This window comes from Pseudomonas sp. SMV7 (assembly GCF_052041995.1).
Lineage (GTDB): Bacteria > Pseudomonadota > Gammaproteobacteria > Pseudomonadales > Pseudomonadaceae > Aquipseudomonas.
Genome location: NZ_JBKGGT010000011.1, coordinates 53,963 through 111,633, shown reverse-complemented (window position 1 = coordinate 111,633; position 57,671 = coordinate 53,963). Strand labels below are relative to the sequence as shown.

At 62.4% G+C, this 57,671-nt stretch carries 48 protein-coding genes (2 of these 48 running past the window's edge); 26 read left to right on the top strand and 22 right to left on the bottom strand.

What is annotated here, in order from left to right; genetic code table 11:
- Together ACLEJP_RS15260 and ACLEJP_RS15255 are read right to left on the bottom strand one after the other, a co-directional pair.
- Positions 1–1,469: the 5' portion of an ABC transporter ATP-binding protein gene (locus tag ACLEJP_RS15260; RefSeq protein ID WP_440807670.1), read on the bottom strand. 307 nt of this gene lie to the left of the window's left edge; 1,469 of the gene's 1,776 nt are visible here — the first part of the coding sequence; its start codon is at positions 1,467–1,469; its stop codon lies off the left edge, out of view.
- A gap of 88 nt (positions 1,470–1,557) precedes the next feature.
- On the bottom strand, positions 1,558–2,790 hold the full coding sequence (locus tag ACLEJP_RS15255) for an acyl-CoA dehydrogenase family protein (protein WP_440807667.1): 1,233 nt from the start codon (positions 2,788–2,790) through the stop codon (positions 1,558–1,560).
- 317 nt (positions 2,791–3,107) lie between these two features.
- Between ACLEJP_RS15255 and ACLEJP_RS15250 the strand changes: the two genes are divergently transcribed.
- The 7 genes from ACLEJP_RS15250 to ACLEJP_RS15220 are packed head-to-tail and all read left to right on the top strand — an operon-like array spanning position 3,108 to position 11,426.
- On the top strand, positions 3,108–4,169 hold the full coding sequence (locus ACLEJP_RS15250) for an ABC transporter substrate-binding protein (RefSeq protein WP_440807665.1): 1,062 nt from the start codon (positions 3,108–3,110) through the stop codon (positions 4,167–4,169).
- Between the two features lie 18 nt (positions 4,170–4,187).
- Complete coding sequence (locus tag ACLEJP_RS15245; protein ID WP_289131333.1) at positions 4,188–4,919, top strand: class II aldolase/adducin family protein; 732 nt, start codon at positions 4,188–4,190, stop codon at positions 4,917–4,919.
- Positions 4,920–4,968: 49 nt separating this feature from the next.
- The gene (locus ACLEJP_RS15240; protein ID WP_289131334.1) at positions 4,969–6,156 is read left to right on the top strand and encodes an LLM class flavin-dependent oxidoreductase; all 1,188 of its coding nucleotides are present in this window, start codon (positions 4,969–4,971) and stop codon (positions 6,154–6,156) included.
- 10 nt (positions 6,157–6,166) lie between these two features.
- Positions 6,167–7,741, top strand: coding sequence for an ABC transporter substrate-binding protein (locus tag ACLEJP_RS15235; RefSeq protein ID WP_440807661.1), 1,575 nt, complete (start codon positions 6,167–6,169; stop codon positions 7,739–7,741).
- Positions 7,734–8,810: an ABC transporter permease gene (locus ACLEJP_RS15230; protein WP_440807658.1), complete on the top strand. Its 1,077-nt coding sequence runs from the start codon at positions 7,734–7,736 to the stop codon at positions 8,808–8,810. Before ACLEJP_RS15235 ends, ACLEJP_RS15230 begins: the two co-directional genes overlap by 8 nt.
- On the top strand, positions 8,803–9,630 hold the full coding sequence (locus tag ACLEJP_RS15225) for an ABC transporter permease (protein ID WP_440807656.1): 828 nt from the start codon (positions 8,803–8,805) through the stop codon (positions 9,628–9,630). The genes ACLEJP_RS15230 and ACLEJP_RS15225 overlap by 8 nt, the downstream gene beginning before the upstream one ends.
- Positions 9,627–11,426 carry a dipeptide ABC transporter ATP-binding protein gene (locus ACLEJP_RS15220; protein WP_440807653.1) on the top strand — a complete coding sequence of 600 codons (1,800 nt, stop codon included), beginning with the start codon at positions 9,627–9,629 and terminating at the stop codon, positions 11,424–11,426. The genes ACLEJP_RS15225 and ACLEJP_RS15220 overlap by 4 nt, the downstream gene beginning before the upstream one ends.
- Positions 11,427–11,466: 40 nt before the next feature.
- Here the strand turns inward: ACLEJP_RS15220 and ACLEJP_RS15215 are convergent, their stop codons facing one another.
- The 6 genes from ACLEJP_RS15215 to ACLEJP_RS15190 form a co-directional block, all read right to left on the bottom strand.
- Positions 11,467–12,555 (bottom strand): LLM class flavin-dependent oxidoreductase, encoded by a 1,089-nt coding sequence (locus ACLEJP_RS15215; protein WP_440807651.1) that lies wholly within the window; start codon positions 12,553–12,555, stop codon positions 11,467–11,469.
- 27 nt (positions 12,556–12,582) lie between these two features.
- Entirely contained in the window at positions 12,583–15,159 is a 2,577-nt protein-coding gene (locus ACLEJP_RS15210) for a TonB-dependent receptor plug domain-containing protein (RefSeq protein ID WP_440807648.1), read from the bottom strand.
- 141 nt (positions 15,160–15,300) lie between these two features.
- Positions 15,301–16,854 carry an ABC transporter substrate-binding protein gene (locus ACLEJP_RS15205; protein ID WP_440807645.1) on the bottom strand — a complete coding sequence of 518 codons (1,554 nt, stop codon included), beginning with the start codon at positions 16,852–16,854 and terminating at the stop codon, positions 15,301–15,303.
- A 4-nt stretch (positions 16,855–16,858) separates the two neighbouring features.
- Positions 16,859–18,058: an LLM class flavin-dependent oxidoreductase gene (locus ACLEJP_RS15200; protein ID WP_440807643.1), complete on the bottom strand. Its 1,200-nt coding sequence runs from the start codon at positions 18,056–18,058 to the stop codon at positions 16,859–16,861.
- 12 nt (positions 18,059–18,070) lie between these two features.
- Positions 18,071–19,294, bottom strand: a complete 1,224-nt coding sequence (locus ACLEJP_RS15195) for a lipase family protein (RefSeq protein ID WP_440807641.1) — start codon at positions 19,292–19,294, stop codon at positions 18,071–18,073.
- Positions 19,295–19,305: 11 nt separating this feature from the next.
- Positions 19,306–20,379: an ABC transporter substrate-binding protein gene (locus ACLEJP_RS15190; RefSeq protein ID WP_440807638.1), complete on the bottom strand. Its 1,074-nt coding sequence runs from the start codon at positions 20,377–20,379 to the stop codon at positions 19,306–19,308.
- 293 nt (positions 20,380–20,672) lie between these two features.
- On the opposite strand from ACLEJP_RS15190, the gene ACLEJP_RS15185 reads away from it, so the two are divergent.
- Positions 20,673–21,731 carry a sigma-54 interaction domain-containing protein gene (locus ACLEJP_RS15185; protein WP_289131345.1) on the top strand — a complete coding sequence of 353 codons (1,059 nt, stop codon included), beginning with the start codon at positions 20,673–20,675 and terminating at the stop codon, positions 21,729–21,731.
- Positions 21,732–22,348: 617 nt separating this feature from the next.
- On the opposite strand, the gene ACLEJP_RS15180 is transcribed toward ACLEJP_RS15185, so the two are convergent.
- Positions 22,349–22,828, bottom strand: a complete 480-nt coding sequence (locus tag ACLEJP_RS15180; protein ID WP_085588237.1) for a nuclear transport factor 2 family protein — start codon at positions 22,826–22,828, stop codon at positions 22,349–22,351.
- Positions 22,829–22,873: 45 nt separating this feature from the next.
- On the bottom strand, positions 22,874–23,437 hold the full coding sequence (locus ACLEJP_RS15175) for a TetR/AcrR family transcriptional regulator (protein WP_440807817.1): 564 nt from the start codon (positions 23,435–23,437) through the stop codon (positions 22,874–22,876).
- Positions 23,438–23,715: 278 nt separating this feature from the next.
- Here ACLEJP_RS15175 and cynR point away from each other — a divergent pair, with 278 nt between their 5' ends.
- Positions 23,716–24,633 carry a transcriptional regulator CynR gene (cynR, locus tag ACLEJP_RS15170; protein WP_440807815.1) on the top strand — a complete coding sequence of 306 codons (918 nt, stop codon included), beginning with the start codon at positions 23,716–23,718 and terminating at the stop codon, positions 24,631–24,633.
- A 459-nt stretch (positions 24,634–25,092) separates the two neighbouring features.
- Here the strand turns inward: cynR and ACLEJP_RS15165 are convergent, their stop codons facing one another.
- The 5 genes from ACLEJP_RS15165 to ACLEJP_RS15145 form a co-directional block, all read right to left on the bottom strand.
- On the bottom strand, positions 25,093–25,356 hold the full coding sequence (locus tag ACLEJP_RS15165; protein ID WP_440807635.1) for a DUF2790 domain-containing protein: 264 nt from the start codon (positions 25,354–25,356) through the stop codon (positions 25,093–25,095).
- Between the two features lie 187 nt (positions 25,357–25,543).
- Positions 25,544–26,014 (bottom strand): cyanase, encoded by a 471-nt coding sequence (cynS, locus tag ACLEJP_RS15160; protein ID WP_440807632.1) that lies wholly within the window; start codon positions 26,012–26,014, stop codon positions 25,544–25,546.
- A 32-nt stretch (positions 26,015–26,046) separates the two neighbouring features.
- Positions 26,047–26,709 (bottom strand): carbonic anhydrase, encoded by a 663-nt coding sequence (locus ACLEJP_RS15155; RefSeq protein WP_440807630.1) that lies wholly within the window; start codon positions 26,707–26,709, stop codon positions 26,047–26,049.
- 640 nt (positions 26,710–27,349) lie between these two features.
- Positions 27,350–27,829 (bottom strand): nuclear transport factor 2 family protein, encoded by a 480-nt coding sequence (locus tag ACLEJP_RS15150; protein ID WP_440807627.1) that lies wholly within the window; start codon positions 27,827–27,829, stop codon positions 27,350–27,352.
- A gap of 227 nt (positions 27,830–28,056) precedes the next feature.
- Positions 28,057–30,885 carry a winged helix-turn-helix domain-containing protein gene (locus tag ACLEJP_RS15145; RefSeq protein WP_440807625.1) on the bottom strand — a complete coding sequence of 943 codons (2,829 nt, stop codon included), beginning with the start codon at positions 30,883–30,885 and terminating at the stop codon, positions 28,057–28,059.
- 458 nt (positions 30,886–31,343) lie between these two features.
- On the opposite strand from ACLEJP_RS15145, the gene ACLEJP_RS15140 reads away from it, so the two are divergent.
- From ACLEJP_RS15140 to serC, 3 genes are all read left to right on the top strand, one after another.
- A complete protein-coding gene (locus ACLEJP_RS15140) occupies positions 31,344–32,291 on the top strand; it encodes an alpha/beta fold hydrolase (protein ID WP_440807623.1) in 948 nt (315 codons plus the stop codon).
- 74 nt (positions 32,292–32,365) lie between these two features.
- Positions 32,366–32,965 carry a glutathione S-transferase family protein gene (locus ACLEJP_RS15135; protein ID WP_440807620.1) on the top strand — a complete coding sequence of 200 codons (600 nt, stop codon included), beginning with the start codon at positions 32,366–32,368 and terminating at the stop codon, positions 32,963–32,965.
- Positions 32,966–33,002: 37 nt separating this feature from the next.
- Positions 33,003–34,124: a 3-phosphoserine/phosphohydroxythreonine transaminase gene (gene serC, locus ACLEJP_RS15130; RefSeq protein ID WP_440807618.1), complete on the top strand. Its 1,122-nt coding sequence runs from the start codon at positions 33,003–33,005 to the stop codon at positions 34,122–34,124.
- 340 nt (positions 34,125–34,464) lie between these two features.
- Here the strand turns inward: serC and ACLEJP_RS15125 are convergent, their stop codons facing one another.
- A complete protein-coding gene (locus ACLEJP_RS15125; protein ID WP_440807616.1) occupies positions 34,465–35,379 on the bottom strand; it encodes a LysR family transcriptional regulator in 915 nt (304 codons plus the stop codon).
- Positions 35,380–35,585: 206 nt separating this feature from the next.
- Between ACLEJP_RS15125 and ACLEJP_RS15120 the strand changes: the two genes are divergently transcribed.
- The 14 genes from ACLEJP_RS15120 (at position 35,586) to ureG (ending at position 50,913) form a co-directional block, all read left to right on the top strand.
- On the top strand, positions 35,586–36,608 hold the full coding sequence (locus tag ACLEJP_RS15120) for a zinc-dependent alcohol dehydrogenase family protein (RefSeq protein ID WP_289131354.1): 1,023 nt from the start codon (positions 35,586–35,588) through the stop codon (positions 36,606–36,608).
- Between the two features lie 510 nt (positions 36,609–37,118).
- A complete protein-coding gene (locus ACLEJP_RS15115) occupies positions 37,119–38,501 on the top strand; it encodes a hypothetical protein (RefSeq protein ID WP_440807613.1) in 1,383 nt (460 codons plus the stop codon).
- Positions 38,501–39,856, top strand: a complete 1,356-nt coding sequence (locus ACLEJP_RS15110) for a GntR family transcriptional regulator (RefSeq protein ID WP_440807611.1) — start codon at positions 38,501–38,503, stop codon at positions 39,854–39,856. The genes ACLEJP_RS15115 and ACLEJP_RS15110 overlap by 1 nt, the downstream gene beginning before the upstream one ends.
- Before the next feature lie 145 nt (positions 39,857–40,001).
- The gene (locus tag ACLEJP_RS15105) at positions 40,002–41,651 is read left to right on the top strand and encodes a VRR-NUC domain-containing protein (RefSeq protein WP_440807608.1); all 1,650 of its coding nucleotides are present in this window, start codon (positions 40,002–40,004) and stop codon (positions 41,649–41,651) included.
- Positions 41,648–43,921 (top strand): ATP-dependent DNA helicase, encoded by a 2,274-nt coding sequence (locus ACLEJP_RS15100; protein ID WP_440807606.1) that lies wholly within the window; start codon positions 41,648–41,650, stop codon positions 43,919–43,921. The genes ACLEJP_RS15105 and ACLEJP_RS15100 overlap by 4 nt, the downstream gene beginning before the upstream one ends.
- 233 nt (positions 43,922–44,154) lie before the next feature.
- Complete coding sequence (locus ACLEJP_RS15095) at positions 44,155–45,069, top strand: site-specific integrase (RefSeq protein ID WP_296232926.1); 915 nt, start codon at positions 44,155–44,157, stop codon at positions 45,067–45,069.
- A 275-nt stretch (positions 45,070–45,344) separates the two neighbouring features.
- Positions 45,345–46,178, top strand: coding sequence for an urease accessory protein UreD (locus tag ACLEJP_RS15090; protein ID WP_440807603.1), 834 nt, complete (start codon positions 45,345–45,347; stop codon positions 46,176–46,178).
- Between the two features lie 9 nt (positions 46,179–46,187).
- Positions 46,188–46,490 (top strand): urease subunit gamma, encoded by a 303-nt coding sequence (locus ACLEJP_RS15085; RefSeq protein WP_186674355.1) that lies wholly within the window; start codon positions 46,188–46,190, stop codon positions 46,488–46,490.
- 19 nt (positions 46,491–46,509) lie between these two features.
- Positions 46,510–46,827: an urease subunit beta gene (locus tag ACLEJP_RS15080; RefSeq protein ID WP_289131361.1), complete on the top strand. Its 318-nt coding sequence runs from the start codon at positions 46,510–46,512 to the stop codon at positions 46,825–46,827.
- Positions 46,824–48,527: an urease subunit alpha gene (gene ureC / locus ACLEJP_RS15075; protein WP_440807600.1), complete on the top strand. Its 1,704-nt coding sequence runs from the start codon at positions 46,824–46,826 to the stop codon at positions 48,525–48,527. Before ACLEJP_RS15080 ends, ureC begins: the two co-directional genes overlap by 4 nt.
- Before the next feature lie 10 nt (positions 48,528–48,537).
- Positions 48,538–49,041 (top strand): urease accessory protein UreE, encoded by a 504-nt coding sequence (gene ureE, locus ACLEJP_RS15070; protein ID WP_440807599.1) that lies wholly within the window; start codon positions 48,538–48,540, stop codon positions 49,039–49,041.
- A 17-nt stretch (positions 49,042–49,058) separates the two neighbouring features.
- A complete protein-coding gene (locus tag ACLEJP_RS15065; protein WP_440807596.1) occupies positions 49,059–49,604 on the top strand; it encodes a HupE/UreJ family protein in 546 nt (181 codons plus the stop codon).
- Complete coding sequence (locus ACLEJP_RS15060; RefSeq protein WP_440807594.1) at positions 49,604–50,278, top strand: urease accessory protein UreF; 675 nt, start codon at positions 49,604–49,606, stop codon at positions 50,276–50,278. Before ACLEJP_RS15065 ends, ACLEJP_RS15060 begins: the two co-directional genes overlap by 1 nt.
- A gap of 11 nt (positions 50,279–50,289) precedes the next feature.
- Positions 50,290–50,913, top strand: a complete 624-nt coding sequence (ureG, locus tag ACLEJP_RS15055) for an urease accessory protein UreG (protein ID WP_225778078.1) — start codon at positions 50,290–50,292, stop codon at positions 50,911–50,913.
- Between the two features lie 55 nt (positions 50,914–50,968).
- Here ureG and ACLEJP_RS15050 read toward each other — a convergent pair whose 3' ends face one another.
- The 6 genes from ACLEJP_RS15050 to ACLEJP_RS15025 form a co-directional block, all read right to left on the bottom strand.
- Positions 50,969–51,697 (bottom strand): DUF899 domain-containing protein, encoded by a 729-nt coding sequence (locus ACLEJP_RS15050; RefSeq protein ID WP_440807591.1) that lies wholly within the window; start codon positions 51,695–51,697, stop codon positions 50,969–50,971.
- A gap of 95 nt (positions 51,698–51,792) precedes the next feature.
- Positions 51,793–53,994 (bottom strand): LTA synthase family protein, encoded by a 2,202-nt coding sequence (locus ACLEJP_RS15045; RefSeq protein ID WP_440807589.1) that lies wholly within the window; start codon positions 53,992–53,994, stop codon positions 51,793–51,795.
- Positions 53,995–54,129: 135 nt separating this feature from the next.
- Positions 54,130–55,410: a hypothetical protein gene (locus tag ACLEJP_RS15040; protein WP_440807587.1), complete on the bottom strand. Its 1,281-nt coding sequence runs from the start codon at positions 55,408–55,410 to the stop codon at positions 54,130–54,132.
- Between the two features lie 42 nt (positions 55,411–55,452).
- Entirely contained in the window at positions 55,453–56,205 is a 753-nt protein-coding gene (locus ACLEJP_RS15035) for a hypothetical protein (protein WP_440807585.1), read from the bottom strand.
- 44 nt (positions 56,206–56,249) lie between these two features.
- Entirely contained in the window at positions 56,250–56,930 is a 681-nt protein-coding gene (locus ACLEJP_RS15030; RefSeq protein WP_440807583.1) for a C39 family peptidase, read from the bottom strand.
- 61 nt (positions 56,931–56,991) lie between these two features.
- Positions 56,992–57,671: the final stretch of a heme utilization protein gene (locus tag ACLEJP_RS15025; RefSeq protein WP_440807582.1), read on the bottom strand. Its footprint extends 772 nt past the window's final position; only the last 680 of its 1,452 coding nucleotides appear in the window; its start codon lies beyond the right edge, outside the window; its stop codon occupies positions 56,992–56,994.

The following is a 57,671-nucleotide window of genomic DNA, read 5'->3' as shown; positions in this document are numbered from 1 at the left end:
CCGCCAGACAAGGTAACGCCACGGTCACCCAGCGGCGTATCCAGGCCGTGGGGCAGGCGCGCCAGCACATCCTCGGCGGCGGCCAGGCGCAAGGCTTCGCGCAACTGGGCATGGCTGGCTTGCGGCGCCGCCAGGCGCAGGTTGGCGGCCAGGCTGTCGGAGAACAGGAAGCTCTCCTGCGGCAGTACGTGAACGCGGCGGCGCAGCTCGGCCAGGTCCAGATTGCGTACGTCATGCCAACCGCCGGCATCACTGCCGACCTGCACGCTGCCGTGTTCTACATCGGCAAGGCGCGGCAGCAGGCTGGCCAGCAGGCTTTTGCCGGTACCGGTGGCGCCGACCAGCGCCACTACCTCACCGGGTAGCAGGGTCAGCGAGCAGTCCTGCAAGACAGGCCGACCCGCCTCCACTGCACTGGCCTGTACCAGGTTGAGCTTCAGCCCCAGCGGCCCGGCAGGCAGTGTGGCATGGCCGCCGAGGATGGCCGGGCGTTCGTCCAGCAACTGCCAGATGCGTTCGGCGCTGGCGCGGGCATCGGCGAAGGTCTGCATTACCCGGCCGATGCCTTCGATACGGAACACCAGCGTGGTCGCCACCAGCAGCGAGGTGACCAGTTCGCCGATGCCCAGTGCACCGGCCGCCACGCGATGGGCGCCGTAGACCAGGATCCACACATGCCCCAGCGCCACCACTGCCTGCGGTAGCGGAATGCGCGAACTGGCGTAGGCGAGGGCAGCGCGGGCGTGATGGGTGAACACCTCGACCTGGCTGGCGAATCGGGCGATACGCTGGCTTTCCAGGCCGAAAGCCTTGATCACCCGCACGCCGCCGATGCCTTCGGCCAGGTCCTGGCTGACCTGGTCATAGGCGGTGCCCACGGCGCGGTCCAGGGTTACCAGGCGATCGGTCTGTAGCACGAACAGCCACAGCCCGGCGCCAGTCAGCAGCAAGGGCACCAGGCCCAGCAGCGGGTCGTACCAGCTCAACAGGCCGACGGCGGCGATCACCACCAGCGGTGTTTCGATGATCTGCCGCCAGAAGGTGATCAATGCATCGCGCACCTTGTCGGCGTCGCGTGTGGTGCGGGTGACCAGTTCACCCATGCCGTGGCGCCAGTGGTAGCCAAGGTGCAGGCGCTGCACCTGGTTGAGGATACGTTCGCGCAGGCGCGTGAGCAGGGCCTGACTGAGCACCAGCGACAGCACGGCGGCAGCGTATTGCAGCAGGCCGCGGCCCGAGGCGATGGCCAACAGCAGCCACAACCAGTGCCAGGCGATGCTGGCGTCCAGGCTGCCATCAGCCAGGCGCAACACGGCGCGCCCGGCGCTGACATCGTCGACCGCGTGGCCGATCAGCCACTGTTGCCAGGCCAGGCCGAGATTGCCGGCCATGTACAAGGCTGTGACCAGGGCGAAGCGCCAGGGCATTTCGCGATAAATCGCCAAGGCCCGAAGTAGAGGGTGGTTCATGTAAATGCTCGATCAGAATTCGACGCCGCCCCTGCCAGGAGCGGCCTGGTGTCGCGACAGGGGGCAACGCCCCCACGCAAACCCGGTTTCAACGGCGGGTAGCGCCCTGGTTTTCCTTGGCATTGAGCACCGCCGTGTACTCCCCAGGGTCGGCCCCATTGAGGTAGTAGTTGCCGACGTTGTGCAGCCGCCAGCGGATCGGGTCGTGGGTGGTGTGCACCCGGGCATTGCGCCAGAAGCGATCAAGGTTCCACTTGCTCAGCGACGCGCTGGCGCCCAGCAGCGAGAACAGGTCGCTGGAAATCTTCAGTGACGCCGCATCGGAATGCGCACGGGCGGTGGCCACCGAAACAATCAGCTCATCCTGCAGGGCCTTGTTTTCCGGGTCGCGCTCGTGATCGTCAAACACCCGCGCGGCCTCGCGCAGCACCGACTCGGCACCGCGCAGGGCCACGGCATACTCGCCAACCTGGCGGATCACATGGGGCTCGTCACTGGCGCGCTCGACGCCGCTCTCTACCCAGGCGCGGGCATGCTCGCGCAGGTACTCGATGGCGGCCTGCAAGGCGCCAGCGGCGATGCCGGTGTCGATGGCCGCGTGAAGGATCTGCGGGAAGGTCAGGCCGGTGCGCTTCATCGGCCCGTTGCGCCGGGTCAGGTAGCGCTCGTCGAGCACGATATTGTCGAAATTCACCGTACCGCTCACCGAGTTCTGCTGGCCGAAGGCTTGCCAGTCATCGACCAGGGTCAGCCCGGGGGTGTCACGGTGCAGCAGCACGCCAACACCGCCGTCTTCGCTGGCGGCAGTGAGCGAGATCCACTCGGCCAGGTACGAGCCCGTGGAGTAGAACTTGCTGCCATTGAGCAGCCACTGGCCATCGGCGTTGCGTTCGACGCGGGTCTTCAGGGCGAACTTGTTCTTGCCGCCGACCTCGGCCAGGGCATTGCCGAAGCGCTTGCCGGCCAGTACATCGGCGATCAGCCGGTCGCGCACTTCATCCGGGTAGCCGCTAAAGATACCGCGCAACATCACGTTGTGAATCTGCAGCAACTGGCCGACGCCGCCATCGGCAGTGGACACCAGGCGCACGGTTTCGACCACGGTCTGCACCGAGGCACCAAGGCCGCCGAATTCGGCCGGCACAGCGATGGCGGTCAGGCCGCTACTGGACAACAGCTCGGCCTGGCGGCGGGGGAGCTGGCCGTTGTTACGCGGGTCGGCGGCCAGCTCGGCGATTTTTACCGCGACCTGGCGGGCGGTTTCGATGGCTTCGGCTTCGCTGGTGAGGCGGCGGGCGGGGGAGGGTTGTATGGCACTCATGGAGAGGTCTCGGCTAGGTCTGAAGGGGCCAGTGCGCCTGTTTCGCGGGTGAAGCCGCGATTGGCCACGGCGCGGCCTCAAGCGCTTGAGCAATATCTTTGCCACCGCTCTTCAGGCCCCGTGCTACGCGGCTTGCGCAACCTTTTGCTGGCACAGCAGCAGCCACTCTGCTGATCTGGCAGCAGCCCGCCCGCAATCCTGCTCCCCCTCCAGCAGCAAGCGCCCTGTCAAACCATCCATCCCCAGTGAAATCAAGGCCTCCAGCGGTTGGCACGCACACTGCAATGGTGCTTGCACGACGCCCAAGGAGCCACCCCATGACCCTCGCAAGCCCCACCGCAATACGCCCTGCAGACGACCTGTCTGCCCTGGAGCGCATCTGGTTCACCCGCTGCCCGGTGCCGACCGCCTCTGGCATCGCTTACAAGCTTGGCTGGCTGGAGCACGAGTTCGCCGTCGACGGCTTGCCGGTCTCGACCCTGCAGGAGGCCCGCCAGCTTGGCCATCACCACTACGATCACCAGCTGCCCGGGCTGTTCCGCGAAGGCGGCAACGTACCGGCGTTGGCCGCGCGCGCTGCCGGCTCGCCCAGCCGGCTGATCGGCCTGACCTGGATCGAAGAATGGCAAACCATTCTGGTCCGCCCGGATTCCGGCATCCGCAGCGCCGCCGACCTGCGCGGCAAGCGCCTGGCCCTGCCAGCCTGGGGCGATAGCCGCCCCGGCAGCATCGCCCGGGCCATGAGCCTGCACGGCTACAAAGGCGCCCTGGCGTCGGCTGGCCTGCAGCTGGGTGACGTGCAACTGGTGGAAGTGGCCCTGCTCGACCAGGCCAACGCTGCAACCCCGCAGCTGGGCCTGCAACGGCTGTGGTCGGGGCTGGAGTACCTGGCGCGCGGTGAAGTCGATGCGGTGTACGTGAAAGGCGCGGCAGCGGCTGATGCGGCACGTCGGCTGGGCCTGGTGGTCGGCGTCGATCTCGACCTGCTGGCCGACCCGCGCCACCGCATCAACAACGGCACGCCGCGTCCGATCACCGTACACCAGCGCCTGCTCGACGAGCACTTCGATCTGGTGGTGCGCTTCCTCGCCCAGACCTTGCGTGCCGCGGACTGGGCAGCCAACAACCGCGACGCGCTCAAGCGCATCCTCGAAGAAGAAACCCGTGCCGGCAGCCAAGGCGTGGCGGAGGCCTACCGGGGTGACTTCCACACCACCCTGGCGCCAGACCTGTCCGAGCAGCGCCTGGCCTTTCTCGGCACGCAAAAGGACTTCCTGTACCTGCACGGCTTCCTTGAGGCCGACTTCGCCATCGCCGACTGGGTCGACCCGCGGCCCCTGCAAGCTGCCCATGAACTGCTGGCCCAGCGCCGCGCCTGACCTGACTGGAGATTGACCATGACTGTACTGATCAACGAACGCCCCGTCACTGCCGAACTGCAAGCCTTCATCGACCAGGTGCTGGCCGAAGCCGAAGCGGCCTTCGGCGTATTCCGCGAAACCAACACCATCACGGCCAATGGCACGGTCGGCTTTATCGAACGCGTACCCGGCGAAGAACTGCTGGTAGCGGTCAACTATGGCGGCCCGTGGAACCAGCGCAAGCCGCTGCAGGCCACGGTGAGTGATTTTTCCGGCAACGTCATCGTCGGCAAGGGCAAAGGTGGCCTGGGCCGTTACACCAAGCTGTTCCAGACCCACGCCGATATCACCACCGTGTCACACGTGCACAGCCCGTACCTGGGGGCCTGGGCGCAAACCCACCGGACCTTGCCGTTCCACTATGTGCCGGTGCAACGCTACCAGCTGGCCCGCGAGCTGCCGGTATACATCGACCGGCGCCAGGCCGAGGTGGACTTCATCCTCGACAAGATCGCCGAGAACCCGTTCAACCTGGCGATCCTGGAAGCCAACGGCGGCGCCACGGTGTGGGGCAAGCAGGGGCTGCGAGCCACGGCGGAGTTCATCCTGTTGCTGGAGGAGGGCGCACAGATTCAACTGTTGGCCGATGCCCTGGGTGGGTCGCGGCCGTATGGACCGGGGGTGCTGACCCAGCAGTGGAAAATGAGCGGGTTGTATGAGCGGGCTGACGAGCTGGGCCTGGTGCCGGGTATTGACCGGCGTAGCTGATGTCAACGCTGGGGCGCTGCGCGCCCCCTTGCAGAAAAGGACGCACCCCATGGCAGTAAAGATACTCTGGTACCTCACCACGCCGGACGGCCCGCACCCCTGGGAGCCTGAAGGCCGCTGGCACACCGACTTCGAGCACCTCAAGCAACTGGCCATCGCGGCTGACCGCCTGGGCTTCTACGGCTCGCTGCTCGGCTCCAGCCCCAATGAAAGCCTGGCCGTGGCGGCGGCGCTGATCGACGCGACCAAGCGCCTGCGCTTCCTGGTTGCCCAACACCCGGGCGAGCTGTCGCCAGCCGTGTTGGCCAAATGGGCGCTCACCTTCGACCAGTTCTCCAACGGCCGCCTGCTGTTCAACGTGGTCAATGGCAACGACGCTGGCTTGGCCACCTTGGGCGTGCATTACCCGCACGATGAACGCTACGACTTCAGCCTGGAATACTGGCGCGCCTTCCAACGCTTCTACGCCGGCGACACCGCTGGCTACGACGGCCGCTACGTCAAGCTGTCGCCGCGCTCGCCGGCGGCCGCCTCCCACCCGCTGGGCGGCTGGCACCCACCGAAGCAGAAGCCTGGCATCCCGCTGTGGGGCGCTGGCACTTCGGCACCGGGCGTTGCCCATTCCGTGCAGTTGCTGGATGTCTACCTGAGCTTCGCCGATACCCCGCAAAAGCTCGGTGACAAGTTCCGTCGTGTGGCGGCCGAAGCGGCCAAGATCGGCCGCGAGCTGACCTACGGCACACGCCTGCAGGTGATCGTGCGCGAGACCGAGGAAGAAGCCTGGGCCCATGCCGAGCGCTTGCTGCAGCGCACCTCGCTGGCCACTGCACGGGCCGCCATCGAACGCCAGTTGCCTCCCGGGCAAGACATCGACAGTTACGTCAGCGCCGACCCGCGTATCCAGCGCAACCTCGACAGCATCCGCGCCGGGCGCTTGCCCACAGCCCGTGAGCTGGAAATCTACCCCAACGTCTGGCTGGGCCCCAGCCTGTTCGGCTTCAACATTCTCGGCCCGGCGGCCGGCACCTACCTGGTCGGCAGTGCCGAGCAGGTGGCCGAGCGCATTCGCGAATACGAAGCCCAGGGCACATCGGCCTTCATCCTCTCGGGCTTCCCGCTGATCGACGAGGCCCACCGGGTGGCCGACCTGTTGTTCCCGTTGCTGGACCTGGACCATGGCTTCGACGTACCGCGCCTGGGTGCGGCCAGCAAACCCGGCGTGGCGCTACCGGCGTGAGGAGTGGGTCATGAGCGAGCTGTTTTCGCGCCGGGTGTTTCTCGGCAATAGCCTGGCCGTCGGTGGCGGCCTGCTGCTCGGTGGCGGTTTGCTCAGCGGCTGCGACAGCGGCGCGCCGGCAGCCGCCACGGCGCTGCTGCCGGGTATTCCGGTGCGTGGCGGGCGCTTGCGGGTGGGCATTATCGACGGTGACCAGGCCGGTAACCTCGATGCACACAAGCCGGTAGGTGGGGGCATCATCCGTGGCTGGGCGCTGTACGCCAAGCTCTGGGAATGGAACGCCGATGTCAGCACGCGCCTGGCGCTGGCCGAGTTCGCCGAGCCGAATGCCGATGCCAGTGCCTGGACCATTCGCCTCAAGCCGGGGCTGGAGTTCCACCACGGCAAGCGCATCACTGCCGACGACATGCTGTTCTCGATCCTGCGCCTGACCGACCCGCAACTGGCCTCGCCCTTCGCCGGGCTGGTCGCTGCGATCGACCGCCAGGCCCTGCGCAAGCTGGACCAACGCACGATAGAGATCCGTTTCAAGCAGGGGCAGAGCTTCTACCCGCTGGACGAAACGCTGATCAGCTTCGGTGGTATCGTGCCCACCGACTACCATCCGCTGACCAACCCGGTGGGCGCGGGGCCGTACCGGCTGAAAAGCTTCATTCCCGGCCAGCGCTCGCTCTACACCCGTTTCGAACACTACTACAAGCCCGACCGCCCCTTTGCGGACGAGCTGGAGATCATCGAGTTCAAGGACCAGGTGTCGCGCGCCGCGGCCTTGCGCGCCGGGCAGATCGATGTGGCCAGCGGTGTGCAGGCCGAGCACAGTGCGTTGCTCAAGGCTGACCCACGGCTGCGCCTGTATGTCTCGCCTACCACCTCGTTCAGCGGTTTCAACCTGAACCTGGCCAAGGCGCCGTTCCAGGATGTGCGCGTGCGCCAGGCGTTCCGTCTGCTGGCCGACCGCCAGGAACTGGTAACGCGTGGCCTGAATGGTTTTGGCCGCGTGGCCAACGACCTGTATTCGCCCCACGACCCCACCTACAACCACGCCATTGCCCAGCGCCCATACGACCTGGACCAGGCCCGTTCGCTGTTGCGTCAGGCGGGGCAGGACGATTTACGCGTCGAGCTGACCACCACCCCAGGGCCTGGCGTCAACGCCGCGCTGGTGTTTGCCCAGCAGGCTTTGAAGGCCGGGGTGCAGGTGAAGGTCAAGCAGGTGGACGCGGCTGTCTTCAACGGCCCGCAGCGTGAGCAATGGCAATTGTCGCCCGGCTCGACCCCGGCGCGCGGCTTTCTTGCTTCGGCACTGCACAACGATGCGCCGCAAGCCATCTATAACCGCAGCAATTTCCACGACCCTCGCTTCACCGAACTGTTCCGGCAGGCATTGGCGCAGCCCGACCTGGCCCTGCGCAAAGCCCTGGTGCACGAAGCCCAGGCCATCCAGCACGAACGCGGCGGCTTGCTGGTCTGGGGCTTCTGCGACGTGCTCGATGCCGCGTCGGCCAAGGTCGGCGGGCTCACCCCGGAACAGACCACTTTCGCCTCCTGGCGCTTCGACGAACTCTGGTTGAACCCCAATGCCTGATACACGACACACGCCCCGCACGCCGGCCTGGCTGGCCTGGTTCATCGGCCGCCTCGGTTACGGGCTGCTGACCGCCTGGGTGATCAGCCTGGTGGTGTTCCTTGCCACCCAGGCACTGCCCTCGGATCCGGCGCGGGTGATTCTTGGCCCGGATGCGCCGCTGCAGAGCATCCTCACGCTGCAACGGCAACTGGGGCTCGACCAGCCGATCCTGGTGCAGTACCTGCGCTGGCTGGGCGCGGCGCTACGCGGTGACCTGGGCATTTCGCTGGACTCCCAGGTGCCGGTGGCGCAGCTATTGTTTGCCCGCTTGGGCCACACCCTGGCGTTGTTGGCCGGGGTGCTGGCGCTGGTGGTGCCGGTGGCCTTGCTGCTGGGCGTGAGCCTGGCGCTGCGGCGCGACAGCCGGGTGGACCGCTGGGGCCTTTCCGCGTTGATCCTGCTCAAGGCCACGCCGGGTTTCCTGCTGGCTATCGGCCTGGTGCTGTTGTTCTCCATGCCGGGCATGGGCTGGTTGCCGGCGGTGTCGATCCTCGACCCGCAACTGCCGTTGTGGCGCCAGTGGCCGTCGCTGGTGCTGCCGGTGCTGGCCTTGAGCCTGACGGCCCTGCCGTACCTGACGCGGATGGTGCGGGCCTCGATGATCGAGGCGCTGGAATCCGACTATGTGATCGCCGCACGCCTGCGTGGCATTGCCGAACGGCGCATCGTCTGGCGGCACACCTTGCCCAACGCCCTCACACCGGCGATCCAGGGGGTGGCGCTGACCTTGCGTACGCTGGTCGGTGGTGCGTTGCTGGCCGAAGTGATCTTCAGTTTCCCGGGCATCGGCACCGCGCTGAACGCGGCAATCCAGCTGCGTGACCTGCCGATGATCCAGGGCGTGGTGCTGGTCATCACCCTGGCGATAGTGCTGATCAATCTGCTCGCCGACCTGTTGACGGTATTGCTCACGCCCAAGCTGCGCACCGCGCGCCGGGTGCGGATGATCCGCCGGGTACGGCGTGGCATCCGCCCGTGGTGGCGCCGTGCGCGCAGCATCCCTGCCCAGGAGGCGAGCCATGACTGATCCCCGTTGGCTGGCCGACCCGCAGGTGCGCCGCGGCGCTGTGATCACCTTGCTGATAACGCTGCTGGCAGCGATCGGCCCCTGGCTGGCGCCGCATGCGCCCACGGCCATGGTCGGGCCGGTGTATGGCGCGCCGGCCGCTGGTGCGCCGCTTGGGCACGATTTTCTTGGCCACGACTTGCTGTCGCGGTTGCTCAATGGCGGCCTGTCGGTGCTGTGGATGTCGGTGGCTGCGGCCACCCTGGCATTGCTGGTCGGCGCCAGCCTGGGCCTGTTGGCCGGGTTTTCGCGCAGGCGCCTGGACCAGGCGATCAGCTGGGCGGCCGATGTGTCGCTGGCGTTCCCCGACCTGATCCTGGTGCTGCTGATCGTATCCATGCTTGGCCGGGCGCCATGGCTGATCGTGCTGACCGTAGCCATTGCCTTCACGCCCGGGGTCGTTCGCCTGGCCCGTGGCAGCACGCTGGCGGTGGCCGGACAGGAGTTTGTCGAGGCCGCGCAGATGATGGGCTACCCACGATGGCGCATCCTCTTCCAGGAAATCCTGCCAAACATCCTCACGCCGCTGCTGGTGCACTTCGGCAACATGCTGACCTGGGCGGTGGGCATGCTTTCGGGCGTGAGCTTCCTCGGTTACGGGGTGGCCCCGCCAGCTGCCGACTGGGGCCTGATGATCAACGAAAACCAGGCCGGCCTGCTGGTGCAGCCCTGGGCCGTGCTGGCGCCGGCGCTGCTGATCGGGGTGTTTGCCTATGGCACCAACATCCTGGCCGAAGGCATAGGCCGGGCCAGTGCACGGGTTGCGGAGAAACAGCCATGAACATGCCGCTGAATGTTGTGGACGAGGTATTGCAGGTCAGCAACCTGCGGGTAGAGCTGGCCGGGCAGGTGGAGGTGCTGGCCGAGGTTTCCTTCAGCCTGGCGGCGGGCGAGATCGTGGGCCTGGTGGGCGAGTCCGGTTCAGGCAAGACCACCTTGGCGACTGCCTTGCTGCGCCATGCCCGACAGGGCGCGCGTATCGTCGGCGGGCACGTGAAGGTGGCCGGGCAATCGCTGCTGGAACTGGAAGGCGAGGCCTTGCGCCTGGCCCGTGGCGGGCTGGTCGGTTACGTGGCCCAGGACCCGGCCACGGCGCTGAACCCGGCGTTGCGTCTGCGGACCTTGCTGCGTGAAACCCTGCTGGCGCACCAGCCCAGGCTGTCGCGTCAGGCGCTGCGCCAGCGCATCGGCGAAACCCTGGTGGAGGTGGGCCTGCCTGCTGACGATGCCTTCCTGCGCTGTTTCCCGCACCAGCTGTCGGGTGGGCAGCAACAGCGGATAATGCTGGCCTTGGCGTTTGTGTTGCGGCCCAGGCTGATCGTGCTCGACGAGCCTACCACCGCACTGGACGTTACCACCCAGGCCCATGTGTTGCAGACGCTCAGGCGGTTGTGCCGTGAACACGGTGTGGCGGCGCTGTACGTCACCCACGACCTGGCGGTGGTGCGTGAACTGGTCGACCGGGTCATGGTGATGTACGCCGGGCGGCTGGTGGAACTGGCCGGGCGCGAGGCGCTGTTTGCCAAACCCGCGCACCCGTATACCCGTGCCTTGCTCGCGGCCATCCCGGATGTTGCCAGCCGCCAGCCGCTGCAGGCCATCGCCGGGCAAGCGCCGGCACCCGGGCAACGCCCGCATGGCTGTGCGTTTGCGCCGCGCTGCGGCAGGCGTCGTGCCGAGTGTTCGGTGATCGAGCCGCCGTTGCTGACGCTCGACGGCAAGCACCAGGTCGCCTGCCTGTTGCCGGACCAGGAACCGCGCCACCTTGGGGGGGCGGCTGTCGAGCCGGTGTCGGTACCGAACGAAGCAGTGTTGCTGGAGGTTCTCGGGTTGGATGTCGCTTATGATCGCCAGGTGCTGTTCGACGTCTCATTGTCTGTGAAGCAAGGCGAGTGCCTGGCACTGGTGGGTGAGTCGGGCTCGGGCAAGACCAGCCTGGCCAGGGCCATTGCCGGGCTGGGCGAGAACATCCAGGGGCAGATGCGCTACGCCGGCGAGCCATTGGCGGCAACCGCGCGCCATCGTGCGGCCCGGTTGCGCCACCAGATCCAGTATGTGTTCCAGAACCCGTATCGCGCCTTGAACCCTAGGCAGACAATCGCGCAAACCCTCAGCGCGCCGTTGGCGCACTTTTTCCGGGTTAGGGGGGGGGAAGCGCGTCGTCGGGTCGAGGCGGTGCTGGAGCGGGTGTCGCTGCCGGGGAGCGTGGCCGATTTGTACCCGCACAGCTTGTCTGGCGGCGAACGCCAGCGGGTGGCGATTGCCCGGGCGCTGATCTGCGAGCCGAAACTGCTGGTGTGTGACGAGATCACCTCCGCGCTGGATGTGTCGGTGCAGGCGTCGATTCTGGCCTTGCTGCAGCGTTTGCAGGCGCAGGGGCTGACTTTGTTGTTCGTCACCCATGACCTGGGGGTGGTGCGGGCGATTGCCGATCGGGTGCTGGTGCTACGTCAGGGGCGAATGGTGGAGCAGGGCAGTGCCGAGCAGGTCCTGGATCGGCCGGCTGATGCCTACACCCAAGGGCTGCTGGCGCATGCGCCGAGCCTGGGCAGCGGCATTGCCGGGGTTTGCGGCTGAAGCCGCGAACCTGGGCAATGCCCGTGCCCTTGCTGCGCAATTACCTCACAAACCGTGCCTGGCGCCGGCGAACCTCCTCGCGCACTGCCGGGATCACCCAACGGCCATAGTCCACCGTGTCATACAGTGGGTCATAGCCTCGGTTGAGAAAGGTGCTCACCCCAAGGTCGACATAGTCGAGCAAGGCCTGGGCGACGGTTTCCGGCGTGCCCACCAGCGCGGTGGTATCGCCATAGGCACCCACCGCAGTCGCCGTCGGCATCCACAACGCCCGATCATGCCGGTCGGCGCGGGCGGCGGCGGCGAGCAGGCGTTCGGAACCGGTGCCCTTGATGCGCTTCTGCCATGGGCTGCCTGCCGCGAACTGCGGGTTGGCCTTGATCTGTGCGAGGATCTGTTCGGCACGCTGCCAGGCCAGCTCCTCTGTGGCACCCAGGATCAGCCGCACCGACAGGCTCACCCTTGGCGCCGTCACGCCTGCGGCGTTCGCGGCAGCCTTGAGCTTGCCGATCTGTTCGGCGACACCGCTCAGCGGCTCACCCCACAAGGCATACAAGTCGGCATGCTTGACCGCGATCTGGTAGGCGATGTCCGACGAGCCACCGAAGGAAATCGGGATATGTGGCTGCTGCAGCGGTTTCACCGGCGAGAACGCACCCTTGATGGTGAAGTAGCGGCCCTCGTAGTCGAACGGCTCCTCGGCCGTCCAGGTGCGGCGGACAATCTCGAGGTATTCGTCGGCACGCCGGTAGCGCTCGGTCTTGTCCAGCAGCGTGTCCCCCTCTTGCGGCTCGGCGGTGATACCGGTGATTGCATGCAGGCGGATGCGCCCGCCGCCGGTGGTGTGGTCGAGGGTGGCGAATGCTCGCGCAGCCACCGTCGGCGCGGTCAGGGCCGGGCGGTGGGCGATCATGAAACCAAGGCGTTCGGTGTGCGCGGCAGCATAGGCGGCAATCTGCAGGCTGTCGGCGCTGCCTGGGCCGCTGGCGATCAGCACCCGGTCGAACCCGGCATGCTCATGGGCGCGGGCGTGGTGGCGGATGAACGCCAGGTCGAAGTCCGCTGTTCGGATGCCGCGGGTCTCGGACCACTGGCGGGGGAAGATCATGCCGACAAATTCAATGGACATGGCTGAGGCCTTTCAGGTTGAGGGTGATCAGAACTGGTAATCGACCTGGGCCAGCAGCGTGCGGCCCGGCATCGGTTGCAGGAAGGTGTTGGTCGAACCGGCCAGGCCACTGACGAAATTCAGCTCGTCGGTAACGTTGAGCATGCGCAACGTCACACCCCACTGCGGCTGGCGGTAGTACACGGCAAGGTCGAGGTTGTATTCGTCCGGCACTTTCACCGTCTTGCTCAGGTTCAGGTACCAGCTGCTGGTCCACCAGCCGGAAAGCTCGGCGCCAAACCCCGAGTCGAAGCGGTAATCGACATAGCCACCGGCGTTGTATTCAGGAATCTGCACGGCATCGAACTTGCCGGACGGGCGCTGGTTGAGGCTGTTGTTGTCGCCGAATACGGTGCCGTTGTCGGGAATGAACCCGGCCGAGGCAAACCCGGCCTGGCTGGTGAACTCGTTGTAGGCGCTGATGCGGCTGAGGTTGAGGCCGCCGCGCAGGTGCGGGTCCTGGTAGCGCAGGGTCGCTTCCCAGCCTTTGACGATCAGGCGGGCAATGTTGTTGTTGCTGTCCGGCGACTGGTCGCGGGCCTGCCGGTAGGCCGCCAGGGTCAGGAACAGCTGGTCGGGTAGCGCCTCCACCTTCAAACCTGCCTCGTGCAACACGCTCAGGCTCTCGAAGGCCAGCGGGTTGAGCCGGTTGGCCCCGCTGCCACTGCCCCAACCCAGGCCGTTGGTGAAGAAGCCGGTGTTCACCGCCAGCGAGCGGTCGAAGGTGTAATACAGCGTGCTGTTTTCCGTGGGTTTGAAGTAGGGGCTGACTTGCACCGAGAACAACCGGTAGTTGTTCGAGTCCTTGCGCGGGTTGCCGCCGGGCAGCACGAAGGGGTTTTCGATGCGCGCGTCGATCCAGCTGCGGCTGGCGCCGACGTTCAGGCCCAGGCGCTCGCCCAGGCGCAGGTTGTGCTGGCTGAACAGGGTCCTGGTGGACCAGGTGCTGTCGGCGGTGTACGGCGCCACTGATTCGGCATACAGGCCGTGCCCGGCCGGGTACATGGCGGGCAGGTTGAGCCAGCCGTAGTAGCTGGAGAACTGCGGCACGCCCGCTTGGCCGATCCATGCCGCGTTGCCACCGGCAGGGTTGCGGCCGCTCAGGCCGAGCAGGTCGCCGGGGTTCTTCAAGGCCGGGTCGAGGGTCAGGTCGTAGGCGTTGATGGTGCTGCCGAAGCTGTTGTTGGCGGCGATCGACTCGTTGCGCTCGCGGCGGTAGATCAGCCCGCTGTTGCTGTCGTCGGTCAGGGTCAGGTCGCCCAGTTGCCATTGGCCCCGCGCGCGGAACTCGAAGCGGTTGTCGAAGATGTCGTCCTTGCCCTGCACCTGGAACGCGCCCACGGCGTCGGTGGTGTCGGTGGAGTGTTGGAAGAACGTACTGTTGGCCAGGGTGATCGAAGCGCTCAGGTCACCTTCGACACGCAATTGCGTGGTAAAGCGCCGCGAGCGGTTTTCATCCTGCGCGCGCTGGCCGGTCTGCGATGACAGCGATGTCAGGCCATTACCGGCAAGCGACGGGTCGTAGACCCAGCCCCGCAGGGAGCCGGGGTTGGCCTGGGTGTTGGGTGACGCGCCCTGGAAGCTGCCGTCGACCACCTGATACTGGCCCTGGGCATTGCGCTGTCGCTGCACCCAGCCAAGCACCTGGGCGTCTGCAGCACCGGACGACAGCACGGGTGACCACAACGTGTTGCCGTTCTGAATGATCGGCGTGGCGCGGCCGGCGTAGTACTTGCCGTGGTCGACCAGGCTCTGGCTGGCTCGGTTCCAGCCGTGGGTGATGTTGTAGTCGTAGTAGTCGTCGTAGGCGGCGTTCCAGTCCACCCGCAGGTTGTCATTGCGCCAGGCCAGCGCACCGTAGAAGGCGTCGAAGTTGTTCTCGACGTTGTCGTAGAAGTCATCCTGGCGCTGGCGGGTGATGCTTACCCGGTAGGCCAGGTCATCGGTCAGCGGGCCGGTGTTGTCGACGCTGAACTTGCTGGCATCGCGTGATTCGCCGTCGGGGATCCAGCTGCCGATCTCACCGCTGAGCCTGGTACGGAAACGGTTGAAGTCGGGCTTCTTGCTCAGGTAGTTGACGTAGCCGCCGCTGCCGCTGACCGAACCGTAGGACACCGAAGACGGCCCGGCGACGATGTCGGCGCCCTCGTAGGCGTTGAAGTTGGCAGGGTGGCGAACGCCGTAGGCGCGTTGGCCATCCTGGAATACCTCGGTGTTCTGCCCGCGCATCTGCGGGGCGATGCCGGCGTTCTGACCACCGCCGCGGGTGATGCCGGGGGCGTACTTGACCAGGTCGTCGGAGCTACGGATCGGGTCGTTGGCCAGTTGTTCGGCGTTGATCTGGGTGACCGAACGCGGAGTGTCGAGCACTTTGGCTTCCAGGCCGCCGTAGATCGAGGCAGGCGGACGGGTGGGCAGGGCGTCGTCGTCGCTCTGCTCGGCCTGTACGGTGACGGTTTGCAGCTGGGTGTCTTCGGCGTGGGCCAGCGGCGAGCTGGCGGCCAGGAGCGCCAGCGCCAGGGCGCTGGGCGGGAATTTTGGGTGCAGCAAGGTAACGCGGGACATTGGCTGGGCCTCGTTCGAAAGTGGGCATGTGGGAGAAGCGAGGGCGCAGCCGCGCCTGCGGTTATGGAGGGTGTGGTGCGTGATCGATCGGAGTGGGAACGGGCAAGCCCGCTGCCACAGATGGCCGTGCTGCCCTGGCGATCAGCTTCTGAGCCACACGTTTTCGAACCGCCAGGTACTGAACAGTGACTGCTCCGCCTGCGCGCCACCCACACGGGTGCTGACGCTGTCGAGCAGGTCGGCAAAGCCCCAGATCAGCATGCCGCCGCGCTCGTACTGGACGCGTTGCGCCCGGTGCACCAGTGCCTTGCGTCGCTCCAGGTCCGGTTGGGCCATGGCGGCGAGGAAGGCCTCGCTGAATTCTCGGTCGTGGAAGTGGGTCTTGTTGGCCACCGCGAACGGCGCGTCGGTGTGGATGGCGCTGGCCAGGAACGGTGCACCGATGCTGCCACCGGTACTCAAGGTCCATTCGTCTCGCTGCGGCCCCTGGAAGGTGGCCAGGTCGACCTGGCGCACGTTGAGTGTCACGCCGACGCGCCGGGCCTGTTCGGCCAGTACCAGGGCCGAAGCCAACCCCGGCCCTGGGGTGGTGACCAGCTCCACCTGCAACTGTTCATGGCCGGCTTCGCGCAGCAACTGCGCTGCGCGCTGCGGGTCATGGGGGCGCGGGCCGATGCTGTGGTCGAAGGTTGGGTCGAACGGTGCATACAGGTCGTTGGCCACCCGGCCCTGGCCATTCAGCGCACGGCGCACCAGCTCTTCACGGTCGGCCAGCAGGCGGAACGCCTCGCGCACCCGTGGGTCGTCGAACGGCGCCTTGGTGGTGTTCATGTCGAACGACAGCCAGTTGCCGCTCACCGACTTCAGCAGGCGCAGCCGTGGGTCGGCTTGCAGGACCTGCAGGTGTTCGGTGGACATGACGTTGGCCATGTCGATCTGCCCGGCGCGCAGCGCCGCCAGGCGGCTGGTCTGGTCCTTGAAGTCGATGATCTCCAGTTCGTCGGCGTACGGCTTGCCAAGCTTGTAGTAATTGTCGAAGCGGGTGAACAGTGAGCGCTGGCCTGGGGTGAAGCTTTTCAGTTTGTACGGCCCGGCGCCGACCGGGTTGCTGACCGGGTGGTAGTCCACCGGCACGATGCCGCCGAAGTTGACCCAGGTTTCCGGCAGTGGCAGGTAGCTGCGCCCCTCGCGGAAGCCCAGGCGCACGGTCCGCTCATCCAGCTTGACCAGGTTGTCGCGGTCCACCCAGTGCAGCAGCGCCGCATAGGGCGAGGCCAGCTGCGGGTCGGTGAGGCGGCGGATGGAGAAGATCAGGTCGTCGGCGTCGATGGTCTTGCCGTGGTGGAACTCCAGCCCCGGCTTCAGGCGCAAGGTCCAGTTGCTGGCATTGGCATTGGGCTCGGCGAACTCGGCCAAGGCCAGGCGCGGCTGCATCTGCTCGTCCCATTCCCACAGCTTGCTGTACAGGGCGAAGCCACGCACGATGCCACTGCCGACAGGCTTGTGGGCGTCGAGGTTGCCGCTCTGGCTGCCGTCGATGATGCCCAGGCGCAGGCGCCCGCCATGCCGGGGCGCGTCGGCCACGCCGGGGTTCGGGCTGTCGGCGGGGCCGCAGCCGGCCAGCAACCCGCCGGCCAGTACGCCGGCGTGGCCGAGAAAGCTGCGCCGGCTCAGTGGGTAACTGTCCCTGGCCATGGCATCAGGCTCCGTTGCTGGCGTGCAGTGGCACGGGTTCGGCCGGCGGGCGGGCAAGGGCTGCGCGTTGCTCACGGAAGTGCGGCAGGATGTGCTCACCGATGCGGTAGGCTTCTTCCAGGTGCGGGTAGCCGGCGAGGAAGAACAGATCGATACCGATGCCGTGGTACTCGCGGATACGCGCCACCACGTTGGCGTAGCTGCCCACCAGCGCGCAGCCCGGCGGAATGCCGATGTAGCCGAAACCAGTCCACACGTTGGGGTGGATGAAGAAGTCGTCGAACGCCTGTTGCCCGTCCTTGTCGTGGTAGTCATGCTCGTAGCTCAGCTTGCGCGCCGTACGCAGGCCGGCGTGGGCGGCGCGGGCCTTGGCCGTGCCCTTGGCCACCCCTTCGTCGAAGAACCGCTTGGCCTCGGCCAGTGCTGCGTCTTCGGTTGCGCGGGCGATCACGTCGATGGACAGGCCGAAGCGAATATCGCTGCGGCCCCACTTCAGCGCGCGGGCGCGGATATCCGCAATCAGCGCGGCAATCTCGTCCGGGTGTTCAGCGCGCATCAGGTAGAAGTCGGCGTGCTTGGCGGCGAACTCGCGTGCTGCCAGCGACGAACCGGCCGTGCAGATCAGCGGCAGCTCGGCCTTTTTCAGCGGGCCGCGCAGGCCGCCGCCTTCGGCGCGGTAGTAGCTGCCTTGGTAATGGAACTGCTCGTGCTGCCAGTAGCCGCGCACCACGTCCATGAACTCGGTGGCGCGGGCATAGCGCTGGTCGTGGTCCTCGAAGTCGCCGACCTGGCGCTGGATGGCATCCGAGCCGCCGTTGATGATGTTCCACACCAGGCGGTTGCCGGTGGCGCGCTGGTAGGTCGCGGCCTGCTGCACGGCCACCCAGGGGGTGTAGTGATAGGGCTGGAACGCGGTGACGAACTTCAGCGTGCGGGTTTCCCTGGCCAGTAGCGAGCACACCGTCCACGGCTCTTCGCCAGTGGGCGCATTGACCATCAACGCGCCGCCAAAGCCGTTTATTTCAGCGGCGCGGGCGACCTGGCCGAGGTAGTCGATGTAGGTGAAGTGGTCCCCCACGGCAAACCCCGACACCGCACCGGTGCTGGGCCCGCCCGCATGCCAGTCGCCGCGGTTGCGCGGGTCGCCGGGAAGAAACTGGGTTTCGCCATGCAAGGGCAGGCGGGTAAAGAATTCGATGCTCATGGGCTGGCCTCCTTACTGGACGCTTGGGCTGCAATTGGCGGTGACCGGCTGGTCGCTGATGACCTGACGGGCGAACGGGATGGAGTCCTTCAGCGACGCGTTCACCGTTTCGCTATGGCCCAGGCCCTTGTAGAGGTGGCCCTGCACGACCGAGCCGGCTTTGCAGGCATCCTGCATCAGCGCGACCTGAGTGGCGGCAGCGGGGGTCTTGTCCTCGGCGCCGGTGCCAATGAAGATCGGCTGGGCAAGCTTCAGGGTCGGGTACGACACCTGCGCCAGCCATGGCTTGAGCTGGTCGCCCTGGTAGTCTTTCTTGGCGTTGGCCGGAGTCAGGCCGGTACCGACCACATCGCTGACCAATGCCGACAGGCAACTGCTGCGCGCTTGCTCGAACAGCGGCAGGGCCTTGTCGGTGTAGAAGTCGCGCGGGTCGATGCTCGGGTCATACTGCTGTGCGGCGAGCAGGGTGTAGAAGCCGTAGGCCAGGGCTGGGTCGACCTTGTCCTGGTCCTGTTCGCCAACATTCTTCGCGCCCACGGTGTAGATCACACCCGTGCCGATACTGCCCTTGACCCCCAGCCTGGGCGCGTAAGTGGCCGCATAGGCCCCGGCGGCAAAGGCCCCGGCCCCGCCTTGCGACTGGCCAATGATCAACACCTTGTCGGCCAGCCCTGGTACGCCGGCGACCACGGCCCTGGCTGCATCGAGGATGCCGTAGGCGGCCATGCGGTTGTTCAGCAGCGGGTGGCCGCCCGGCACACCGAGGCCCTGGTAGTCAGTGGCGACAATGGCATAGCCTTCGTCGAGCCAGCGATTGAGGTATTGCACGTCGCGGTAGCTGCGGCCGGCCCAGGACGGCGCGCAGATATCCGCCACGCCGACCGTGCCATGGCCCCAACTGGCGACCGGCCAGCCGCCCGCAGGGGCCTTGCCCTTGGGGATGAACAGCGCACCGGAAACCACGATGGGGGTCTTGCCGTCGATACCATCGAGCGAGGTGTACAGGATGCGTTGCGCGCTGGCGGCATTGGGCAGGCTGAGCGCCTGCTCCAGCGGTTCGCTGCGCAGCAGTTTGCCGGGGGTAGCGGGGATCGCCTTGGTCCAGGTGTAGAAGGCCGACACCCGGCCATCGCCCTGTTGCGGGTCTGCTTTGGGGGCGTAGGTTTCGGCGGCCATGGCGCCGATGGACAGGGCCAGGGCGCTGAGACCGAAGATGAGCGAAGCAGGCAGTTTCATGGGCAAGATTCTCAAGGTTGTTGGCTGATCTGGGCGTCGAGGGATGGCCAGTAGTCGGTCAGTTGCAGGTCGATCAGCGCCTGGCGGGTAAAGCCCGTGGCCAGGTCGCCGGTAATGTCGTAAGGGGTGCGGATCAGCCGGTTGGCCAGGGCGTATTGGCCAAGGGCGTCGTAGTGGGCCTTGAGCTGGGCATCGCTCTTCGGTGCCCACCGCGCCTTCCAGGCTACCGGGTCGTCCTGGTCGTCACGGCGCAGCACGCTTTCGCTGACGCCAGCGCGCGAAGACAGCGCGTAGTAGGCGTCGCGGTTCTGCTCCTGGGAGATCCACCAGGCCGCGCGCACCCAGGCAGTGGCCACCAATTGCGTCAGGTCGGCGTGCTGCTGCACGAAGCGGTCGGTGCCCCACAGGTCCGAGACCAGCCGCCAGTCGTTGGCGCCTTGCTTGGTCGACCAGAGGATGCGCGCCACGCCCTTGTCTTCCAGGGCGTAGGCTTCGTTGAGCAGCACGGCGGCATCCACCTTGCCGGCAGACACCGCAGCGGCACCGACCTGCGGGTTGAGGTTGGCGATCTTGAAGTCGCTCAACTGCAGGCCCTGGCTCTGCAGGAAATTGCTGAAAGCGAATTCCCATGGCCGGCCGCGGTGCAGCGCCAGGCGTTTGCCCTTGAGGTCGTGGATGCTGCGTGCCGTGGAATTGCTCGGCACCACCAGGTAGATGTTGTTGCCGCTGCCGCCCGGCACCACCAACTTGCCCGGCACCTGGCCGGCACCGGCGATGACCGAGGGCAGGTCGCCGCGTACGGCAAAGTCCAGGCTGTCATTGCTGAAGCCTTCGTTGATCTGCGGCCCGGCGCCAGCATGGGGCAGGGCGGTCCATTGCAGTTTCACGCCGCGGGCGGCCAGTTGCTGTTCCAGCCAGCCTTCTTCGATCACCCGGCCAGGGATGCCACCGAACACTGGCGCGCCACCCTGGGTGAAGGCGACGATGGCGATGCGCACCGCCGCCGGTGGCTCGGCTGCCAGCGCAGCCAGGCTGAGGAACAGGCCGCCCAGAAGGGCGAAGGCGTGACGCCAGGGATTATTCATGTGCAGCTCCAGGCAAAGGGTCTAGCGGCCAGGAGCGAAATGCATGCCAGCCTGCTGTGAAGTGGCTACAGCCCTTTAGTTACAAGGCCTCCAGCCATAGGCGAATGGGCCTGAAGGGCACCGGCTGCTGTTCCGCGGGCAGGGCAGTGCTGACGGATTGCTGCTGTAGCAGCAGTCGATTGTTGGAAAACTCCAATATTTCCAATTCGAATATCTAAATATTAATTAATAATTTTTTGATCTAATTTGTTTCATGCACTATGGGGCTGCGCGTCAACTGCCAGGAATGCCCTATGTCGCTCATCACCCACCCCAATGCCCGCGAGCTGACCAAGTCGGTACGTGCCACCGTGCTCGTGTTCAAGGACCCGCGCTCCCAGGAGCTGCTCAGTCGCATCGAGCGCCTGGCGCCCAGCGAGGCCAATACCCTGATCATCGGTGAAACCGGCACCGGCAAGGAGCTGGTTGCCCGTCATATCCACCACCTCAGCCGCCGGGGCCGTGAGCCATTCGTGGCGGTAAACTGCGGTGCCTTTGCCGAAACCCTGGTGGAGAGCGAGCTGTTCGGCCACGAGAAAGGGGCGTTCACCGGTGCCACCTCCAACAAGGCCGGCTGGTTCGAAGCGGCCAATGGCGGCACGTTGTTCCTTGATGAAATTGGCGACTTGCCGCTGAACATGCAGGTGAAGCTGCTGCGGGTGCTGCAGGAACGTGAAGTGGTGCGCCTGGGCTCGCGTACGCCGATCCCGATCAATGTGCGGCTGGTGGCGGCGACCAACGTCAACCTGGCCGATGCAGTGGTGGCGGGGCACTTTCGTGAAGACCTGTTCTACCGCCTGCACGTCGCGACGATTCGTTTGCCACCGCTGCGCGAGCGCCCGGGGGACATCTTGCCGCTGGCGCAATTCTTCATCGAGGAACACAGCCGGCGCCTCGGTTACGAGCGTGCTTCGTTGAGCCCGGATGCCGAACGCAAATTGCTGGCGCATAGCTGGCCGGGCAACATCCGCGAGCTGGAAAATGCCATTCACCATGCGTTGCTGGTGTGCCGGTATCAGGTGGTGGCGCCGGCGGACCTGCACCTGGTCGACATGCGGCCGCAGATGGCGGCGCCGGTTGCACAGGGGTATTTGCCGACACCAAGCGCGCCACCGGCAGACCTCGAAAGTGCCTTGCTGGCGCTGTTTGAGCAGAATGTCCCGAATCTGTATGAGCACATCGAGGAGACGGTGTTCAGGGCGGCGTATCGGTATTGCCACGGCAACCAGCTACAGACGGGGCGTTTGCTGAACATCAGCCGCAATATCGTGCGGGCGCGGCTGGAGAAGATTGGCGAGCTGTCCAAAGCATGAGGGCTGTACGAAGCTTTGTTATTTGCCAATGGTAGATGTATTTAAAGGCTTTTTTCTTGGTGGAACTTGATCAGGAACTATCCGGATCGCCGTCGGAGATCGCGATGCGAAGTGTCTTAAGCGACACGGCCGCGGCGGCCTGTGTGGAAGTGCGGGCTTGGTTTAATTAGAGGTGACTAATGATGATTGCCCATGCACAGGGTAACCTTCCAAGGTACTAGAGCTTGGGTCGGGATTAGACGAAGCTGATAGGGTACGATACCGTTCGCAACCGGTATTGTCGGCCAGCTCCGCCTGAGTGTGAGGCCGGGAGATTGAATCTGAGCAGTGATATGCATCTTAATCAACGTTATTCGACTAATGGGTTCGTACAACCAGTGGATTATCAGACCCAATATAATGAAAACAAGCCTCCTTTCATACGGAGAAAAAGTATGTTGGCAATATGCGTCAAAAGGGACTTGCGTGCGAAGAGGTCACCAGAGTCGAATTTAGATTCATGATTAGAGCATCAAAAAAAGGCGTGGCTTACCCATTGGGAACCATATGGAGGAGCCACGCAGAAAGAGGAGGGCAAAACATAGAGAAATAGTGCTGAACATCCATGCTCAGTAAATTTACAGACCCAGTTCAGACAGGCTCGGATGGTCATCTGGACGACGGCCCAGCGGCCAGTGGAACTTACGCTCAGATTCCTTGATGGGCATGTCATTGATGCAGGCGTAACGGTTGATCATCAGGCCATCATCACCAAACTCCCAGTTTTCATTGCCGTACGAGCGGAACCAGTTACCAGAATCATCATGCCATTCGTAAGCGTAGCGAACTGCCAGACGGTTCTCAGTGAACGCCCACAACTCTTTGATCAAACGATACTCATGTTCCTTGGCCCATTTACGAGTCAGGAAGTCCTTTGCTTGCTCGCGATTGAACGCGAACTCAGCGCGATTACGCCATTTCGTATCGAGAGAGTATGCCAGAGAGACTTTTTCCGGATCACGGCTATTCCAGCCGTCTTCGGCCAGACGAGCTTTGAGAATGGCCGTTTCGCGGGTAAATGGCGGAAGCGGCGGGCGAACTTCGTTATTAGCGGACATGATAATTCCTCGCTTACTGGGCTGATATCGCCCGCCTACTGGTAATTAACGATTTAGTAGTTGCTGCGCAATGGTTTTTGCGTCAACTGCTGATCGGTTGTCACCGAGTAAATGGGCAACGGTGATGGCGCCGTCGATCAGAATCAGAAATTGGCGTGCAAGTGCCTCTGGATCAGCGATGCCATATTCTTCACAAATAGAGAACAAAAATGCTTTTAGTTTCTCTTTGTGCTCTTTATCTACAAGTCGTACAGGATCCTCAGGATCGCCGGTTTCACCGGCCGTATTGATGAATGCGCATCCCCTGAAATTTTCAGAGGTAAACCAGTCGCCAAGTACATCAAAAATCCGTAGAAGCTTTTCCGCCGGTGAGTCAGCCGTATTCACTTCTGATTCAAACCATCGCATCCAGTTACTGTCGCGGCGTTTTAAAATTTCAACAACGAGCGCTTCCTTAGTGCCGAAGTGGCGGTAGATACTCTTGCGAGCGACACCAGATGTCTTCACGAGAAGGTCCATTCCGGTTGCACCAATTCCGCCGCGATAGATCAAGTCTTCCCCGATCTTCAACAACCGCTCTTTGGTTTCGTTGCCACTATCGCTGTTCATGTCGGCAATGGTAGAACGATCGTTCTCCATGGTCAATACCTCCCGCTCCAGTATTTTCAAAAAAATAAAATCTGCTGAATTTACAACCAGTTAGGCAACGCCTCGTGCTCCTTAGGGTTACAAATGCTACACGTTGCACGGGAAAAGCGCTTGTTCTGTAAGGCGTTTGTCCACTGAGGTGTTCCGAAGCCCGTGGATGCATGCACAGCGGTTCTATGCTATCTAGGAAGCGGTGCGCCTTTGCTCGTCGCCATTGGCCAAGCGTATAGTTGACCGCCATGCTGCTCCGACATATCCGATATCTTCTTGCGGTGGCTGACCACCAGAATTTCACAAGGGCAGCAGAGGCGTTGCACGTCTCGCAGCCAACGCTGTCACAGCAAATTCGTCAGATGGAGGACGCTTTAGGGGCCCAGCTTTTTGATCGTTCGGGCCGAACGGTGCGCCTGACAGATGCTGGTGAGATTTACGTGCGCTTTGCGCGCAGGGCTCTACAAGATCTAGATGCAGGCAAAAGGGCGATCCATGATGTCAAAGACTTAGCCAGGGGCTCGGTTCGCCTAGCGATCACCCCAACCTTTACGGCTTATCTGGTCGGGGCGTTGGTCGAATTATTCAACACACGATACCCAGGCATCTCTCTCTGCATAAAGGAGATGCCTCAGGATCAGATGGAGGCTGCGCTTGCAGAGGATGAGCTAGATATCGGTATCGCTTTTTCTGAAGTGCGCTCACCGGAAATCGAGAGCCAGCCATTATTTGTTGAAACGTTGAGCATGATGGTCAGCTCCCAACATCAATATGGTGTAACTGATGCTCTATCGATCACCCAGCTCGAGGAACAACCCTTAGTGCTTTTAAGTGGCGATTTCGCGACAAGACGCTACATAGATGAATATTTTTACGAGCACAAAATTGTTCCGCGTGTCGCAGTGGAGGCAAACTCAATTACGGCAATAGTTGAGATTGTTCGGCGTAGCCACTTGGCGACAATTCTTCCAGACGCAATCTCTCAGGAACAGGCAGGACTAATCTCAGTCCAATTGACACCAACACTCCGTTGTAGGACAGCAGCCCTACTGGTCCGGCGAGACGCTTACCGGAGCGCCGCTTCAGAGGCATTTATGAATATAGCGAAAAGCTGGGGGCAAAAATCAGGCTCTGTGAGGCCGCTGGATTCTTCTTTAAAGATGTAGAGGTATGTCCGCATTCAAAGGCAATGCCTTTTCTACTGACCAGTTATGTCAATTATCTGATTGCAGCCTCTGTCGGCACCGTGGCATCGTCCCAGGTAGGGAGTAAATTGCCGCGTGTGCGGCTGCGGTAGCCGCGGAGTTCTGCCTATGTAAGTAAGCATTCGAACGTTTATCGAAAGCCAGCATGGTATCATCTGTTTCCAGATGCGTGCGAACTTGAGTGCTGCGCACAATCTTAAATCTCCGCACTAATTGGAGGAGTTTGCAGATCTGAAGCTTCATGATGTTCATTGGTTGCCTCGACTAGGCTATGGCCTAAAGCGGTTTTTGTAATTCTGAGTAACATCTGATCCTTGTTGCGCTCGATTTGCTTGATCTATAGAGGGCAGCGTTTCCGATTTTCATTTCAAGCTGCGCACTAAAAACTTAGTGGCGCAGCCGATTGAAATGAACCATCGTTTAGCTGTCCTTGCATCCAGTTCCATACACCTGGTAGCGAATCGTGTGCTGGTCACCACTGTGATCGACGTAAGTCATCGTTACTGGGTAAACACCGCATCCGTCAGGTACCGGTGATATATTGACAACGTCAGCTATATCAAGCTTCATGTCGTAACGATAGTCCTCTACGACAGTTTGCTCTTGGACTTCTGAGGCATTAGCAATTGTCATTTGATATTGGGCCGCAAGCAGCAGTGAGGCGATAACGATCTTGATTTTCATGGCTGAACCTTCCGATTTAAGTTTCCATATTGAGAAATATAAAGCGCTATTAAAGTGAGCGCGCAATACTACTGCATCCGATAGAAGGAATGCGAGGGCAGCTTCATTTAGTAGTAGTGACTTGCGCGCTACGTATTGCTTTTGCAACTCCCGCGCCTCACCGGTGCGGTGATGAATGCAGGCCTATTTAAAATGGCTTGTACGGCAGGAACTTACCATCAAGAGTGATGACTGCACGAGATCCGCCTTCTGGATCTTCAACTTTCTTGATGTCCATTTTGAAGTTGATCGCGCTGATGATGCCATCACCGAATTGCTCATGAACGATTGCTTTGAGAGCCGTACCGTACACCTGGATCATCTCGTAGAATCGATAGATTGTAGGGTCGGTTGGCACTCCACCTGGAATGGATCCTCTCACTGGAATGGCTTGCAGTTGGGCGACTACTTCCTTATCCAGATCCAAATGCGCAACTACGGCCTTGGCTGCAGTTTCGCTTAGTGGGTGTTGGCCCAACAGTGCAGCAGTAAGGTAGAACAGACTCAGGCCAGTGCCTTCGGTAAGGCTCTCCCAGGAAAGATCTTTACGAGCCTTCGCTTCGAGGATTTTCCCGGTCAGCGCCAGGGTTGGGTCCTGATAAGCATGAGATTGTTGCATGGTTTTTCTCCTACGGGTGGTGGTCACTGTCTTCAGGCTACTTTTGTTACTTGCCGCGCAGGGACAGCGCAGGTGGCCGGGTAATCGACAATCGATACGAATTGGCCAGAGCTGTTATCCAATGCGTCTATGCCTCCGCTTGCAATGTCGTAGACCCAGCCGTGCAGATTTAACTTCCCTTGTTCCTGCGCGATCCGAACGCTTGGGTGGGTCTGCAGGTTGGCCAGTTGTGCAATGACGTTTTCTTTGACCAGAGAAGCCAGTCGAGCGCTGTCATTACTGTGCGGACGACCCGCATTGATTACCTTGGCGCCTTCTGCATAGCGCAGCCAATTCGAAACTGCTGGCAGGTGATCAAGGCACTTGCACTGAGCGATTGCTGTCATGGCCCCGCAATCGGAATGGCCGCAGATGACTACATCAGTGACACCGAGGACGGCGACCGCATATTCGACCGTAGCGGAAACACCGCCTGGTTCCGGGCCGTAGGACGGCACGATGTTGCCAGCGTTGCGGACCACGAACAGCTCACCGGGTTCTTGCTGGGTGAGCAATTCAGGGACTACACGACTATCCGAGCAGGCAATGAACAAGGTTTTCGGGGACTGGGTTGAAGCCAGGTGTTTGAAAAGGTTCGAGCGTTGGGGAAATGCCTCACGCTGGAACTTAATCAAGCCTTCGATGAGGTTTTTCATGGCGATTGTCCTGGTGGGTGGCTGTTGGGGTTAGATTGACCTTAAGCAGCGATAGCGTCCAAGACCCATGTATTATCATGAGCATAAGCGCAGCCTATAGTTATGCAGCGTCATGCTTCGTCCCCACAGCCGTACTCCTGCTTTGCGGCTTGATGGATACCAAGCGGGATTGTGACGTTGGAAGGAGAGGTGGGTTCAGCTGCGCAGGCGGGACTTCTATTTGCGCCGCATGGAAATCCTGGGCAGAGCACCGGTATCTTTGAAGGGTAACAGGACGTGTGTCGCTCAAGCTTTGTGTTCCCAAAGTCACTTGGCTCAACTCGAAGTCGTCGTCCACACAACGCAGGTGGCGATCAGATAGGGGTTAGGGAGGTTGCCGCCGGATTAGGGGCAAAGCCGCTCCGCAGTGCGGCCAGATGCTTCGTATTGGTGCCGTTCAGGAAAAGATGCAAAACGGTGAGCAGCGTCTAGTGAACCGTCCCTGTCAATGCCTCGACAATGTACGGAAGATCTAGGCTCGTGCTTCTGGTGAAGATAGCTCTTGAGGCTTGTTAGAGGTGGGTTGGATTGGGAAGAGGGGCCTGTCCAGCGCTCGGAGTAGACATCGGAACTGATCGGACATCCTTGTCCATTAGTCAGCTCAGAGGCCCAGCTCTGAAAGGCCTGGATGGTCGTCGGGCCTACGCCCGAGTGGCCAATGGAACTTGCGTTCGGACTCCTTGATTGGGAGATCGTTGATACAGGCAAAACGGTTTTCCATCAGACCGTCATCCCCGAACTCCCAGTTTTCGTTGCCGTAGGAGCGATACCAGTTGCCAGAGTCATCGTGCCATTCGTAGGCAAATCGCACCGCGATTCGGTTACCTGTGAACGCCCAGAGCTCCTTAATCAGTCTGTAGTCGAGTTCTTTGGTCCATTTTCGAGTGAGGAAAGCTTTGGCTTCAGCCCGGTTATGAGCGAATTCGGCACGATTACGCCATTTGGTGTTGAGGGAATAGGCCAGAGAAACACGCTCGGGATCGCGGCTGTTCCATCCATCCTCCGCCAAGCGGACCTTCTCGATCGCAGTTTCGCGCGTGAAGGGCGGAAGCGGTGGACGCACTTCAGAGTTGGTATTCATTTTCGGATCTCCTACATCAGGGGCAGGAATTCAGCACCAGCGTCGCGCGTGATGAGTTCAGTACGCGGCGCCATTTTCAGCTCAAGACTGGCAGGACCGTTCGCTGACCACCGCACAAACCTCGACCAGAAAACAAATAGCATCGTGGTTGATTTTGTGGGTTGCTGCCTAACGTACATCCCTTCGGACGCTCGGTCCTTGGATGAATTCTGAAGATCCTGAATTTCTTATCGCCCATTCGTCCCGGACTGGAGCTCCTCCAGGAGCTGGCGTGCATTGATGACGTCTGTGCTACCAGATCCCTCTCGGATACGGCTACAAGAAATCGCCATTAACTCATAGGCATCCTGCTGCCGACCCACCTTCGCCCACAGGCGAGCCAGGCAAGTGGTCACACGCAGCTCCCAAGAAAAAGCTTCCTGTTGGCGGGCCCACTTAAGTGCCTCCAGGAAGCAGCTTTCAGCTGGTTGATGCTTTGCTAGTTGAGTTAGGACCTCGCCTTTTATTCGGAGCAGTTCGGCGGTGTTCCAATAGCTTTCGTTGATGAAGGTGAAAGTGAGGGCTTGTTGGATCTTGTCTTCTGCCTCGATAAAAGCACCAGATCGGCAAAGCTCCTCGGCAAGAATCCCTAGAAATGAAGTGAAATGCCCTGTGAATGAGGTCATTCTTAATGCTTCGACAGCATTGCGGAGCAGCGCTATTTCCTCGTTTGAACTGCGCCGGCGGAGTGCAAGCGTATGCTGGAAGCAGCGGGCCCAGGCTCCCCACACTTCCAAGCCGTGCCGTGAAGCGGTATCGCCCAGAATTGCAAGGTAGCGAGCAGAGGTCTCGTAATCTCCTACTATCAGAGATATAGGGATGGTGGCTTCGATTAGTGCATAGCACCTGGTCATAATGTGATCGCAGGCCAGCGCCTGCTCTGCGACCTCTGTGGCCAATGAGGCTGCTTGATCTGGGAGTCCTTGTACCCATAAGGTGCGCGCTTGAATGGCTCGAGCAACTAAGCCCTGATCGACTTGGTACCCTACAGTACTAGTGTGATGGACCGAATGGATATAACGTGAAATCAGATACTCCAATTCCCGCTGCGATTCACGTTGCTCCCCGTAAAAATGAAGCGACACACCGAGCAGACGATGACTCATCAGTATGTCGGGGTCATCTTGGCGCTCCTCTGCTAGCACCGCGAATTTTTTTGCGACCTCTAGGGCCGCGCGCGGTTCTCCGCCATAAATTCGTGCTGTCCATAGTCCCCACAGAGCCTTCGCTTGGCTTCTCTGGTCTCCTAGCTTCGAGGCTAATTCAAGAACATCGGCCCAAAGCGAGGCCGTAGTCTTAGAGGGCCCATGTGTGAACGTTAAGGCCACCGCAAGGCCGGAGCGTAGTTGCATGACGGATCTGGGAGAGGAGCCTGGTACTGTATCTACCGCCGCGAGTGCTGAGGTAAGCCGAACGCGGCACTCATCCACCAACGAGAGCTCCATCATCAGAGGGATTGATCCGGCTGCCAAATCAATCCCAACCTCAGTTTTCCCTACAGGCGAGAATGCCCATTCTAGAGCTGTTCGAACATTGTCTATCTGGTGTTTGTACAGCTTTAGCCATTGTGATGACGGCTCGCGTTGATAATCGTGAATTGCCTTCACCAGCAAAGCCTTGATGAAGTCCGCATGTCGATAACCGCATGCTACGAACTCTCCATGACTCTTAAGCTTTTCCAACGCATATAGTCGCGTTGTCTCATGAAGCCTGTAATGCGGCACCTCAGTGGAACGCTCGATCTGTACCAGGGATTTTTCTACCAGTTCGGACAGACTGTTCAATATCTCAGACCGATCATCGCCTGCGTTGCCTGCTACCGCTACCGCTGTTGCTTGGTCAAAGCTCCCAGATAAAAAACCGAGCTGCCGAAAGATCTTCTTTTCAGTGGCACCGAGCAATTCATAGCTCCAGTCGAGGGCCGCGCGCAGTGTTTGGTGTCGTTGCAGGGATGTTCGATAGCCGCACCGAAGCAATTTAAGGCGATCATGCAGTCCATCCGCTAAACCCTCAATCCCCAGCGAAGCAGCACGCGCTGCCGCGAGTACTATGGCCAGAGGGTTGCCATCAAGCTGGCGGCAGATACCGCTAACCAATGCGATAAGCCTGCCCTCAAGTAGGGCTCTTTGGTCCGCTGCTTTCATCCGAGATAAAAACAACTGAACTGCAGCAAATGGTAGAAGGTCGTTAGCGTTCGACAAACCAGGGGTAGGAACAGCCAAGGGGGGAACGTGGTAGAGATGTTCGCACTCAATACGAAGCAACTCTCGACTCGTCGTGACAACGCTCACGCTTGGATTTAAACGGATAAGTGTTTCTACGAATTGTGCAACGGAGTGGATCACGTGTTCACAGTTATCCAGCAATAGCAGTGTGGCGTTGTCGCCCAGTGCCTTTGCAACCCGCTCTGCAGATGCGGCGCCGCCCGCAAACCTCAGTCCGAGGGTCGCCCCTATAGTGTCGGCAACTAGGCATGCCGTCGTGAGCGGCGCTAATTCAACGAACCAAACGCCGCCTGGAAAGTTATCAGACTGTTGCTTCGCCACCTCCATAAGCAGGCGCGTTTTGCCTATCCCCCCGGGTCCAGTTAGCGTGATCAATCGATGTTCTTGCAGATGCTCGTTGACTTCCCTAACGTCTTGCTGCCGTCCGATCAACGGAGAGTCGATAAGTGGCAGATTTCCGTTCGCGGCGGTCTGCTTAACTTCCTGTGTTACGGATTTTTCATTGGGCGGCATGACGAATCTGTATCCCTGTCCCCAGACCGTCTTGATCACATCTCGATCGGCACCCAACGCTTTACGCAGAGCTGACATATGCACCTGCAAATTATTCTCATCAATGAGCTTGTCAGGCCACACGTGCAACATGATTGCGTCTTTGCTAACTAGCTCGCCGTTAGCGGAGATCAAAAGGTTCAGGATATCAAAGGCAGGTCCGCTTATCATGACTGGAAAGCCGTCAACCAAAAGCTCCCGGCGATTTGACCTTACCTCAATTCGACCGAATTTGGTCATGGTGTGGGCTCCTAATGCAGGCCCCGCTTCTTAGTGAGCAAGGCGTCTGATAAGCCGCGCATCCATAGCCGTTTCTCTAGCGGATGTTCCAATTCGCTCGTTCAGAGAAACCTAACCCGGTAGTGGCTAAGCGCAGCGCCCGCTGCACCATCCAGGCAAGCACCGTCCGGGGTGCCTATGAGCAGTCTAGCTTCAGAATCTTCAGATTTCCCCCAAGGACTTAAGCACGCGAATGGCGGTAGCTTTGAGCTCAAGCGTCCAGGAATGTCTGTGCCAGGGGAGGCCTATCGTAGCCTCAGGCAGGGCCTCGACTTATCGAAACAGGCCTGCGGTGAGCAGGATTCGTAACCAAAACTGACTGCAAGGTACAAGTCAGGATTGTGACCACCAACGTTTAGGCATTGTGGTCATTAATGCGATATCACGCTGACTAAACCCTTCATCTGGAGGAGTCATTCATGAAAGCCGTTATGAAAATTGCTGCATCTTCCGCGCTCTACCTTGCGCTTGTTAGCACCGCCGTTTATTCAGGTGCGCCTAGTGAACAAGTTAGCTACCGTACCCTTCAAGTTAGCGGTTTTGAGGTGTTCTACCGCGAAGCAGGGCCACACGATGCACCAACCGTCCTACTTTTACATGGTTTTCCGACATCCTCCCATATGTTTCGCGAACTCATACCTAAACTAGCAGTAAAATACCATGTGATAGCACCTGACTTACCGGGGTTCGGCTTCACTCAGCGCACAGGCAACAGCGAATTTGATTACACTTTCGATAATTTAACAAAAATTATCGATGGCTTCATTGAGGCGAAAGGACTAAGTAGGTTTGCCATGTACGTTTTCGACTACGGAGCGCCAGTGGGGTGGCGAATCGCCGCAGCTCACCCACAAAAAATTTCAGCACTTATTTCGCAGAACGGTAATGCTTACGAGGAAGGGCTGAGTGATGGATGGGCGCCTATACAAACGTATTGGGCAAATCCTACTCAACAAAATCGATTGGCGCTCCGTAAATTGCTGGAGCTTAAAATGACAAAGTGGCAATACATGGAGGGTGTAAAAGAGACTTACCTTGTCTCGCCAGACGGATACACACTTGACCAGGCGCTACTAGAACGCGAAGGTCAACAAGACATCCAGCTCGACTTGTTCCTGGATTACGCAAGCAATGTGAAAAAGTATCCGGAGTTTCATAATTATTTCCGCAAGCATCAACCACCGCTCTTGGCTATTTGGGGAAAAAACGATCCATTCTTTCTTCCTGCTGGAGCTCAAGCATTCAAACGAGATATTCCAAAAGCTGAAGTCAGCCTCATAGAAAATACCGGCCACTTTGCCTTGGAGACTCACTCCAGTTTAATTGCTGATAAGATCCTTGACTTCCTAAATCGAAACTCAGAATAACAGTGGTCGTATCCGCAGATATCACGGAGAAGGATGCAATAACTGTTGTTTTGGTCGCGCCCTGAGGTGATGACATGGCAGAGCACGCACTGACGTTATATTACTCTCCTCTTTCAAGCAGTTATCATAGCGTTTTGATCATGCTGTCATTGCTGGGGATATCTTGCAAAAAAGCTGAGATTAATATAGGCGACCGCGCATTCCAGTCATCGGAATATTCTGCGTTGAAGTCTTTTTGGCGAGGCCCGGTAATTGATGATGGGGGCGTTGTCGTTCCAAGCTCAAATGCAATACTTATCTATTTAGGTCGTAAATATGGAGGTGAACAATGGTGCCCAAGTGATCCCGAAAATTCTGCCGCAATACAGCGCTGGATTTCGGCCGCAGCTGGACAGTTATTCCATGGCGCAGGCGACACTGGAGTCGCATTGCTCCGCAACGGATTGGATGCAAATCATGCGACTCATCGCTATAAAGGCTTTCTCGACCTCTTGAACTCAGAGCTCACTAGCCGTCATTTTTTAGTGAAAGGAAACCCCACTGTTGCAGATATCGCCTTGTATCCATTCGTGTCTAGCGCCCCACAGGTAAACATAGCTCTTAGTGGCTACCCCCACATTCTGAGCTGGCTAAAGAATATCCAAGCGCTTCCTGGTTTTTTGAACTTGGATTAACGCATCGAGATCGAGCTTATAGCTATCGGAGCAAATCATGAATAGTTCTGTTGTGATCGGAAATTCGGCCTGCTCAGATTATCGTACTTATAATTTCAGCGCGGGGCCATCTGCGCTCCCTCATAGCGTTATAAAAAGAGTGCAAGCAGAGCTGGATAACTGGCAGGGGCGAGGCCTGTCGATCATGGAAATGAGCCATTGCAGCGAAGAATTCATGGAGATTGCAAAAAAAGCGGAGGCTGATCTACGCTCGCTGCTGGGTATTCCTGAACACTATTCAGTATTATTTCTTCCCGGTGGAGCTAGCCTTCAGTTTTCGCAAATCCCTTTGAATCTTTTAGGAAAATATGATAAGGCTGACTATCTAGATACAGGGATTCGGTCGCAACAAGCTATTAAGGAAGCGCATAGATACACAGCTGTAAACGTGGCGGGAAGTTCAAGAGCGTCTGGCTACTGCTCTATTCCACGCCCAGACGAATGGACAATTTCCAAATATACCGCTTATCTGCATTATACTGCGAACGAGACAGTTGGCGGACTGGAGCTTAGTGTAGCTCCCAAGATTGACTGGATTCCGCTTGTGGCAGACTTTTCTTCCAGCATTCTTTCTAGGCCCATCGAGGTCTCTCGTTTTGGGTTAATTTATGCCGGAGCGCAAGAGAATATCGGTCCTAGCGGGTTAACACTGGTAATTATCCGTCAAGACCTACTTGATCTGGCAAGCAAAAGCTGTCCCGCGGTGCTGAATTACAAGGTTATGGCGGAGCACAGATCCATGTACGATACGCCACCAACGTTTTCGTGGTACATCTCGGGCTTAGTATTTGAGTGGCTTCAGGAACAAGGCGGCTTAGCTGCTATCGCTGCAGTCAACGAGCGTAAGCAGCGCTTGCTGTACGATTACATCGACCGAAGCGAGTTATATTTTAACCCTATCGCTTCGGAGTATAGGTCGTGGACGAACGTTCCGTTTCGCCTTGGAGATGCACGTCTAGACGAGTTGTTTTTAGCAGGGGCAAAGGAGTGTGGACTTCTTGGGCTCCAAGGGCATCCATCAGTTGGTGGAATGAGAGCCTCGCTTTATAATACCGTTTCCGAGGAAGCTGTACAGTCACTGGTTGAATATATGTCTGTATTTGAGCGCTCATTCGGGTAGGTTGGCACGAAGGTCGGGCCACCCACCCTTGAACTCATACTTCTGGACGGTGTTGTTCATGGTTGGGGGCTATTGGAGGCGGCATTTTGCTGGACGGTATACCGACAGGTTTATGAACTGCCAGTAGCATGCTTGTAGAATTTGTTCGCTTAGGTTCGATTGCGGCCATGTGTGTGCGTCCGCTTTCGACCCATAGCGGACATTCAGCCCTCTGGCTTCAGTGGCTGTGTTGGCTTCGATACTCGCCTGGCGTCATGCCTGTCCAGGCCTTGAAGGCGCGCAAGAAAGAATCGGCATCCACAAAGCCGATCAGGGTTTTATGGATCTTGGTGGAATTCGGTCAAAGGCTATCGGGATCTCCGAAGAACATCTGTATCCGCGACCGCAACCAGCGCTCTGCCGGGTCATTGTCCTGCGCCCCGCGCCAGGCCATGTGCAGTTCGAAACTGCGCACCTCCAGCGGGAGATCCTCCGCCCGCAACCCACCCGCAGCGGTCAGTGCATCGGCCGTGTAGTCCGGCACCGTGGCCACGATATCGGTGCCCGCCAGCAAGCTCCCCAGCCCGTTGAACTGCGGCACCGCCAGCACCACATGGCGCTTGCGGCCGATTTCCTCCAGGGCTTCGTCGATGAACCCCGACAGGTCACCGGCGAACGACACGAGTGCATGCGGCCGTGCACAGAAGTCATCCAGGCTGATGGTGCCAGGCACGCTGTCGGCGCGCAGCAGCTTCGGCATGCTGCGGCGCAGCACCTTGCGCTTGGCGTTGGCTGGCAGTTCGCTGGTGTAGCTGACCCCCACCGAGATCTCGCCCGAGGCCAGCAGCGTCGGCATCAGCAGGTAGTTGACCCGGCGCACCACCAGCACGATGCCCGGCGCTTCGGCACGGATACGCTTGAGCAACTGCGGCAACAGGGCGAATTCGGCATCGTCCGACAGGCCGATGCGGAACACCGCATTGCTGGTGGCCGGGTCGAATTCGGCGGCGCGGCTGACGGCGGTGGAAATCGAGTCCAGCGCGGGAGACAGCAGGGCGAAGATCTCATGTGCCCTGGCCGAGGGCTCCATGCTGCGGCCGGTGCGCACGAACAGCGGGTCGTCGAACAGGTTGCGCAGACGCGACAGGGCTGCGCTGATGGCCGGCTGGCCGAGGAACAGTTTCTCCGCGGCACGGGTCACGCTACGCTCGTGCATCAGCGTTTCGAACACGATCAGCAGGTTGAGGTCTACGCGACGCAGGTCGTTTCGATTCATCGGGGCGCTTCGCCTGAAAGGGGGCAGGGGTGAATCTTAAGGCCAAAGGCTGGTACCCTGCACGGGTTTACGGGGACCAATCGCAAGGAAAGTCAGGTGCCCAATCGATGACAAGCATGTCGACTATTAATGACCACTGATGGTCTAACCGGTAAAGCCCGGATAGAGTTCAGGGTAATTAGAGGTTCACAAAGGCGAGGTATGCGATGTCCCGCATGATCCGGTTCCACAAGTTCGGCGCTGCCGATGTGCTCCGTTGCGAGGAGCAGGCCGAACCGTCACCCGCTGTCGACGAGGTGCAAATCCGCGTCGAAGCGGTTGGCGTCAGCTGGTATGACGTGCTCTGGCGGCAGAACCTGGCCCCCTCCCAGGCACGCCTGCCGGCAGGCATCGGCCACGAAATGGCCGGGGTGGTGACTGCGGTTGGCGAAGGTGTCGAGGACATCGCGGTAGGCGACCGGGTGGCGAGTTTCCCGGCCACCAGTGCCAACCAGCACCCGGTTTACGGCGACGTGATCGTACTGCCACGTACCGCCATTACCCGCTACCCGGATGTACTCACACCGATCGAGGCCAGCGTGCACTACACGCCGCTGCTGATCGCCTATTTCGCCTACGTCGACCTGGCCCGGGCCAAGGCCGGGCAGACTGCGCTGGTTACCGATGCCAGCCATTGCGCCGGCCCGGCGTTCGTGCAACTGGGCAAGGCTCTCGGGCTGAAAGTGTTCGCCGCCACCAAGGAAGCGGAACAGCGTGAATACCTGCTGGGCCTGGGTGCTGACAAGGTGATCGTCACCGAAGAGCAGGATTTGCTGCTGCAGGTTGGCAAGTACACCGACGGCCGTGGCGTGGACATGGTCCTCGACGGCATGGGCGGGCCGCAGATGTCGCTGCTGGGCGATGTCCTGGCGCCGCGTGGCAGCCTGGTGCTGTATGGCCTGCAAGGTGGCAACCAGACACCGTTCCCGGCGTGCGCGGCGTTCCAGAAGAACATCCAGTTCTATGTGCATTGCATCGGAAACTTCACCGGCAAGCCGGAGCTGGGTATCAGCCAGGACCAGGTGGCGTTGCAGCGTGCCCTGCGCGATATCAACCAGTTCACTGCCGACCAGTTGCTGACACCGCAGATCATCAAGGTGTACCCCTTCGAGCAGGTGGTGGAGGCGCACCGCTACATGGACCAATGCCCGTGCGGCGGGCGTGTGGTGCTGGATATGGCGCATCACTGACGGTTGTTCGAACGGTCAGGAAACCCGGGCTTTGTCCCGGGTTTTTTTGCGCCCAAAGAATAATTCAACTGTTAAAAACAGAAATTCCTTACAGCAACTAGCGAATCGGATTACTTGAAAACTGAATAACAGGGGTATACCGAAATATCTTGCCAGGTTTTCTGGGTTGAACTGTCGCTGCCGTGCGGTCAATGTGTTTTTCCGTTTTCTCTGAATGGTTTTTATACCCTGATCTGTATCTTCTATTCGCTTTCCATCCCTCGATAATGGCCCGATGATAGTTTGCGCAAGGAGCGTGGGATGAGCAGTGCTATGCCCGAGCCAGGGCGGTATTTGGCAGCAGTGGACTGGCGCGCTGGTGCGTTCTTCTCGATGGCTTGGCGACAGTGAATGGTTACGTCATTACTTCATTTTAGTTGTAGGAAATTTCTTCTGGAAACGCCGCGGCATTTGCTCGAGCAATTTACTGTTCGGCTTGCGTGAGGTGCTTGAAGTTGATGAGGTGATTCCGTGACTGCTATTCACGACCAGGCAATGCACTATATCTACCAGCAGGTGCTTGAGCGCTTGCTGAGCCACATGTCCCAGGCCCAGCGTGCCTCCTTGCAACTGCTTATACAACGGTTGCTGGTTGCCGCAGGCGGGCCCGAATACATCGGTACATTCCGCCTGCTGGTGCTGCACGGCAACGACCGTCGCAGTACGCGGCTGTTGGCCATGCTGCGTGCCGCCCAGTTGAGCATTGCCCTGCGTGCGCCGGTCACTTTCCAGTTGCGGGTGCTGGTGGTCAGCTTGCCGAGTGCGGACCACGCTACGCTCGAAGGCCATGAACGCTGCTTCAGCGCCCTGTTCATGCAGGATGATCAACGGGTGCAGCTGGAGATGATCGAGGGACGCGAGGTAGTGCCGTTCAGCTGTCGGCCTGCGGTTGTACGCGAACGTTGGCGGCAAGCGCGGGATGCCATGCTGGTTTTTGGCCACCTGGTCGATGCCAGGCCCGAAGCGCTGTTGGGTAGCCGCCTGCATCTCGAGCTGGCCGAAGCCGTGGGCCTTGCACTGCGCGACCAGGCTGCCGACGTGCTGGTCACCGCTGTACCCGCGCGCCTGCGGCGCAAGTACCTGGCCTGGGCCCGGCGCAGCCTGCGCCTGGCAGGCGCGCACGGTTCGCAGCAGGTGCATCAGTGCCTGGCGACGCTGGCCCAGGGGTTGGGCTGGCTGCAAGGCACCCTCGACGGAGCGCTGGACACGCAGGGCGAAGCGGCCGCAAGCGTTGCCACGGAAGAGGCGCCGGTGCGGGTATTTGCCATCGACGACCTGCTGCCACATCTGCTGGGTGTGCAACAGCTCGACGTGATGCTCGGCTGTCGCTTCGAGGACGCCCGGGACGCCTGGCCCCTGGCGGTGTTCAGCGAGCCGTCGGCGTTGCTGCAATTGCACGAACTGTACGACCACAGCCTGGAACCCCTGGCTGGTCGACCTGCCCTGCGCCTGGCTGGCAAGCCTGGCGGCAGTCGCCACGGCGATGTGCAGCCGGTGCAGTTTGGCAAAGCCTACGGTATCAACCAGACCCAACTGGTATGCGTACTGTTCAGGCCGTTTGCCAGGCAGGGGAGGAACCTCGAGCGGTTCCTGCAGTGCCGGCATGCCGACATGCTGGTGGCCTTGCCCTATCTGCACCGGGCCCTACAGGGTAAAAGCTGCCCGGAGGCGGTCAAGGACTGGCTGGTCAACACCAGCGGCCTGCCGCTGGGGCAACTGCGGGCGATCTATGGCGGGCGCTTGCGCCTGACGACCTGGCGCCTGATGAACCACCTGGCGCAACGCGATATCCACCTGCGCTGGATGCCGCCCTGCGCGCCAGGGCAGCGGCGTGATGCGGCGGGGCAGCCCTGATGGCGCGGGCTGTTCGCGGCGAGTTTGCCTATCGCAAGGTTTACCGTTACCTGATAGCGCTGGTCGACGAGGCGCCGGCTGCGGGCACAGGCCGTTTACCGTCGCTGCGCGCGCTGTCGCGCCGGCTGAGGGTATCGCTGGCCACCGTGCAGAGCGCCTACAACCTGCTGGAAGAGGAGGGCCGGGTCCAATGCCGGCCGAGATCCGGTTACTACATACAACGTGCTGCCACATGTACCACTGCGGTCATGCCGCGCCAGGCGCCATTGCCGGCACAGCCAACGCTCGAACGTGCCCTGTTCAGCCATGAACGGCGCCTGGCGCGCCAGCGCGCGCACAGTGCCACGGCCTGGGCAGAACTCGGCAGTGTCCGTCTGCGCAATGCGCTGGCCGCGCGTTATACCCGTTCTTCCGGCCAGTACTGGCGTGCCGAGGATGTACAACTGGCCCCGGACATTCCCGCGCTGCTGGAAACGTTGCTGGCAGCGCTGGCCCTGCAGGGGAAGACCGTACTGGTCCACTCGCCTTGCTGTCCGCAAGTGCTGCGCGCCCTGGAACGCACCGGCATGCGGGTGCTGGAACTGCCGGCAGACCCGCGCGGTAATCCGGACCTGCGTGGCTTGGCCCGCCTGCTGGAAAGCGAGCCAGTGTGCATGGTGGTCATGCCGTCGTGCCTTGGCATGCCACAGGGGCGTCTGGTCACGCCACACTACCAGCAGCAGTTGGGCGAACTGTTGGCCCGGCACCCGGTGTGGCTGCTGGAAAACGATCTGGACAGTGACCACTGTTACTGCGGGCCGCCGGCCAGGCGCCTGCGCGATTGGGCCGATCCGCGCTGGTTGCTGGTCATGGGGGCGTTCGAGGCTGTAATAGGGCCCGAGGCACCCTATGCCTATGTACTGGGGCAGGGGGCCGTGCTGGCCGGGGCGTTCGCCGAGCGCGGGTTCCGGCTTGCGCCGCTGCGCCTGCAGGCGCTTGCCCAGATGCTGGGCCGGGGTGAGGTCGAGACCCAACTGGTCCGCTTGCGAACGGACCTGCAAAGGCGCGCGCAATGCCTGGCGCGTGCGCTGGAGCTGCAGTTCGGCCAGCGCGTGGTGCTGGAAATGCCCGAAGGCGGGCAGGCCCTTTGGGTGCGTTTTCGCCAGCCGCTGGCTTGGGAGGGCATTGTCGCGGCATTGGCTGGTACGGCACTGCATGCGCTTCCGGGCAAGCAGTTCAGCCTGCACGGGCGCTATCAGCAGTACCTGGCACTGGCGTGGGTTGGCGAGCAGGCGGATGCCCTGCAACAGGCCGTGGAACGCCTGGCCCAGGCGCTGGAACTACGCTGCGGGCGGCCCGCCGGGATGGCCGGTTGAAGGCCGCGGGAGCAGGGGATGGAACAAAGCGGGGTGTTGCGCAGCCGCCGCGCCGCTGGGTGAGCGTGGTACGACCTGCGGCACTTGTCAGCTGGCTGGTCTGTATGTATAACCAGTATCCATTCCAGCCGCCTGACCCAGCCCAGTGATCGCCCATTCCGTCGATGACCCGTTCTACTACCTGCACAACTTCCGCCAGGTAATGCAGTGGGTAGAACAACGCTACGCAGACCTGCTCGACGACCAGGAACTGGGTTTCATCCACGCCTTCAGCCAGCTGGCCGTACCGGCGCAGGCCCTGATGGTGCGCATGGTCATGCGCAAGGGCGAGCTGTTTCGCAGTGACCGCCTCGACTACGCCGAAATCGGCGACACCTGGCAGGCACTGCAACCGTTGCTGGCCCTCGGCTGGGTGCAGGAGCCCGGGCAACTGGCGCTGGAACAGCTGTTCACCCTGTTGCGCAAGGACGAGCTTGCCCGCTGTTTTGCCCGCTACCTGAGCCGTCCGCGTGCCGCCAAGCATGACCTGCTGGCACAGCTGCAACCGCTGGGCCTGCAAGCCCGAGCACTGGCCGAGTGGTTCCCCGACAGTGGCGTGCGCATCCTCCAGTGGTGTCAGCAGCCCTTGTGTGACCGCATGCGTCTGCTGTTTTTCGGCAACCTTTACCAGGACTGGTCTGACTTCGTCCTCGCCGACCTGGGCCTGTTGCGCTATGAGCAGGTGCCATTCAGCAACGATTCGCGAGCCTTGCAGAAACGCGCCGAGGTCGACCTGGCCATGGCCTTGCACCAGTGCGCAGAGCGTCTGGAGCAGGGCGACGACCCGGGGGCGATCCTCACGGCCCTGCAGGGCCTGCACAGCGACAACCCGTGGCTGGCCCGGCGGCATGCGCGCCTGCAATTCGCCCTGGGCCAGCAGTGCGAGCGCCAGGGTGACTGGGCGCAGGCCATGGCGGTCTACGCGCAATGCCAGCATGCCCAGGCGCGCATCCGCCAGGTGCGGGTGCTGGAGCGCAGCGAGCAGTGGCCCGAGGCGCATGCCCTGGCGCTGCACATGGCGGCGACACCGGCCAACGCACTGGAAGTGCAGGCGCTGGAGCGCATGTTGCCCCGCCTGGCCCGCAAGCTCGGCGGCCCGCCGCAACCGCGCCAGCGTACGGCCACCCTGGAGCTGATCGAGCTGGAACTGCCGCGCGAGCACGCCGCCCTGGGGGTGGAGGAGGCGGTGCGCCAGCACTTGGCCGAGGATGGCGGGCCGGTGCATTACGTGGAGAACACGCTGTTCAACAGCCTGTTCGGCCTGCTGTGCTGGGAGGCGCTCTTCGCCCCGGTGCCTGGCGCGTTCTTCCACCCGTTCCAGGCTGCGCCCCAGGACCTGCATGACAGCGACTTCCAGCAACGGCGCAGCGCACTGTTCGAACGTTGCCTGGGGCGCCTTGACGACGGTAGCCATCACCAGGCCATTCTCGACTGCTATGCCGCCAAGCAGGGCCTGCAGTCGCCCTTCGTGTTCTGGTCCATGCTCAGCGAGACGCTGCTTGAGCAGGCGCTGGCCTGCCTGCCCGCGGCGCATCTGAAGCAGTGTTTCCTGCGCCTGTTGCAGGACATCCGTAACAACCGCGCCGGCATGCCCGACCTGATCCAGTTCTGGCCCGGGCAGGGCCGCTACCGCATGGTCGAGGTCAAGGGGCCCGGCGACCGCCTGCAGGACAACCAGCTGCGCTGGCTGGCGTTCTGCCGGGCCCACGGCCTGCCTGTCGCGGTGTGCCATGTGCGCTGGAGCGATACGCCGTGAGCTATAGCGTGGCGGTGCGCGCCTTGTGCGAATTCAGCGCCAAGGTCGGCGACCTGGACCTGCGCTTCACACCATCGCCCAGCGCCCAGGAGGGCATCGAGGGGCATCGGCGGGTTGTGGCACGGCGCGCTGCAGGCTACGAGTCGGAAATCGCCCTGGAAGGGCAGTTCGAAACGCTGAAGGTACGTGGCCGCGCCGATGGGTATGACCCTGCCAGCAATCGCCTCGAAGAGATCAAGACCCACCGTGGCGACCTTTCGCGCCAGCCGGCCAACCATCGCCAGTTGCACTGGGCACAGGCCAAGGTCTACGGCTGGTTGATGTGCCAGGCACGGCAACTGCCGGCCATCGAGGTGGCGCTGGTGTACCTGGACGTGGACACCGACGGCCAGACGCTGATCAGCCAGCATTGCAGCGCCGCCGAACTGCAAGCCTTCTTCGAAACCCAGTGCCAACGCTTTCTGGTTTGGGCGCAACGGCAAGCGCAGCGCCTGGCCGAGCGTAACCAGGGCCTGCAGGCGCTCGGCTTCCCGTATCCGGCGTTTCGCCAGGGCCAGCGCCAACTGGCAGAAACCCTGTACAAGGCGGTGAGCACTGGCCGTTGCCTGATGGCCCAGGCCAGCACCGGCATCGGCAAGACCCTTGGCACCTTGTTTCCACTGCTCAAGGCCATGGCGCCGCAGCAACTGGACAAGCTGTTCTTCCTCACCGCCAAGACGCCGGGCCGGGCCCTGGCCCTCGATGCCCTGCAGCAGATCACCGATGCCACGCCGCAACCGGCCCTGCGCACGCTGGAGCTGATCGCCCGCGACAAGGCCTGCGAATACCCGGAAAAGGCCTGCCACGGCGAGTCCTGCCCGTTGGCGGCGGGCTTCTACGACCGCCTGCCCGCCGCCCGCGAAGCAGCGGCCGCGTTGCCGTTGCTCGACCGTGCACGGCTGCGTGACGTGGCCTTGGCGCACCAGGTGTGCCCGTACTACCTGGGCCAGGAAATGGCGCGCTGGGTCGACGTGCTGGTGGCGGACTACAACTATTATTTCGATGCCCATGCCTTGCTGTTCGGCCTGACCCAGGCCAACCAGTGGCGCGTAGCAGTGCTGGTGGACGAGGCGCACAACCTGGTCGAACGCGGGCGTGGCATGTACAGCGCCAGCCTCGACCAGGGCCAGTTGCTGGCACTGCGTCAGAGCAAGCCGCCTGGGCTGGTCAGTGCGCTGGACCGCCTGAACCGGCAGTGGAATGCGCTGTACAAGGCGCAGCGCGCGCCTTACCAGGCCAGCGAGGCGCTGCCGGAAGGGCTGTTGCGCGCACTGCAGCAGTGCATCGGGCTGATCCAGGAGCAGATGAACCAGGCGCCTGCGCAAGTCGACCCGCAGGTATTGCAGTTCTTTTTCCAGGCCTTGCAGTTCAGCCGGGTCGCCGAACTGTTCGATGAGCACTTCCTGTTCGACATCAGCCAACGCCAGGGCCCGCGCAAGCGGCGGCTGGCCAGCCTGAGCCTGCGCAACGTCAACCCGGCGCGCCTTTTGGCCCCGCGCATGCAGGCGGCGCGTAGCGTGACGCTGTTTTCCGCCACGCTGAGCCCGCGGCATTTCTACAGCGACCTGCTGGGCATGCCGGCGGATACTGCCTGGCTGGAAGTGGCGGCGCCGTTCCGCGCCGAACAGCTGCAAGTCCGCATCGCCAGCCAGGTGTCGACCCGCTACCAGCAACGCCAGGCCTCGCTGGCGCCGATCGTCGAGCTGATTGCCGAGCAGTATGCGCGAATGCCCGGGAACTACCTGGCGTTCTTCAGCAGTTTCGAGTACTTGCAGCAGGTGGCCGCACTGCTGGCCGAGCAGCACGCGGGCATTCCCCTGTGGTGCCAGGAACCCGGTATGGACGAAGCCGCCCGCCAGGGTTTTCTCGACCGCTTCGTAGCGGATGGCCGTGGCGTCGGTTTTGCCGTCCTCGGTGGTGCCTTCGGCGAGGGCGTGGACTTGCCCGGCACGCGGCTGATCGGCGCGTTCGTCGCCACGCTCGGGCTGCCGCAGGTAAACCCGGTCAATGAACAGTTCAAGCAGCGCCTGGGGCGGCAGTTCGGTGCGGGCTTCGATTACGCCTATCTCTACCCGGGCGTACGCAAGGTGATTCAGGCGGCGGGCCGGGTTATCCGCGGTGACCAGGACAGGGGCGTGCTGGTGCTGATCGACGAACGTTTCGCCGAGCCCCGGGTACAGCAGATGTTCCCAGGGTGGTGGCCAGTGGCCGAGCAGCTGGGTGCTGGTTAGCCCGCATGCCTCTGCCTGGGCAGCCGGTTGATTCGGTCAGGAGGCTGCATTTGCGGTAAGATCACGCCCCGTGCCAGCTGCAAACGCCTTGTATATCAAGGTGATGGCACTTCTCCGGCTGATCATGAGTTGCCTACGGCGCTATCATGTCGCCTCGTCTATCTGTCGTTTTGGCTTGCTTCAGGGGCTGGCGTGGTTCGCCATTGCCGACGCTTCGCTACAGGATTCACGTTTTGTCCGATCTCTCGAAAAACCCGCTGCTGCAGTACATGGCCCGCCTGGCCCCATCCAGCCAGCAAACCATGCGCTACATTCTCCAGGACGCCGCCGATCGGCTGGGTTTTGTCGACTGCAATATCGTCGATGTGCCCTGGCACCGGCTCGAGCCTGGCCATGTGATCGCCCTGGTCGCGGCCCTGCGCGCCGATGGTTATGCGCCCAACAGCTCGTCGCTGTACGTCAATGCCATTCGCGGGGTGGTGAACGAAGCCTGGCGCCAGGGGCTGATCGAACATGAACAGTTGCTGCGTATTCGCGAGGTCAAGCCGGACAGTGGCAGCCGCCTGCCACCGGGGCGCAACCTGCGGCGTAGCCTGATTCGCGAGTTGATGGATGTGTGTGCGGCCGACCCGCGGCCACAGGGCGTGCGCGATGCGGCGATCATCGCCTTGCTCTACGGTACCGGCATGCGCAAGTCCGAATCGGTGGACATCGACCTCGGCCAGGTCGACTTCGAGGCGCGTAGCCTGCAAGTGCTGGGCAAGGGCAACCGCCAGCTGATCAAGTACGCGCCACCCTGGGCGTTCGAGAAGTTGCAGGCGTGGCTCGACCTGCGCCGCCAGGACCTGCCGGCAGGCGCCGAGGACGACCCGTTCCTGTTCAACCGCATCCGCCGTGGCAGCCACATCACCCGGGCGCGTATCACCAAGCACGCCATCTATTACATCGCCCGCCAGCGCGGTGCCCAGGTAGGGGTGAAGATCATGCCACATGACTTCCGCCGGGCATTCATTACCCGGGTGATCGAAGAGCACGACCTGTCGATCGCGCAGAAGCTGGCGCACCACGCCAATATCCAGACCACGGCCATCTATGACCGGCGTGATGACAACGAGCGCCGGCGCGCAGTGGACCGCTTCGACTACTGATTGTCCTGCCGCTTGACGCGTGCCGCGTAGCAGCACTCTGCCTGAGCACCTGAACAGGGCCCCAGCACGCCCCCGCTTTGTGCGCCAGCCTCCCGTATGCCCGATACCAGAGCGGCTGCCGCAGAAGTTTCATCTTCCTTCACCTGCGGAGTTGGCCCGCAACCTGCTATATCCAGCCTGAGAATTTTGATCGAGTGGTCAGGCCGCGCGCGTTTTCGCCGCGCATGCCGGGCCCTCTAAACGGCCAGCAGGCCACGGATTTCAGGGGCCGCAGGATGTCGCTCGCGGAGCAGATCGAACAACCACAAGACGACGCAGGCTGGAGCGCCTACCTGCAGTTGCGCTTCGTCAGGCGCGACGCGGTGACCCGCCTTGGTGCGTGGCGGCATTTCGGACCTCTTTTGGTGCAGCGGCCGTTTCATCCTGAAGGTGCGCCGTGCCATGTCTACGTGCTGCATCCGCCCGGCGGGGTGGTCGCCGGCGACCGCCTGGAGCTGAATATCCAGCTGGAGGCCGGCAGTCATGCGTTGCTGACCATGCCCGGAGCCAGCAAGTTCTACCGCAGCATCGGCCCGACCGCACGGCTGACCCAGCGCTTCCACCTGGCTGCCGACAGCACGCTGGAGTGGTTACCCCAGGACAGCATCTTCTTCTGCGGTGCCCGCGCCAGCCTCGACAGCCGCTTCACCCTTGAACCCGGGGCGCGCCTGCTGGCGTGGGAAACCTTGTGCCTGGGGCGGCCGGTGATGAACGAGCGTTTCGACCACGGCGCCCTGGACAACCGCTTGTGCATCGAATTGCCCGGCGAGGTCGGCCTGCATGAGCGGCTGCGCCTGGAAGGCGGGCAGCTGGCCAAGCTTGGCGGGCATCCGTTGGTCGCCACTTTCTGCGCCGCACCTGCCGACCAGGCCTTGCTGGAACAGGTGCGCTCGCTACTCGAACAACTGGGTAACCCGGCCGGCGCGACCCTGCTTGGGTCGTTGCTGGTGATCCGCCTGCTCGACCATGACAACCAACACCTGCAACGCACCCTGCAACGCCTGTGGCATGTGCTGCGTCCGGCCGTCCTTGGCCTGCCGGCCTGCCCCCCGCGTATCTGGGCAACCTGAGAGAGCGCCATGGAGCTGACCCCGAGAGAGAAAGACAAACTGCTGCTGTTCACCGCCGCGTTGCTGGCGGAGCGGCGCCTGGCCCGTGGCTTGAAGCTCAACTACCCGGAAGCGGTAGCGCTGATCAGTGCCGCGGTGCTCGAAGGCGCTCGCGATGGCCGCAGCGTGGCCGAGCTGATGAGCCTGGGGCGCGAAGTGCTGACCCGCGAGCAGGTGATGCCAGGCATTGCCGAAATGCTCCACGACGTGCAGGTCGAAGCGACATTCCCGGATGGCACCAAGCTGGTGACCGTGCATGACCCCATCGTCTGAAATAGCCCAGGAGCCCCGCATGATCCCAGGTGAAATCCAGGTCGCCGACGGCGACATCGAGCTGAACGGCGGCCGCGCGACGGTCAGCGTCAGCGTGGCCAACCATGGTGACCGGCCGGTGCAGGTCGGCTCGCACTATCACTTCTATGAAGTCAACCAGGCGCTGGTGTTCGACCGCGCGCCGACCCTGGGCTTTCGCCTGGACATTGCCGCCGGCACCGCCGTGCGCTTCGAACCGGGCCAGGCGCGCACCGTGCAGCTGGTGGCCTACGCCGGCAAGCGCGAGGTATATGGCTTTCAGGGCAAGGTGATGGGTGCGCTGGAGGGCAAGGCATGAGCCGTATTTCCCGCCGGGCCTATGCCGACATGTTCGGCCCCACCGTGGGCGACCGCGTGCGCCTGGCCGATACCGCGTTGTGGGTCGAGGTCGAGCAGGATTTCACGGTCTATGGCGAAGAGGTCAAGTTCGGTGGCGGCAAGGTCATCCGCGACGGCATGGGCCAGGGCCAGATGCTGGCTGCCGAGGCCATGGACCTGGTGCTGACCAACGCCCTGATCATTGACCACTGGGGTATCGTCAAAGCCGATATCGGCATCAAGCACGGGCGCATCGCGGTGATCGGCAAGGCTGGCAACCCCGATGTGCAGCCGGGTGTCACTGTGCCGGTGGGGCCGGGTACCGAGGTGATCGCGGCCGAGGGCAAGATCGTCACCGCAGGTGGCGTCGATTCACATATCCACTTCATCTGCCCGCAGCAAGTGGACGAGGCGCTGAACAGCGGCGTGACCACCTTCATCGGCGGTGGCACCGGCCCCGCCACCGGCACCAACGCTACCACTTGCACGCCCGGCCCCTGGTACCTGGCGCGCATGCTCCAGGCCGCCGACAGCCTGCCGATCAACATCGGCTTGCTCGGCAAGGGCAATGCTTCGCGGCCCGAAGCGCTGCGCGAGCAGATTGCTGCCGGCGCCGTGGGCCTGAAACTGCACGAGGACTGGGGCTCGACACCGGCGGCCATCGACTGCTGCCTGGGGGTTGCCGAGGAAATGGACATCCAGGTGGCGATCCACACCGACACCCTGAACGAGTCCGGCTGCATCGAAGATACCCTGGCGGCGATTGGCGAGCGCACCATCCATACCTTCCACACTGAAGGCGCCGGCGGCGGGCATGCGCCGGACATCATCCGCGCGGCGGGGCAGGCCAACGTGTTGCCGTCCTCGACCAACCCGACCTTGCCGTACACGGTCAACACCGTGGACGAGCACCTGGACATGCTCATGGTCTGCCACCACCTGGACCCGAGCATCGCCGAGGACGTGGCCTTTGCCGAGTCGCGCATCCGCCGCGAGACCATTGCCGCGGAGGACATCCTTCACGACATGGGCGCCTTTGCCATGACGTCGTCCGACTCCCAGGCCATGGGCCGAGTGGGCGAAGTGGTGCTGCGTACCTGGCAGGTCGCCCACCAGATGAAGCTGCGCCGTGGGCCACTGGCGCCGGACAGCAGCTACAGCGACAACTTCCGGGTCAAGCGCTACATCGCCAAGTACACCATCAACCCGGCGCTGACCCATGGCATCGGCCACGAGGTGGGCTCGGTGGAAGCGGGCAAGCTGGCCGACCTGGTGCTGTGGTCACCGGCATTCTTCGCGGTCAAGCCGGCGCTGGTGATCAAGGGCGGGATGATCGTCACCGCGCCCATGGGCGACATCAACGGCTCCATCCCCACGCCACAACCGGTGCACTACCGGCCCATGTTCGGCGCCCTGGGCGCGGCGCGCCATGCCACACGCATGACCTTCCTGCCGCAGGCGGCGATGGACCGTGGCCTGGCCGAGGAACTCAACCTGCGCAGCCTGATCGGCGTGGCGCATGGCTGCCGCCGCGTGCGCAAGCCCGACATGCTCCACAACACCCTGCAACCGCTGATCGAAGTCGACGCGCAGACCTACCAGGTGCGTGCCGATGGCGAACTGCTGGTGTGCGAGCCGGCCCGCGAACTGCCGCTGGCCCAGCGCTATTTCCTGTTCTGAAGGAGGACTGATGATTGTCTTGACCCGCCGAATCACCGAACCCGGCCCGCTGGGCGAAACCGGCAGCGTCACCCTTGATGTGGACAGCCGGATCAAGAGCCGCCTGCGGGTAACCCTCGACGATGGCCGCGAAGCCGGGCTGATGCTTGAGCGTGGCCACCTGCTACGCGGCGGCGAACTGCTGGCCGATGCCGAAGGCACCCAGCTGATCCGCGTGCTGGCGGCGCCCGAGGCGGTGTCCACAGTGCGCTGCGCCGACCCGCACCTGCTGGCACGCGCTGCCTATCACCTGGGCAACCGCCATGTGCCGCTGCAGATCGAACCCGGCCTGTTGCGCTTCCAGCACGACCATGTGCTCGACGACATGCTGCGTGGCCTGGGCCTGGCGGTGGAGGCCGAGCAGGCGCCATTCGAGCCGGAGGCGGGCGCCTATCAGAGCGCACCGCATAGCCATAGCCATAGCCATGGACATGTGCACGATCACCCGTTCGTGCGCTTGCCCGCCCATTCCTGAACTGCCTGGAGCAACCGATGAAAAAGACTTTCGCCCTGTTTCTGCTGATGCTGGCGCTGCCAGCCTTCGCCCACCCGGGCCACGACAGCCAGCCGCTGCAGGATGGCTTGCTGCACCCGCTGACCGGTCTTGACCACCTGCTGATGTTGCTCGGCACCGGCGTGCTTGCCGCGTTGACCCGGCGCAGCCTGGCGCTGCCTGCGGCTACCTTGGCTGCCATGTTCGGCGGTGCGCTGTGTGGTCATCTGTTCGGCGACGTATTGGGCATGGAAACCCTGATCGCCGTGTCGCTGCTGGTGGCTGCCGCGGCCGTGTTGCTACCCGCTCGGCAACTGCTGCTGGCCATGGCCATGCCAGTGTTCGCCCTGTTCCATGGCTGGGCCCATGGCGTGGAAGCGACGCCAAGCGCGTTCTGGCAGTTCAGCGCCGGCTTTGTCGTCGTCAGCGGGTTGCTGCTGGCAGCCGGCTTTGCCGTCGGTTGCCTGTTGCGCCGCCACAGCGGCCTGCAGAAAGCCTTCGGCGGTGGCCTGCTGGCCGGCGCTGCACTGGTACTGGCCGGTTGATGGACAGCGACCTGGCGTTGCTGCGCCTGCTGCAACTGGCCAGCCCAGGCTTGCCGGTGGGCGGCTTCACCTATTCGCAAGGCCTGGAGTGGGCGGTCGAGGCGGGTTGGGTCCGGGGCGTGGACGGTTTCACTGCCTGGCAGCGTGAACAGATCGACGACACCCTGGCCGGCCTCGACTGGCCGGTACTGGCCCGCCTGTATCGCGCCTGCCAGGCCGAGGACGCCGCGGCCTTCGACCACTGGAGCCGGTTCCTGCTGGCCAACCGCGAAACCGCCGAGTTGCGCCTGGAAGAACAGCAGCGCGGTGCGGCGTTGGCACGCCTGCTCGACGGCTGGCAGCTGGGCCAGGACCCAGCCTGGCGGGCCAGCCTTGAGCTTACCCAGCTGGGCGGCATGGCCTGGCTGGCCGCGCACTGGGCAATCCCGCTGCGCCAGTTGGCCTTGGGCCATGGTTTTGCCTGGCTGGAGGGCGCGGTCATGGCCGGGGTCAAGCTGGTGCCGTTCGGCCAGCAGGCGGCCCAGACCTTGCTGCGCGATCTGGGCACAGGTTTGCCGGCCGCCCTTGAGCAAGCCTTGGCCCTGGGCGATGACCAGCTCGGCAGTGGTCTGCCGTTGCTGGCCATTGCCTCGTCGCGTCACGAAACCCAATACACCCGTTTGTTCCGTTCTTGAGGACTGCCTGCATGCAAAGCTATCAACAACCCCTGCGCGTCGGTGTCGGCGGCCCGGTCGGCTCCGGCAAGACCGCATTGCTCGAGGCCTTGTGCAAGGCCATGCGTGACCACTACCAGATCGCAGTGGTGACCAACGACATCTACACCAAGGAAGACCAGCGCATCCTGACCGAAGCCGGCGCCCTCGAGCCGGAGCGCATTGTCGGCGTGGAAACCGGCGGCTGCCCGCACACGGCGATACGCGAGGACGCCTCGATGAACCTGGCGGCGGTCGAAGCACTGGCGCGCAAGTTTGGCAACCTGGAGGTGATTTTCGTCGAAAGTGGCGGTGACAACCTCAGCGCCACGTTCAGCCCGGAGCTGGCTGACCTGACCATCTACGTGATCGACGTGGCTGAAGGCGAGAAGATCCCGCGCAAGGGTGGCCCGGGGATCACAAAGTCGGATTTCCTGGTCATCAACAAGACCGACCTGGCGCCTTATGTGGGGGCCTCGCTGGAGGTGATGGCACGCGATACCCAGCGCATGCGCCCGCAGCGGCCGTGGACCTTCAGCAACCTGAAGAAGGGGGAGGGGTTGCAGGCGGTGATCGATTTCATCGTCGAGCGCGGCATGCTGGGAGTACGCGCATGATGTGACTGCTTGCAGGAGCAGCCCTTTCGCGACACAAGGCTGCTCCCGCAGTGGCTCATTCATGGCAGCAATGGCCTGGCGCTGCTTGCCCTTCATAGCGGTCATGGTGCCGGACCCAGTCCATGGTGGCGCCTTCGTTGCGCCCCAGTGGCGCAATGTCGAGGAAGTTGTAGGTATTGACCAGGATATCCAGCCCGCGCGCATAGGTGGAGTAGGTGTGGTACACACTGCCATCCGGTTCACGGTAGAACGCGCTCAGCCCGGGCAACTCGCTTTCTTCACCGTCATACGGCGCGTAGTTGTACTGGCGCTGGCCTTCGCGGCCGACACTCACGCCGAAGTCCTCGTTGAAGCTGCTGCCGTGTGACGAATACCAGGCAAACCGCCAGCCCATGCGTTGGCGAAACGCCTGGAATTGCGCATAGGGTGCCCGCGACACGGCTACCAGCGACACGTCGTGGTGCGCCAGGTGCAGGTTGGCGCCGTCAAAATGGTCGGCGAGGAACGAGCAGCCGTGGCAGCCTTCGGTCCAGCCCTCGGCGAACATGAAGTGGTAGACCAACAGCTGGCTGCGACCGGCGAACAGGCCGGCCAGGTCCAGTTCGCCATCGGCCCCGTGAAACCGATAGTCCTGCTCGACCTTGACCCAGGGCAAGGCGCGACGCGCTGCGGCCAGCGCGTCGCGCTGGTGGGTAACGGCCTTTTCGTGCAGCCACAGTTGCAGGCGGGCCGCCAGCCACTGGCGGCGGGAAACCACTGGGTGCCTGCTTTCGCTGGTGCTCATGATGCTGTCTCCACATCAGGGGTTCACCCACTGGTCGAGCACCGGCGGCCGTAATCGACAGGCAGTACTGGCAGCCCGATGAGCGGCATCGATAGTCACCCCGAATGGGCAATATGCCCGTCGGCCATTTCGTCCGCGACGTCATCCTCGCCGGGCAGCGCGGTAATCACGCTGAAGTCGCTGACTTCCACCTGGCCGCCGCCATAGCCCAGCAAATGGAAGGAAAACGCCTTGCGCGTGGTCGGGTTGTCAAAGCCGAACTCCATTTCCAATGGCTCATCGGCGGTGACTTTCATCTCCTCAGGCAAGCCCAGCGGGACGTCCTGCTCCAACTGCTTGGCCTTGAGCTGGATATAGGCGGCGCGCTTCGGGTCCAGCGAGCGTACCTTGACCCGCACGCGGGTGTGCGAGCCCTCGGGCATTTCCAGGTACTGCGCACCGATGAGGTTGTCGGCCCAGTCATCGTGGATGCGCTTGCGCAGGCGGATGGGTGAGGGACCACCGAACTGGTAGCGCAGGTTCAGCGGTGTGTGTTGCAGGGACTGGTCGAGCACCCCGGCCAGCGCGCCGATCTGTTGCCCGAGCAGGTTGTCGCCGGGGCCAAGGTAGCGCGCCTGGTCGGCGATGAAACCCTCGCTGGCATAACGCCGGCAGCGCTGCTGGAAGTCGCATTCGGTGAACACACCACGGCCGTCGTGATAGCGCAGCATGCCGTTGGTGTAGGCAATCATCTCGCGACCGCCGTCGTAGTCGCGGTACAGCGAGCGGCCACCCAGCGCCATGGGGATGGGCAGGGCAAAGTAGTCCAGCAGCGAGGTCGCCAGGTCGACATGGCCATAGGTGCCGCGCTTGATCCGTGGCAATTGCGCCTGTTCCGGCGCCAGGGTGAGGTTGAAGCCCCACGACGAGGCCAGGCGCACGCCATCGATGCCGTGGGATTCGTCGGAGGTGACCACCACCAGGGTGTCCTTCAACACGCCCTGGCGTTCGAGGCTGTCGAGGAAGGCACCCAGCGCGTCATCGAGGTAGGCCACGGCGGCCTGTTTCGGCGTGTCGTAGCGCTCGAGGTACTCGGCAGGCGCCGAGTAGGGCTGGTGGGTGCCTACGCTGAGCAGGGTCAGCATCCACGGTGTGTCCTGCTTCTGCAACTGGCCGACATAGCCCAGCGCGCCTTCGAAGAAGGCCCGGTCATCCTTGCCCCAGGGGAACTCCAGGTAGTTGTCGTTGCGGAACCACTCCAGGCCATGCACTGCGTCGAAGCCGATGTGCGGCATGATGCGGTCCTTGGCCATGAAGCGCAGGCCGGCCCCCTGCAGGTAGTGGGTGGTGAAGCCGGCCTGGCGCAACTGCGCCGGCAGGCAGGCCTGGTTGCGTTCGTTCTGGGTCAGCAGCTCGACCCCCTTGGGTGTGCCGTTGGCCAGCTTGTCGTAGTCACCACAAAGCATGGCATACAGGCCACGGATGGTCTGGTGGGTGTGCAGCACATAGTCCGGGGTGTTCATGCCGCGTTCGGCCCACTGGCTCAGCCTGGGCATCAGCTCGGTGTCGAAGCGGCTGTGCAGGGCCTGGCGGTTAGGCCGCAGGTAGGCACCGGGGATCCCTTCCAGGGTGATGAGCAGCAGGTTGCGGGCCGTGCCTGGCCCGGCAAGCAGGCGCTGGCCATGCAGGTCGGATTGGGTCAGGCCGCTGCTGGCCAGCGGCGTGAAGGTTCGTGTCTGCCCTGTCCAACGCTCGACGTGGCGCTGCAGATCGCCGGCGGCAGCCGACATCAGTTGATGGGGGAGGTTGTACAGCCGCCATTGCTCGGCGTCGGCAGGCGCCAGTTGCTGGCTGCCCCAATGGCCAGCGAACAGCAACAGCGGAATGGCCCAGGCCTTGCGTGGCAGCGGCTGGCTGGGTTGAGTGCGGTAACGCCAGGCGCTGGCCAGCCAGGCCAGCAGGCCGATGCCCAGCGCCCAGGGTAGCCAGGCATGGGCCAGGCCACCGCCGGTCGAATTCTCCATGAACTGCGGGTCGGCCAGGTAGGCCAGGTCGGCGCTGGTAGGCAACCTGCCCACCGCGCTCACCAGTTCGGCCGAGGCCAGCCACAGGGCGGCCCATGCCAGCAGCACGGGCAAGGCCAGCCACCACGGACGGCGGTACAGCAGTAATACCAGGACGCTGCCGAGGGCCATGTCGGACAGGTAACCGAGCGGGTTGGACCAACCCAGCATGGCGCGCGTACCCAGTGGGATCACCAGGACCAGGGTTGCCAGTGCGACAAGCCGGGTAGGCAGGTGGTCTGACAGGTTCTTCACAAAAAATTCCCTTTTGCCATCAAAACGTCATACATCTGTGCTGGATGATAACAGCCTGGGCCAGGGAACACGTTTCGCTACACGCCTGGTAACCAAAGTCCGGGCCGCGCGCACGGGCCCGGATTTTGGCAAGTATCAGAAGTAGTAGGGGAATTTCAGGCTGAAGGAAAAGTCGGGCGCATCGTCGGTCAGACCAATGGACAGGTTGGGCACGATGGTCAGGTTGTCGGTGGCTGCGAAGGTCATGCCGATGTTGAAGTTGGCGGCGTTGTAGTCGCTGTTGGCGATCGACTGCCAGTCGCCGCCATCCGGTTTGATCTTGCTCTTGCTGGCGAACTGGTCGGACACCGAGAACGACATGCTCATCTTCTCGTTGAGAGCAAAGGCGATACCGCCACCGATCTGCCACGAGTCGCCCAGCTTCACGTCACCCGAAACTTTGCTGTTGACCTGCGGGCTGATGTCGCTGAACGAGTCTTGCATGTTGTAGGTGTAGGACAGGCTGCCGAACAGCACGGCGGGGTCGAAGGTCTTGACCAGCGAGATGCCCGGGGTGATCGCCCAGACGCCGTTGCCGGTCGGCAGGCTCTCGGGTACCGACAGGTTGTCGTTGCCGGGTACTTCGCGCAACTTGATGCCATACGGGTCCTTGCCGGTCGGGGCCTTGATGCGCAGGGTTGCCACGGCGTCGGGCCAGGTCTCGTCTTCGTCGAGGAACTTGTAGGCGACGCCGACGTTGATATCGCCTATTTCCGGGTCGCGGGTCACGGTTGCATCCGAAGTGTTCGCCCCGGCGCCACCTGCACCGCCGGACGAGTAAGTGGACTCGCGGTACACCACCGGGACATTGATATCAAACTGCCAACGCTGGGCGAGGTTGTAGCGCGCGGTCATGTCCAGGGTCCAGTTGTCGGCCTTGACCCGGTCGAGGTTGATACTGCCCAGGAAGATCGAATCCAGCGCCAGGAAGCCGTTCAGCACCAGGGCGCGAGTATCGTAGTGGGTATAGGTAATGCCGGTTTCGAAGCTGAACTTGCCACCGCCGAAAAAGCCGCTGGCCTCGTCATACAGGTTTGACACACTCTGCGCCGGCTCGGAGTCGGCGGCCAGCGCCTGGCCGTACGAGCTGCCGCTGCTACCCGGCGCGCCGGAGGCGACGGTCTGTGCGCCCCTGACCCCTTCGGCAGGGGATTTGACCAGGCGTTTGGGCGGGGGCGCCGCCGGGGTTTCCTCGACCTGGCGCACACGTTGCTCCAACACCATCAGCGCCTGCTGCTGGGCTTCGTAGCGGCGTTTGAGTTCGATCAGTTCCTGTTTGAGCGCCTCGACCTGCGGGTCGCTGGCGGCGAAAAGGAGGGTGGCCGGGGCCAGGGTGGTCAAGCAGACAATTGCTCTGAGCGTCATTGATCGGTGCATGGAGGTGCCGTCCCTTCCGACTGCCTTTGAACGTGAAGATCATCAGTATCCGAATGTGCGCAGGCCCTTGAGTTGGTCGAGGCTACCGTTCAACGACGCGGCGGTCGGTACGTTCTCGCGCATGACCACATTGAGGGAGGTGACGTTGTTGACCTGGTTGCCATTGCCAAGCAGCGTCGCGCTCTGCATCAGGCCGCCTTGCGCCAGCCGTTGCGCGCTGCTGCCCTGGTTGTTGCTGGCCTGGATGTTGAGCTGCACGCCCACACCGGTCGACGAGATGCTCAGCGCGCCCGCGCCGTTCTCGCTGACCAGGGTCTGGCCGGCGGCCAGCACCTGGCCCTGCGGTTGCGTGGCTGGCGCCTGGTCAGCCCTGGTCACGCTGATGTCGACGTTGTTATAGGCCGTGTTGTTGTCGCCCGCCGCACGCACCACCTGGGTAACGCCCTCGGTGCTGCTGAGCCCGCCGCCACCAGTGACCGTGCCGGTGCCAGCCGACGAAGCACTGCTGGTGCCTGCGCCGGTAGCTTTTTCGTTCACCAGCGAGACGTAGAACTGCGGCTTGATGGTCGACTGCTGGACCTGCAAGGTAGACGTCGCGCCGATCACTTCGCCATTGGCGTTCTGCCAGGTGCTGCTCATGACAATGCCGAAACTGATGATGCGGCCCGGCAAGACATAGCGTCCGCGCAACGCCGCCAGCTCCTGGTCCTTCAGTTCGATGGGCTTGAACGTTTCGCCATGGGTTGGCAGGCTGGCCGCCAGGCACACCACTGCGAGCCACAGTGAATTCTTCATGGGTGCTCCCCGGAGCGTCATGCTCCTTGTCGTTCGACGCGTCGTTAGAAGAAGTCGCTTTTGATGAAGCCGAAGTCCAGAAGCTCTGCGTCCTGCAGCGGGGCGAAGTCGTTGACCCGGCCCTTGGCGGTCAGTGGCAGAGGCGGGTCGAGCAAGACGTTGTGCTTGTCGTAGCCCTGGCCGATCACGGCGAAGATGATGCCGTTCCAGCCTGTGAGAAAATCGTCGACCTTGTAGCGTTTGTGGCCCAGTACCGGGTCACCGATGTACACCCAGCCCTTGTCGACCTTCTGCATGACCACGAAGTGCTTGTAGCCGCGCACGTCCATCAGCACCACGACCGGGATGCGTACGCTGTGCAGGGTCTCGGGCGCCACCCGGTAACCGCGGGCACGCATGCCGAGGCTTTCCACGTAGCGTTTCATGTCGAGCATCGAGAAGCCCTGTGTGCGGACCAGGTCCTGGTCGGCATGGGCCAGCATGCCTTCGATGATCTGTTGCTCGTTCACATCCAGCCAGTAGGCCTGGCGCAGGATGGTGGCCAGTGCGGCGGCGCCGCAACTGAAGTCGGTTTTCTGTTGCACCAGGTCGGCAAACTTGCGCTCGCGCACACTCTGGATGGGTTTGAATACCACCGCGCCGCCCGGCAGCACGGACAGCGGCATTTGTGCAGCCTCGCTCACGCTGGCCAGGCACAGCAGACACGCCAAGGCGACAATACGCATGATCGGATGCCTTCCCTTCGTCTTCTGAAGAGGCCCCCGAAGGGGGCCTCAAGCACAGCGATCAGAACGAGGTGTTGGAAATGGCCAGCGAATTGCTTTGCTGGTTGCCCACACCGGCCGCCACGTTCACACCCAGGTTGCCGCTGCCGCCATTCACCGAACCGCTAAGGGTTGCAGTGTTGGTGACAGGGTTGGCCCAGCCGGTCGGGGTCAGCACTTGGAAGGACACGGTATTGCTCAAGTCGTAGGCACTGCTTTCGCTGTAGCTCTTCGACACGTCGTTCGAAGATTGCGACGACTTCTCGCCAGACTTTTCAAACGCCGATTCCGAGGCATTGGCATACGACGACTCATGAGCCTTTTCATACGAAGAGTCGCGAGACTTCTCGTAGCTGGATTGGCGAGTCTTGTCGTACGACGAGTCGAATGCCTTCTCGAACGATGCGTCATAGGCGCTTTCCTGCGAGCGGTCGACGTCCACGTTGAGCGAGGCATTGAGCGAGGCATCGAAGCTGTCGGTGCGGGTGCGCTCGCGGCGGCCGTCATCGGTACTCAGGGTACGGGTAGCATCAGCTGCAGCGGCCAGGGTGGCGCTCAGGCTGGAACTGCTCGACGAACTGGCGTTGCCGGCCACCGAGCCACTGGCGTTCCAGCTGTTGGAGCCGCTGGCAGTGGCGCTGTGCGAACCGCTGGCGTTGGTGCTGCTCGAGCCGCTGGAGCTCCAGCCATTGGAGCCGCTGG

Bases quoted from the DNA above. Each gene is read 5' to 3' on its own strand.
- ACLEJP_RS15255 (WP_440807667.1), bottom strand. From the start codon at position 2,790: ATGAGTGCCATACAACCCTCCCCCGCCCGCCGCCTCACCAGCGAAGCC.
- ACLEJP_RS15035 (WP_440807585.1), bottom strand. From the start codon at position 56,205: ATGAAGAATTCACTGTGGCTCGCAGTGGTGTGCCTGGCGGCCAGCCTG.
- ACLEJP_RS15225 (WP_440807656.1), top strand. From the start codon at position 8,803: ATGACTGATCCCCGTTGGCTGGCCGACCCGCAGGTGCGCCGCGGCGCT.
- ACLEJP_RS15135 (WP_440807620.1), top strand. From the start codon at position 32,366: ATGGCAGAGCACGCACTGACGTTATATTACTCTCCTCTTTCAAGCAGT.
- ACLEJP_RS15030 (WP_440807583.1), bottom strand. From the start codon at position 56,930: ATGCGTATTGTCGCCTTGGCGTGTCTGCTGTGCCTGGCCAGCGTGAGC.
- ACLEJP_RS15155 (WP_440807630.1), bottom strand. From the start codon at position 26,709: ATGAAAAACCTCATCGAAGGCTTGATTAAGTTCCAGCGTGAGGCATTT.
- ACLEJP_RS15140 (WP_440807623.1), top strand. From the start codon at position 31,344: ATGAAAGCCGTTATGAAAATTGCTGCATCTTCCGCGCTCTACCTTGCG.
- ureE (WP_440807599.1), top strand. From the start codon at position 48,538: ATGATTGTCTTGACCCGCCGAATCACCGAACCCGGCCCGCTGGGCGAA.
- ACLEJP_RS15235 (WP_440807661.1), top strand. From the start codon at position 6,167: ATGAGCGAGCTGTTTTCGCGCCGGGTGTTTCTCGGCAATAGCCTGGCC.
- cynR (WP_440807815.1), top strand. From the start codon at position 23,716: ATGCTGCTCCGACATATCCGATATCTTCTTGCGGTGGCTGACCACCAG.
- ACLEJP_RS15195 (WP_440807641.1), bottom strand. From the start codon at position 19,294: ATGAAACTGCCTGCTTCGCTCATCTTCGGTCTCAGCGCCCTGGCCCTG.
- ACLEJP_RS15200 (WP_440807643.1), bottom strand. From the start codon at position 18,058: ATGAGCATCGAATTCTTTACCCGCCTGCCCTTGCATGGCGAAACCCAG.
- cynS (WP_440807632.1), bottom strand. From the start codon at position 26,014: ATGCAACAATCTCATGCTTATCAGGACCCAACCCTGGCGCTGACCGGG.
- ACLEJP_RS15150 (WP_440807627.1), bottom strand. From the start codon at position 27,829: ATGAATACCAACTCTGAAGTGCGTCCACCGCTTCCGCCCTTCACGCGC.
- ACLEJP_RS15120 (WP_289131354.1), top strand. From the start codon at position 35,586: ATGTCCCGCATGATCCGGTTCCACAAGTTCGGCGCTGCCGATGTGCTC.
- ureG (WP_225778078.1), top strand. From the start codon at position 50,290: ATGCAAAGCTATCAACAACCCCTGCGCGTCGGTGTCGGCGGCCCGGTC.
- ACLEJP_RS15175 (WP_440807817.1), bottom strand. From the start codon at position 23,437: ATGAACAGCGATAGTGGCAACGAAACCAAAGAGCGGTTGTTGAAGATC.
- ACLEJP_RS15230 (WP_440807658.1), top strand. From the start codon at position 7,734: ATGCCTGATACACGACACACGCCCCGCACGCCGGCCTGGCTGGCCTGG.
- ACLEJP_RS15080 (WP_289131361.1), top strand. From the start codon at position 46,510: ATGATCCCAGGTGAAATCCAGGTCGCCGACGGCGACATCGAGCTGAAC.
- ACLEJP_RS15110 (WP_440807611.1), top strand. From the start codon at position 38,501: ATGGCGCGGGCTGTTCGCGGCGAGTTTGCCTATCGCAAGGTTTACCGT.
- ACLEJP_RS15090 (WP_440807603.1), top strand. From the start codon at position 45,345: ATGTCGCTCGCGGAGCAGATCGAACAACCACAAGACGACGCAGGCTGG.
- ACLEJP_RS15245 (WP_289131333.1), top strand. From the start codon at position 4,188: ATGACTGTACTGATCAACGAACGCCCCGTCACTGCCGAACTGCAAGCC.
- ACLEJP_RS15060 (WP_440807594.1), top strand. From the start codon at position 49,604: ATGGACAGCGACCTGGCGTTGCTGCGCCTGCTGCAACTGGCCAGCCCA.
- ACLEJP_RS15215 (WP_440807651.1), bottom strand. From the start codon at position 12,555: ATGTCCATTGAATTTGTCGGCATGATCTTCCCCCGCCAGTGGTCCGAG.
- ACLEJP_RS15250 (WP_440807665.1), top strand. From the start codon at position 3,108: ATGACCCTCGCAAGCCCCACCGCAATACGCCCTGCAGACGACCTGTCT.
- ACLEJP_RS15220 (WP_440807653.1), top strand. From the start codon at position 9,627: ATGAACATGCCGCTGAATGTTGTGGACGAGGTATTGCAGGTCAGCAAC.
- serC (WP_440807618.1), top strand. From the start codon at position 33,003: ATGAATAGTTCTGTTGTGATCGGAAATTCGGCCTGCTCAGATTATCGT.
- ACLEJP_RS15085 (WP_186674355.1), top strand. From the start codon at position 46,188: ATGGAGCTGACCCCGAGAGAGAAAGACAAACTGCTGCTGTTCACCGCC.
- ACLEJP_RS15205 (WP_440807645.1), bottom strand. From the start codon at position 16,854: ATGGCCAGGGACAGTTACCCACTGAGCCGGCGCAGCTTTCTCGGCCAC.
- ACLEJP_RS15065 (WP_440807596.1), top strand. From the start codon at position 49,059: ATGAAAAAGACTTTCGCCCTGTTTCTGCTGATGCTGGCGCTGCCAGCC.
- ureC (WP_440807600.1), top strand. From the start codon at position 46,824: ATGAGCCGTATTTCCCGCCGGGCCTATGCCGACATGTTCGGCCCCACC.
- ACLEJP_RS15165 (WP_440807635.1), bottom strand. From the start codon at position 25,356: ATGAAAATCAAGATCGTTATCGCCTCACTGCTGCTTGCGGCCCAATAT.
- ACLEJP_RS15210 (WP_440807648.1), bottom strand. From the start codon at position 15,159: ATGTCCCGCGTTACCTTGCTGCACCCAAAATTCCCGCCCAGCGCCCTG.
- ACLEJP_RS15180 (WP_085588237.1), bottom strand. From the start codon at position 22,828: ATGTCCGCTAATAACGAAGTTCGCCCGCCGCTTCCGCCATTTACCCGC.
- ACLEJP_RS15040 (WP_440807587.1), bottom strand. From the start codon at position 55,410: ATGCACCGATCAATGACGCTCAGAGCAATTGTCTGCTTGACCACCCTG.
- ACLEJP_RS15240 (WP_289131334.1), top strand. From the start codon at position 4,969: ATGGCAGTAAAGATACTCTGGTACCTCACCACGCCGGACGGCCCGCAC.
- ACLEJP_RS15185 (WP_289131345.1), top strand. From the start codon at position 20,673: ATGTCGCTCATCACCCACCCCAATGCCCGCGAGCTGACCAAGTCGGTA.
- ACLEJP_RS15125 (WP_440807616.1), bottom strand. From the start codon at position 35,379: ATGAATCGAAACGACCTGCGTCGCGTAGACCTCAACCTGCTGATCGTG.
- ACLEJP_RS15190 (WP_440807638.1), bottom strand. From the start codon at position 20,379: ATGAATAATCCCTGGCGTCACGCCTTCGCCCTTCTGGGCGGCCTGTTC.
- ACLEJP_RS15145 (WP_440807625.1), bottom strand. From the start codon at position 30,885: ATGACCAAATTCGGTCGAATTGAGGTAAGGTCAAATCGCCGGGAGCTT.
- ACLEJP_RS15050 (WP_440807591.1), bottom strand. From the start codon at position 51,697: ATGAGCACCAGCGAAAGCAGGCACCCAGTGGTTTCCCGCCGCCAGTGG.